Source organism: Streptomyces sp. NPDC098789, from assembly GCF_044759975.1.
Taxonomy (GTDB): domain Bacteria; phylum Actinomycetota; class Actinomycetes; order Streptomycetales; family Streptomycetaceae; genus Streptomyces.
The window spans coordinates 1-55369 of sequence record NZ_JBIWAJ010000025.1; the positions used below are offsets into that span (position 1 = coordinate 1).

Annotated in this window: 56 protein-coding genes (1 of these 56 cut by a window edge); 35 read left to right on the top strand and 21 right to left on the bottom strand. The window is 72.8% G+C overall.

Features of this window, described 5'->3' with window-relative positions; genetic code table 11:
* The first annotated feature begins 404 nt into the window (after positions 1-404).
* Positions 405-1070 carry a molybdopterin-dependent oxidoreductase gene (locus ACIQWR_RS35500; protein WP_404018669.1) on the top strand — a complete coding sequence of 222 codons (666 nt, stop codon included), beginning with the start codon at positions 405-407 and terminating at the stop codon, positions 1068-1070.
* Positions 1054-1698, top strand: coding sequence for a cytochrome b/b6 domain-containing protein (locus ACIQWR_RS35505; RefSeq protein WP_404018406.1), 645 nt, complete (start codon positions 1054-1056; stop codon positions 1696-1698). The genes ACIQWR_RS35500 and ACIQWR_RS35505 overlap by 17 nt, the downstream gene beginning before the upstream one ends.
* Before the next feature lie 33 nt (positions 1699-1731).
* On the opposite strand, the gene ACIQWR_RS35510 is transcribed toward ACIQWR_RS35505, so the two are convergent.
* Positions 1732-3300 (bottom strand): hypothetical protein, encoded by a 1569-nt coding sequence (locus ACIQWR_RS35510; protein ID WP_404018408.1) that lies wholly within the window; start codon positions 3298-3300, stop codon positions 1732-1734.
* A gap of 138 nt (positions 3301-3438) precedes the next feature.
* Positions 3439-3633, bottom strand: coding sequence for a hypothetical protein (locus ACIQWR_RS35515; protein WP_385777032.1), 195 nt, complete (start codon positions 3631-3633; stop codon positions 3439-3441).
* 288 nt (positions 3634-3921) lie between these two features.
* On the opposite strand from ACIQWR_RS35515, the gene ACIQWR_RS35520 reads away from it, so the two are divergent.
* Both ACIQWR_RS35520 and ACIQWR_RS35525 read left to right on the top strand, forming a co-directional pair.
* A complete protein-coding gene (locus tag ACIQWR_RS35520; RefSeq protein ID WP_404018410.1) occupies positions 3922-4902 on the top strand; it encodes a fibronectin type III domain-containing protein in 981 nt (326 codons plus the stop codon).
* A gap of 172 nt (positions 4903-5074) precedes the next feature.
* A complete protein-coding gene (locus ACIQWR_RS35525; RefSeq protein WP_404018413.1) occupies positions 5075-7099 on the top strand; it encodes an ATP-binding protein in 2025 nt (674 codons plus the stop codon).
* A 170-nt stretch (positions 7100-7269) separates the two neighbouring features.
* Here ACIQWR_RS35525 and ACIQWR_RS35530 read toward each other — a convergent pair whose 3' ends face one another.
* On the bottom strand, positions 7270-7455 hold the full coding sequence (locus tag ACIQWR_RS35530) for a DUF5999 family protein (RefSeq protein ID WP_330329229.1): 186 nt from the start codon (positions 7453-7455) through the stop codon (positions 7270-7272).
* 155 nt (positions 7456-7610) lie between these two features.
* On the opposite strand from ACIQWR_RS35530, the gene ACIQWR_RS35535 reads away from it, so the two are divergent.
* Positions 7611-8090, top strand: coding sequence for an SRPBCC family protein (locus ACIQWR_RS35535; RefSeq protein ID WP_404018416.1), 480 nt, complete (start codon positions 7611-7613; stop codon positions 8088-8090).
* On the opposite strand, the gene ACIQWR_RS35540 is transcribed toward ACIQWR_RS35535, so the two are convergent.
* Positions 8087-9316 carry an acyl-CoA dehydrogenase family protein gene (locus tag ACIQWR_RS35540; RefSeq protein WP_404018419.1) on the bottom strand — a complete coding sequence of 410 codons (1230 nt, stop codon included), beginning with the start codon at positions 9314-9316 and terminating at the stop codon, positions 8087-8089. The two genes, ACIQWR_RS35535 and ACIQWR_RS35540, sit on opposite strands and share 4 nt — an antisense overlap.
* A 204-nt stretch (positions 9317-9520) precedes the next feature.
* On the opposite strand from ACIQWR_RS35540, the gene ACIQWR_RS35545 reads away from it, so the two are divergent.
* Positions 9521-10177, top strand: coding sequence for a TetR family transcriptional regulator (locus ACIQWR_RS35545; protein WP_404018421.1), 657 nt, complete (start codon positions 9521-9523; stop codon positions 10175-10177).
* 47 nt (positions 10178-10224) lie between these two features.
* Here ACIQWR_RS35545 and def read toward each other — a convergent pair whose 3' ends face one another.
* On the bottom strand, positions 10225-10773 hold the full coding sequence (gene def, locus ACIQWR_RS35550; protein WP_399258917.1) for a peptide deformylase: 549 nt from the start codon (positions 10771-10773) through the stop codon (positions 10225-10227).
* Positions 10774-10886: 113 nt separating this feature from the next.
* Between def and ACIQWR_RS35555 the strand changes: the two genes are divergently transcribed.
* The 6 genes from ACIQWR_RS35555 to ACIQWR_RS35580 all read left to right on the top strand — a co-directional run bounded on the left by ACIQWR_RS35555 (position 10887) and on the right by ACIQWR_RS35580 (position 16155).
* On the top strand, positions 10887-12125 hold the full coding sequence (locus tag ACIQWR_RS35555; protein WP_404018424.1) for a MurT ligase domain-containing protein: 1239 nt from the start codon (positions 10887-10889) through the stop codon (positions 12123-12125).
* A gap of 20 nt (positions 12126-12145) precedes the next feature.
* Complete coding sequence (locus ACIQWR_RS35560) at positions 12146-12874, top strand: glutamine amidotransferase (RefSeq protein WP_354381934.1); 729 nt, start codon at positions 12146-12148, stop codon at positions 12872-12874.
* Positions 12875-13075: 201 nt separating this feature from the next.
* Complete coding sequence (locus tag ACIQWR_RS35565) at positions 13076-14104, top strand: 6-phosphofructokinase (protein ID WP_399258923.1); 1029 nt, start codon at positions 13076-13078, stop codon at positions 14102-14104.
* Positions 14105-14196: 92 nt separating this feature from the next.
* The gene (locus tag ACIQWR_RS35570) at positions 14197-15153 is read left to right on the top strand and encodes a cytochrome c oxidase assembly protein (RefSeq protein ID WP_404018427.1); all 957 of its coding nucleotides are present in this window, start codon (positions 14197-14199) and stop codon (positions 15151-15153) included.
* Between the two features lie 32 nt (positions 15154-15185).
* A complete protein-coding gene (locus ACIQWR_RS35575; RefSeq protein ID WP_385777015.1) occupies positions 15186-15344 on the top strand; it encodes a hypothetical protein in 159 nt (52 codons plus the stop codon).
* 100 nt (positions 15345-15444) lie between these two features.
* A complete protein-coding gene (locus tag ACIQWR_RS35580; protein ID WP_404018430.1) occupies positions 15445-16155 on the top strand; it encodes a lysophospholipid acyltransferase family protein in 711 nt (236 codons plus the stop codon).
* Positions 16156-16219: 64 nt separating this feature from the next.
* On the opposite strand, the gene ACIQWR_RS35585 is transcribed toward ACIQWR_RS35580, so the two are convergent.
* The 7 genes from ACIQWR_RS35585 to ACIQWR_RS35615 all read right to left on the bottom strand — a co-directional run bounded on the left by ACIQWR_RS35585 (position 16220) and on the right by ACIQWR_RS35615 (position 22647).
* A complete protein-coding gene (locus ACIQWR_RS35585) occupies positions 16220-17812 on the bottom strand; it encodes an alpha/beta hydrolase (protein ID WP_404018672.1) in 1593 nt (530 codons plus the stop codon).
* A 260-nt stretch (positions 17813-18072) separates the two neighbouring features.
* Positions 18073-18822 (bottom strand): urease accessory protein UreD, encoded by a 750-nt coding sequence (locus ACIQWR_RS35590; protein ID WP_404018675.1) that lies wholly within the window; start codon positions 18820-18822, stop codon positions 18073-18075.
* A gap of 68 nt (positions 18823-18890) precedes the next feature.
* Complete coding sequence (gene ureG, locus ACIQWR_RS35595) at positions 18891-19577, bottom strand: urease accessory protein UreG (protein WP_404018433.1); 687 nt, start codon at positions 19575-19577, stop codon at positions 18891-18893.
* 25 nt (positions 19578-19602) lie between these two features.
* Positions 19603-20277 (bottom strand): urease accessory protein UreF, encoded by a 675-nt coding sequence (locus tag ACIQWR_RS35600; protein ID WP_404018435.1) that lies wholly within the window; start codon positions 20275-20277, stop codon positions 19603-19605.
* 28 nt (positions 20278-20305) lie between these two features.
* Positions 20306-22027: an urease subunit alpha gene (locus tag ACIQWR_RS35605; RefSeq protein WP_404018437.1), complete on the bottom strand. Its 1722-nt coding sequence runs from the start codon at positions 22025-22027 to the stop codon at positions 20306-20308.
* Positions 22020-22331, bottom strand: coding sequence for an urease subunit beta (locus tag ACIQWR_RS35610; RefSeq protein ID WP_330329244.1), 312 nt, complete (start codon positions 22329-22331; stop codon positions 22020-22022). Before ACIQWR_RS35610 ends, ACIQWR_RS35605 begins: the two co-directional genes overlap by 8 nt.
* A gap of 13 nt (positions 22332-22344) precedes the next feature.
* Positions 22345-22647, bottom strand: a complete 303-nt coding sequence (locus ACIQWR_RS35615; protein ID WP_385777001.1) for an urease subunit gamma — start codon at positions 22645-22647, stop codon at positions 22345-22347.
* Between the two features lie 358 nt (positions 22648-23005).
* On the opposite strand from ACIQWR_RS35615, the gene ACIQWR_RS35620 reads away from it, so the two are divergent.
* On the top strand, positions 23006-23395 hold the full coding sequence (locus tag ACIQWR_RS35620; RefSeq protein ID WP_404018440.1) for a VOC family protein: 390 nt from the start codon (positions 23006-23008) through the stop codon (positions 23393-23395).
* 24 nt (positions 23396-23419) lie between these two features.
* Here the strand turns inward: ACIQWR_RS35620 and ACIQWR_RS35625 are convergent, their stop codons facing one another.
* Positions 23420-23857, bottom strand: a complete 438-nt coding sequence (locus ACIQWR_RS35625; RefSeq protein ID WP_385776997.1) for an ATP-binding protein — start codon at positions 23855-23857, stop codon at positions 23420-23422.
* Between the two features lie 195 nt (positions 23858-24052).
* Here ACIQWR_RS35625 and ACIQWR_RS35630 point away from each other — a divergent pair, with 195 nt between their 5' ends.
* Positions 24053-24928 carry a helix-turn-helix transcriptional regulator gene (locus ACIQWR_RS35630; protein WP_354381947.1) on the top strand — a complete coding sequence of 292 codons (876 nt, stop codon included), beginning with the start codon at positions 24053-24055 and terminating at the stop codon, positions 24926-24928.
* Positions 24929-24940: 12 nt separating this feature from the next.
* Positions 24941-25162 (top strand): DUF397 domain-containing protein, encoded by a 222-nt coding sequence (locus tag ACIQWR_RS35635; protein ID WP_385776993.1) that lies wholly within the window; start codon positions 24941-24943, stop codon positions 25160-25162.
* Positions 25163-25181: 19 nt separating this feature from the next.
* Here the strand turns inward: ACIQWR_RS35635 and ACIQWR_RS35640 are convergent, their stop codons facing one another.
* Positions 25182-26351 (bottom strand): 8-amino-7-oxononanoate synthase, encoded by a 1170-nt coding sequence (locus ACIQWR_RS35640; RefSeq protein WP_404018444.1) that lies wholly within the window; start codon positions 26349-26351, stop codon positions 25182-25184.
* Positions 26352-26506: 155 nt separating this feature from the next.
* Between ACIQWR_RS35640 and bioB the strand changes: the two genes are divergently transcribed.
* The 11 genes from bioB to ACIQWR_RS35695 all read left to right on the top strand — a co-directional run bounded on the left by bioB (position 26507) and on the right by ACIQWR_RS35695 (position 37438).
* A complete protein-coding gene (bioB, locus tag ACIQWR_RS35645; RefSeq protein ID WP_404018447.1) occupies positions 26507-27805 on the top strand; it encodes a biotin synthase BioB in 1299 nt (432 codons plus the stop codon).
* On the top strand, positions 27798-29120 hold the full coding sequence (locus tag ACIQWR_RS35650) for an adenosylmethionine--8-amino-7-oxononanoate transaminase (RefSeq protein ID WP_404018450.1): 1323 nt from the start codon (positions 27798-27800) through the stop codon (positions 29118-29120). Before bioB ends, ACIQWR_RS35650 begins: the two co-directional genes overlap by 8 nt.
* Positions 29121-29203: 83 nt before the next feature.
* The gene (gene bioD / locus ACIQWR_RS35655) at positions 29204-29935 is read left to right on the top strand and encodes a dethiobiotin synthase (protein WP_404018452.1); all 732 of its coding nucleotides are present in this window, start codon (positions 29204-29206) and stop codon (positions 29933-29935) included.
* A 155-nt stretch (positions 29936-30090) separates the two neighbouring features.
* Complete coding sequence (locus ACIQWR_RS35660; RefSeq protein ID WP_404018455.1) at positions 30091-30765, top strand: methyltransferase domain-containing protein; 675 nt, start codon at positions 30091-30093, stop codon at positions 30763-30765.
* A gap of 124 nt (positions 30766-30889) precedes the next feature.
* Entirely contained in the window at positions 30890-31318 is a 429-nt protein-coding gene (locus tag ACIQWR_RS35665; protein WP_404018458.1) for a GNAT family N-acetyltransferase, read from the top strand.
* Positions 31319-31471: 153 nt separating this feature from the next.
* A complete protein-coding gene (locus ACIQWR_RS35670) occupies positions 31472-32860 on the top strand; it encodes a hemolysin family protein (protein WP_404018460.1) in 1389 nt (462 codons plus the stop codon).
* Entirely contained in the window at positions 32857-33876 is a 1020-nt protein-coding gene (locus ACIQWR_RS35675) for a hemolysin family protein (RefSeq protein WP_404018462.1), read from the top strand. The genes ACIQWR_RS35670 and ACIQWR_RS35675 overlap by 4 nt, the downstream gene beginning before the upstream one ends.
* Before the next feature lie 76 nt (positions 33877-33952).
* On the top strand, positions 33953-34744 hold the full coding sequence (locus ACIQWR_RS35680) for an SGNH/GDSL hydrolase family protein (RefSeq protein ID WP_404018465.1): 792 nt from the start codon (positions 33953-33955) through the stop codon (positions 34742-34744).
* A 71-nt stretch (positions 34745-34815) separates the two neighbouring features.
* The gene (gene purB / locus ACIQWR_RS35685) at positions 34816-36249 is read left to right on the top strand and encodes an adenylosuccinate lyase (RefSeq protein WP_399258941.1); all 1434 of its coding nucleotides are present in this window, start codon (positions 34816-34818) and stop codon (positions 36247-36249) included.
* Positions 36246-36788 carry a G/U mismatch-specific DNA glycosylase gene (gene mug / locus ACIQWR_RS35690; RefSeq protein WP_404018678.1) on the top strand — a complete coding sequence of 181 codons (543 nt, stop codon included), beginning with the start codon at positions 36246-36248 and terminating at the stop codon, positions 36786-36788. The genes purB and mug overlap by 4 nt, the downstream gene beginning before the upstream one ends.
* 41 nt (positions 36789-36829) lie before the next feature.
* Positions 36830-37438: a hypothetical protein gene (locus ACIQWR_RS35695; protein ID WP_404018468.1), complete on the top strand. Its 609-nt coding sequence runs from the start codon at positions 36830-36832 to the stop codon at positions 37436-37438.
* Positions 37439-37591: 153 nt separating this feature from the next.
* Here the strand turns inward: ACIQWR_RS35695 and ACIQWR_RS35700 are convergent, their stop codons facing one another.
* From ACIQWR_RS35700 to ACIQWR_RS35710, 3 genes are all read right to left on the bottom strand, one after another.
* Positions 37592-37969, bottom strand: coding sequence for a hypothetical protein (locus ACIQWR_RS35700; protein WP_404018471.1), 378 nt, complete (start codon positions 37967-37969; stop codon positions 37592-37594).
* Between the two features lie 115 nt (positions 37970-38084).
* On the bottom strand, positions 38085-38837 hold the full coding sequence (locus ACIQWR_RS35705; RefSeq protein WP_404018473.1) for an ABC transporter permease: 753 nt from the start codon (positions 38835-38837) through the stop codon (positions 38085-38087).
* 14 nt (positions 38838-38851) lie between these two features.
* Entirely contained in the window at positions 38852-39913 is a 1062-nt protein-coding gene (locus ACIQWR_RS35710) for an ATP-binding cassette domain-containing protein (RefSeq protein ID WP_404018476.1), read from the bottom strand.
* Positions 39914-40011: 98 nt separating this feature from the next.
* Here ACIQWR_RS35710 and ACIQWR_RS35715 point away from each other — a divergent pair, with 98 nt between their 5' ends.
* From ACIQWR_RS35715 to ACIQWR_RS35730, 4 genes are all read left to right on the top strand, one after another.
* Positions 40012-40236, top strand: a complete 225-nt coding sequence (locus ACIQWR_RS35715; RefSeq protein ID WP_399258946.1) for a hypothetical protein — start codon at positions 40012-40014, stop codon at positions 40234-40236.
* 138 nt (positions 40237-40374) lie between these two features.
* The gene (locus ACIQWR_RS35720; RefSeq protein ID WP_404018479.1) at positions 40375-41547 is read left to right on the top strand and encodes a sensor histidine kinase; all 1173 of its coding nucleotides are present in this window, start codon (positions 40375-40377) and stop codon (positions 41545-41547) included.
* Between the two features lie 4 nt (positions 41548-41551).
* Positions 41552-42202, top strand: a complete 651-nt coding sequence (locus tag ACIQWR_RS35725) for a response regulator (RefSeq protein ID WP_404018482.1) — start codon at positions 41552-41554, stop codon at positions 42200-42202.
* A 111-nt stretch (positions 42203-42313) separates the two neighbouring features.
* Positions 42314-43474, top strand: a complete 1161-nt coding sequence (locus ACIQWR_RS35730) for an ROK family transcriptional regulator (RefSeq protein ID WP_404018485.1) — start codon at positions 42314-42316, stop codon at positions 43472-43474.
* Positions 43475-43568: 94 nt separating this feature from the next.
* On the opposite strand, the gene ACIQWR_RS35735 is transcribed toward ACIQWR_RS35730, so the two are convergent.
* Positions 43569-44360 carry a GntR family transcriptional regulator gene (locus tag ACIQWR_RS35735; protein ID WP_404018487.1) on the bottom strand — a complete coding sequence of 264 codons (792 nt, stop codon included), beginning with the start codon at positions 44358-44360 and terminating at the stop codon, positions 43569-43571.
* Positions 44361-44654: 294 nt separating this feature from the next.
* Between ACIQWR_RS35735 and ACIQWR_RS35740 the strand changes: the two genes are divergently transcribed.
* The 4 genes from ACIQWR_RS35740 (at position 44655) to ACIQWR_RS35755 (ending at position 50788) form a co-directional block, all read left to right on the top strand.
* Positions 44655-45512, top strand: a complete 858-nt coding sequence (locus tag ACIQWR_RS35740) for an alpha/beta fold hydrolase (RefSeq protein WP_404018490.1) — start codon at positions 44655-44657, stop codon at positions 45510-45512.
* A 105-nt stretch (positions 45513-45617) separates the two neighbouring features.
* Positions 45618-47180 (top strand): alkaline phosphatase D family protein, encoded by a 1563-nt coding sequence (locus ACIQWR_RS35745; protein WP_404018492.1) that lies wholly within the window; start codon positions 45618-45620, stop codon positions 47178-47180.
* A gap of 111 nt (positions 47181-47291) precedes the next feature.
* The gene (locus ACIQWR_RS35750; protein ID WP_404018494.1) at positions 47292-48797 is read left to right on the top strand and encodes a GNAT family N-acetyltransferase; all 1506 of its coding nucleotides are present in this window, start codon (positions 47292-47294) and stop codon (positions 48795-48797) included.
* 293 nt (positions 48798-49090) lie between these two features.
* On the top strand, positions 49091-50788 hold the full coding sequence (locus tag ACIQWR_RS35755) for a DUF885 domain-containing protein (RefSeq protein ID WP_404018497.1): 1698 nt from the start codon (positions 49091-49093) through the stop codon (positions 50786-50788).
* 127 nt (positions 50789-50915) lie between these two features.
* Here the strand turns inward: ACIQWR_RS35755 and ACIQWR_RS35760 are convergent, their stop codons facing one another.
* Positions 50916-51443 carry a rhodanese-like domain-containing protein gene (locus ACIQWR_RS35760; RefSeq protein ID WP_404018500.1) on the bottom strand — a complete coding sequence of 176 codons (528 nt, stop codon included), beginning with the start codon at positions 51441-51443 and terminating at the stop codon, positions 50916-50918.
* A 94-nt stretch (positions 51444-51537) separates the two neighbouring features.
* Here ACIQWR_RS35760 and ACIQWR_RS35765 point away from each other — a divergent pair, with 94 nt between their 5' ends.
* Positions 51538-51984, top strand: coding sequence for an Lrp/AsnC family transcriptional regulator (locus ACIQWR_RS35765; RefSeq protein WP_399258958.1), 447 nt, complete (start codon positions 51538-51540; stop codon positions 51982-51984).
* Positions 51985-52046: 62 nt separating this feature from the next.
* Here the strand turns inward: ACIQWR_RS35765 and ACIQWR_RS35770 are convergent, their stop codons facing one another.
* Positions 52047-55058 (bottom strand): AAA family ATPase, encoded by a 3012-nt coding sequence (locus ACIQWR_RS35770; protein ID WP_404018503.1) that lies wholly within the window; start codon positions 55056-55058, stop codon positions 52047-52049.
* A protein-coding gene (locus tag ACIQWR_RS35775) for an exonuclease SbcCD subunit D (protein ID WP_404018505.1) crosses the window boundary here: on the bottom strand, positions 55055-55369 show its final stretch. Its footprint extends 870 nt past the window's final position; the window shows 315 of its 1185 coding nt (coding positions 871-1185); its start codon lies off the right edge, out of view; the stop codon is at positions 55055-55057. The genes ACIQWR_RS35770 and ACIQWR_RS35775 overlap by 4 nt, the downstream gene beginning before the upstream one ends.

Consider the following 55369-nt stretch of genomic DNA (forward strand, 5'->3'; position numbering starts at 1 on the left):
GCGGCGCGGGTCCGGGCGGAGCCCGGGGCGGCCCGCCAGGGCCGTTGTCCCCTGCGGGGCTCCCGGGGCTCCGCCCCGGACCCCGCGCCTCAAACTCCCCCAGCTACCGCTGGGAGGGGCCCCCGGGCGAGGCTGGGTTCGGCTCCGCCCGGGCCAGCGCCTCAAACTCCCCCGGCGAGGCTGGAATGGCTCCGCCGGCTGGAGCGGGCCCGGGCAAGGTGTGACGGAATCCTGACGGCGGGCCGCCGACTCTGGTGCCCGGCGGGCGACGGTGGTCGAATCGCCGGGTGAGCACTGAACAGCACGCACGGGACCCCGAGCGCCCGGACCCCGAGGGCCCCGATCCGCAGGGCCCCGATCCGGACGGCCAGGGCTCCCCCGTCGGCCGCCGCGTGGTCCTGGGGATGGTCGGCCTCGGGGCCGTGGGCCTGGCCGCCGCCCCCTACCTCCAGCGCGGCTTCGAATCGGTCCTGGGGGCCACCGCCGACAAGGACCCCACCGGGATCACCTCCCTGCTGCCCAACGGCGGCGGCTTCCGCTACTACTCGGTGGCCTCCTCCGTCCCCCGGCGCGGCCCGCAGGACTACCGGCTCACCGTGGACGGCATGGTCGAGCGCCCGGCCACGTACACCCTGGACGATCTCGGTCGACTCCCGCAGACCCGGGTCGTGCGCGACGTGCAGTGCGTGACGGGCTGGCGGGTCCCGCACACCCCCTTCGAAGGGGTGCCGCTGTACCGGCTGCTGGACGCGGCCGGCGTCAGCCCGCAGGCCCGGGCCATCCGCTTCACCTGCTTCGACGGCGCGTACACCGAGAGCCTGACCCTGCCGCAGGCCCGGCGCGACGACGTACTGGTGGCCCTGCGCATGCAGGACCAGCCCCTCGGCCACACCCACGGCGGTCCGGTCAGGCTCTACGCCGCCCCCATGTACTTCTACAAGTCGGCGAAGTGGCTCTCCGGCATCACGGTGACCCGGGACGTGGAACCGGGTTACTGGGAACGCCTCGGCTACGACGTCGACGCCTGGGTCGGAAAGTCGAACGGACGCGACGATGCCCCTACCGTCTGAGACCGCCGCGGCGACCGCCGCCCCACGGGTGCGCCGGTTCGGCCGCTCCCAGCGCCTGGTGCACCGGGCCACCGGCGTCCTGATGGGCCTGTGCGTGGCCTCGGCCGCCTGCCTGTACCTCTCCCCGCTCGCCGAACTGGTCGGCCGCCGTCACCTCGTCGTCACCGTGCACGAGTGGTCCGGGCTGCTGCTCCCGGCGCCCTTCCTGCTGGGGCTGGCCTCGCGGGCCTTCCGCGGCGATCTGCGCCGGCTGGGCCGCTTCGGCCCGCACGACGGGACGTGGCTGCGGGCGGCGCTGCGCCGGGACCGGCGCAGCCCCCGGCCCGCCGGGAAGTTCAACGCCGGCCAGAAGGTGTACGCGAGCTGGCTGGCCGGAGCGGTCCTGGTGATGCTGGGGACCGGACTGCTCATGTGGGTGACGGGCTTCGCCCCGCTGCGCTGGCGGACGGCGGCCACCTTCGTCCACGACTGGCTGGCGCTCGCCCTGGGCGTGGTGCTCGCCGCTCACGTGGGCAAGGCGCTGGCCGATCCGGAGGCCCGGCGCGGCATGCGGACCGGATCGGTGGACCGGGACTGGGCCCGGCAGGAACACCCGCTGTGGCGGATCCCGAACGGCCGGGAGGACTGAGCGGGGGCGCGCCGCCGCCCCCCGCTCATCCCCTCAGCCGCCGTCGCGGACGGCCACGATGCCGTTGAAGACGCCGACGTACGCCGTGCCGTCGGGGCCGATGGTGATGGGCGCCCAGTTGTTGTCGTACAGCGGTCCGGTGCCGGTCAGTCGCCTCCAGCGGCGCTGGCCGGTGCGGAAGTCGACGGCGCTGAGGTACCAGGCGTCGATCCCCCAGGCGTTGGGTTCCTTCTCGTAGAAGTAGAGCAGGCCGTTGGCCGTGGAGAGCTTGGGCACGGTCGAGGGCGAGCGGATCCCGCTCTCCCACACGGTGTCGCAGCCGCTGCCGTCGGGCCGGACGTCTACCCGGCTCGCGCCGCCGACGACGCTCTTGCCGAGCAGCAGGGTGGTGAGGTTCTCGTAGCCGTAGTTGTTCTCGACGACGAGGCTGTTGCCCCAGCTGATCAGGGAGTTGTCGGTGGTGGAGGCGCCGGAGCGGAAGACCGGGACCGTGCAGACGAGCCGCCGGTCGGCCGGGACGTCGACGCCCCGCCGGTAGACGAGGACGTTCATCCGGTCGTCGGCGTTGTCGGTGATGGCGACGTAGCCGTCGCCGAAGAGGTCCGGGGTGGTGCCCGAACCCTGGTTCACGGAACCGGGTTTGGTGCCCGAGCCGCGGTCGTAGGTCTGGCGCCACTGCACCTGCGGGGTGCCGTCGGCCGTGGCGCGGAAGCTGTAGAGCGCGTGGTCGGAGACGATCGACACGCCGTCCTCGGCGACGGAGAAGGAGTTCTGGATCTCCTCGCCCGCCAGCCGGACGGAGCGCAGGGCCCCGGTCGCCGGGTCGAGGGTGCCGACGCGGCCCTGCCGGGTGACCCACCAGATGCGGCCCTGCCAGTCGGGCATCACCGAGGTGAGCGGATCGCAGGTGCCGCTGGGCCGCAGGTTGGTCCAGCTCGCGCAGTCGTGCGGGACCTGACCGGTGAGGTCCCAGTCGTCGTCGACGGTGAACTTCCAGCTGCCGTCCGGGCTCTGGCGGTGCGCGAGGCGCAGGACGTGCTGGCGGGAGTCGGCCAGCACCGCCCGGTCCTGGTCGTCCAGGTAGAAGTACGCGCCGCCCGAGGTGTCCTTGAATATCTTCGAGAAGTCGAGCGAGGTGATCGCCTCGACCGTCGAGGAGCGCTGCGGGAGCGGGTACTCGGCGAGCGTGGCGAGGGAGCGGGGGTCGAGCAGTTTGACCTTGAAGCCGGAGAAGGTGCCGCAGACCGTGACCAGGCGACCGCCCGCGTCGAAGGTGGCGGTGGCGCACTCGCCGCCGAGCGCGGCGATCTTCTCACTGGTGACCCTGGGGTTCCTGCCGAGCGGACCGGACCAGGGATAGGTGGCGCTGCCCGCCGCGTCGGCGTGCATCCCGCTGCGCCCGTTGGGCGCGAGGAAGGGGTGCTGGGGCGGGGCCTGGCCGGGCACCGGTTCGGCCGTCGCGGGGCTGCCGTCGTAGTGGCTGACCAGTCGGTGGCCGGGTGCCTGGGGTATCGCGTCGGCTCGCGCCGGGGAGATCCCGTACATCGCCACGACGACGGCGACGGCCGGAATCACCGCGCAGTTCAGCGCTCTTCGCACCATCCGGGCCTCCTCCTCTCTCCTGCGTCTGTCTTCCGTCCTGTTGACGGTGTGCCTGATATCGCGCCGCGGCCAGACAGTAGATCGGGCGACCGGAGGAGTCCATGCACGGGCGGGACGATTCGCACCGCGCGACGCCCGTCAGGGCCTGAGGTCGCCGACCACCTGCGCCGTGGCCGCGAGGCCGTTGTGGATGGTCGCGGCCATGCTGCTGCTCGCCAGGTAGAAGCCGAGCAGGACGCAGACCAGCGCGTGCGAGAACTTGAGGCCGCCACTGCGTACGAAGATCGACGCGAGGACGACGAGCAGGACGACCACGGAAAGCGAAATCACCATCGGGCACCTCCTTGTGCGCGGCGCCATGGTGGCGCAGCGAGCGGTGCCTTCGGGTGAAACGCGTGTCCGCCATACGGGTGTTGACCGTGTGTGACAGCGGTGGATCAGTGGTCGGCGTGCGTGCGGCCCGCGTCCGCGGATCGCCAAGCGGCTCCGGCGCCCGGGGTCTTGCCGCGGGGGCGCGGGGCGTGCCATATATGTCTAGACCTTTGCGGCGCCGATCGCGGCCCCCACCCGCCCCGGCCCCACCCGGACGGCGCCGCACCGACACCCCGTGAGGACGCCCCCTTGCGCCGCCCCGCCTCCCCCACCAGAACGACCTCCCCCGCCGGAACGGCCGCCCGCTGCCTGGCCGTCGCCGCCCTCGCCGCGCTCACCGCCTGCGGCTCCCCCGACACGCGGCCACCCGCGTCGCCCGCCGGGCTCACCGCCCAGGCGGGCAGCGCCACTTCCGTGCACGTGATGTGGCAATCCGCCGACGCGCGGGACGGTGTGACGCGGTATCAGATACTCCAGGCAGGGGCCGTGGTCCGGGAGGTCCCGGCGGAGAAGACGATGGTGGACCTCACCGGCCTGACTCCGACGACGGCGTACTCCTTCACCGTGCGGGCCGGGGACGCCGCCGGGAACCTCTCCGCCCCCAGCGCCGCGGCCACCGTCACCACAGGCGCCGCCAAGGCCGAGGACCACCGGCCGCCGACGACCCCGACGCGCGCGTCCGGCCACCCGGACGGCGCCCGCGCCGCCGTCCTGACCTGGGCCCCCGCCACCGACGACACGGGCGTGACGGCCTACGACGTCTACCAGGGCGGGGTGCGCATCCACACCGCCGGCGCCACGGAGACCAGCACCCGGCTGACGGGCCTGCAGCCGGACACCGTCTACACCTTCACCGTGCGCGCCCGCGACGGCGCCGACAACTCCTCGCCCGACAGCCCGCCGGTGGACGTCACCACCGCCACCGCCACGGGCAAGGGCCCGAGCACGGCGCCCGCCGACTTCACCGCGACCGCTTCGCCCGGTTCCGTCGCCCTGTCCTGGAACCCGCCCGACACCGGGCGGCCCACCGCCGAGTACCAGCTGTACGTCAACGAACAGCCCACGACCATCATCCAGTTCGGTACGGGCGCGGTGCCCGCGGGACGGGCCGAGTACCGGCTCAGCGTCGCCGAACCGGCCGGTACGGTCTGGTCCCTGAAGCTGCGCGCACGGCTGCCCGACGGCAACTGGGGGTCCTTCTCGGCGGAGCGCCGGGTGCCGCTCGGCTGAGCCCCCGCGGCCGCGCGGGCCCCCACGGCCGCACGTGATCTTCCGCGATCTTCACCGAACGGCACTGCCACGAACGCGGATCGCGCACAATACTTCCGTGTTCGGTGAGTACTCGATCAACAGCGGTCAGTCCGGTCCGTCGGGCGGCGACCCTCGGCCAGACTCTGCCTCCGTGCCGGGGAACCTGCCGCCGGAGACGGCGGCGCTCGTGGGCCGGGGGCCCGAACTCGACCTCATAAAGGCGCTGTTGCGCGAGCGCAGATTGACCACCCTGACCGGCGTCGGAGGCGTCGGCAAGTCCCGGCTGGCCCTGCGCGCCCTGCACGCGCTGCCCCCGGGACACCGCGACGGCGTCTGGTGGGTGGAGCTGTCGCCCCTGCGCGATCCGGAGCTGCTCACCTCCACCGTCGCCCACGCCCTGGGGCTCTCCGACCACTCCGCGCGCTCCCCCGACGAGGAGCTCTGCGCCTGGATGGCGGACAAGGAGCTGCTCCTGGTCCTCGACACCGCCGAACACCTGGTGGCCGCCTGCCGCCACCTGGTGGGCGAACTCCTCCAGTCCGCCCCGGGCCTGACCGTGCTGGTCACCTCCCGCGAACCACTGGGGTCCCCCGGCGAGATGCTGGTCGAGGTCCGCCCGCTGCCCGCCGAGGGACCCGACAGCGACGCCCTCGCGCTCTTTCGCCAACGCGCCCTGGCCGCCGCGCCGGAGACCGCGGCCGTCTTCGCCGATCCCCGGCGGGCCGCCATCGCCGCCGAGGTCTGCCGCCGCCTGGACGGGATTCCGCTCGCCCTGGAACTCGCCGGCGCCCGGCTGCGGTTGTGGAGCCTGGAGGAGATGGCCCAGCGCCTGGACGCGCGGTTCGACGTGCTGTCCGACCCCCTGACCGCACTCCAACCGCGGCACCGGACCATGCGGACGGCGATCGGCTGGAGCCACGAGCTGTGCGCGCCGGTGGAGCGGCTGCTGTGGGCACGGCTGTCGGTCTTCGCCGGGGACTTCGACCTGACGGCCGCCCGGGCGGTGTGCTCGGGCGGGCCGCTGCCGCCGGCCCGGGTCGAGCGGGTGCTGGCCGCGCTGGTCGCGAAGTCGGTGGTGCGGCGCACCGAGGAGCGGGGCAGCGGGGCCCGCTACCGGATGCTGGACACGATCCGCGAGTACGGGCACGACTGGCTGATCGAGCTCGACGAGGTGCGTACGCTCGCCGACCGGCACGCCCACTGGTACGCGGCCCTCGCCCGGGCCGCCGACGCCGGCTGGCTCGGCCCGGGCCAGGTCGACTGGTACCGCAGGATGACCGCCGAACACGCACAGCTGCGCACCGCCCTGGAGCACCTGCTGGGCACCGACCGGGCGACGGCCCTGGAGATGGCCGGGGCGCTGTGGTTCTTCTGGTTCTCCTGCGGGCACACGCACGAGGGCCGCGGCTTCCTGGAGCGGGCGCTCCAGGGGACCCCGAGGGCCGGGACGGCGCACTTCCAGGCGCTCTGGGCGCTCGGGCTCACCGCCATGCTGCAGGGCGAGATGCCGGCCGCCCAGGCGCTGGGCGCGCAGTGCGTCGAGGCGGCCGTCCACCTGGCGGACCCCGAACCGGAGCTGCGGGCCGCGTACCTGCTGTCGGTGTCCCTGCTGATGCCCGGGGATCCGCAGCGGGCGCTGGAGCTGGCCGGTCCGCGGGCCCGGGCCGGGCACGGCGGGCGCACCAGCGGCCCGGGCTGGCTGCTGTGCCGGCTGTCGGCCTCGTACGCGCTGTGCGACCTGGGCAGGTTCGAGGAGGCGGCCGAGGAGGCCCGGGGGCTGGGCGAGGCCTGTGCGGAGCTGGGCGACCGCTGGCTGCGCGCCTACGCCGATTACGTCCTGGCGGTGGCGGCGCTCGGGCTCGGCCACCACGGGGAGGCGGCCCGGCACGTGCGGGCGATGCTCTCGGGCAAACGGCTGCTGGGCGACCGGCTGGGGATCGCGCTGGGCCTGGACGTGCTGGCCGCCGCGGTCGCGGGGCTGGGCGACGGGGAACTGGCGGCGCGGCTGCTGGGCACCGGCCAGGCGTGGTGGCGGACGGTCGGCCACCCCCAGATGGGCGGCTCGCCCTCGCTGCTGGCCCTGCGGGACGAGGGCGAGCGGCGCGCGCGGGCGGCGATCGGGGACGAGGCCTACGAGGACGCCTTCCGCGGCGGCGCGGCGGCGCCCACCGGCTGAGCGCCGACGCCCCCCGAGCGGGCATCGGCGGCCCGGCGGCGGGCGCGGGCGGCTCGCACGGGCGTCAGTACGGCAGGGGCCGGCCGGACGGGGTGCGCAGGTCGAGGTCGCGGGGGGCGGGCTTCGGGACGGGCTTGCGGATCAGCTGCTGGCGCATGCTGCCTCCTCGCTCAGACCAGGGCCGGTCGGCGGGGAGCCACCGTACGGCCGTCGGGGAGCAGTTCACCGGTGTCGTCGAAGACCACGGCGCCATTGCACAGCAGGCTCCAGCCCTGTTCGGGATGGAAGGCGACCGTGCGTGCGGCGTCGTGATCGGCGCTGTCAGCGGTCGGGCAGGGGGGCTGGTGGGAGCACATGGCGCACCTCATCGCAGGGTGGGGCGGGAGGGCCGATGGTCAACCGGTCGATTCCGCGATCCACGGTGGCGAGGAGTATTACCGATCACCGCCCCCGGACGGAACCCATATTCGAGGTCCAGTTCAGGATGTGTATGCCCGATTACGATGCGCTCATGCCCGTTATCCGGATCCTGCGCCGCACGCCGCTGCCCGCCGCCGAGGCGTGGCGCAGGCTCACCGACTGGGAACGCCATGGTGCGCGGGTGCCGCTGACCCGGACCGTGATCACGACGGCGCCGCCGACGGGCGTCGGAACCCGTTTCACGGCCCGTACGGGTGTGGCCGGGGTCACATTCGACGACCCCATGGAAGTGACCCTCTGGCGGCCCCCCACGGAGGGCGGCGCGGGCACCGTCCGACTGGAGAAGCTCGGGGGCGTGGTGCGGGGCTGGGCGGAGATCGAGGTCCGCCCGCTGCCGACGGGCGGCGCGGAGGTCCGTTGGCACGAGGAACTGCGCCTGCGGGCCGCGCCCCGCCTGCTCGATGCGGCGGTCGCCGCGGCCGGCCGCCACCTCTTCGGGCGCGTGATCGATTCCCTGCTGCGGGACGGGTCCCGCAGCAGGGGCGACAGCGGCGCGGAACGGAACCGCTAGCGGATCGGCATGTCCGAGAGGGTCCGCGCGATCACCAGGCGCTGGATCTCGCTCGTGCCCTCGAAGATCGTGTAGATCGCGCTGTCCCGGTGCATCCGCTCCACCGGGTACTCGCGGGTGAAGCCGTTGCCGCCGAGGATCTGCACGGCCTGTGCGGTGACCTTCTTGGCGACCTCGCTCGCGAAGAGCTTCGACATCGAGCCCTCCGCCGAGGTGAAGGGCTTGCCGGCGACCGCCATCCACGACGCCCGCCACACCAGCAGCCGGGCCGCGTCGATGGAGGTGCGCATGTCGGCGAGCTGGAAGGCCACGCCCTGGTTGTCGATGATCGGGCGGCCGAACTGGGTGCGGGTCTTCGCGTAGTCCAGGGCCACCTCGTACGCCGCCCGCGCCGTGCCGACCGCCATCGCGCCGACGGCGGGCCGGGAGGCCTCGAAGGTGGCCATGGCCGCGTTCTTCACGCGCTCCCCGCCGCCGCTGCGGGCCCGCTCGTGGGCCCGGGCGAGCCGCTCGTCCAGCTTCTCCTTGCCGCCGAGCAGGCAGGAACCGGGGATCCGGACGTCCTCCAGCACCACCTCGGCGGTGTGCGAGGCGCGGATGCCGTGCTTCTTGAACTTCTGGCCCTGGGACAGGCCCGGGGTGTTCGGCGGCACGATGAAGGAGGCGTGCCCCTTGGTGCCGAGCTCCGGGTCGACCACGGCGACGACGATGTGGACGTTGGCGATGCCGCCGTTGGTCGCCCAGGTCTTGGTGCCGTTCAGCACCCACTCGTCCTTGGCCTGGTCGTAGACGGCCCGGGTGCGCATCGAGCCGACGTCGGAGCCGGCGTCCGGCTCGGAGGAGCAGAAGGCGGCGACCTTCACGTCGTCCGGGGTGCCGTACATCTGGGGTATCCAGGTGCCGATCTGCTCCTCGGTGCCGTTGGCCACGACGCCGATGGCGGCGAGCCCGGTGCCGACGATCGACAGGGCGATGCCCGCGTCGCCCCAGAACAGCTCCTCCATGGCCATCGGGATGCCGAGGCCGGTCGGGTCGAAGAACTGCTGCGCGTAGAAGTCGAGGGAGTAGATGCCGACCTTCGCGGCCTCCTGGATGACGGGCCAGGGAGTCTCTTCGCGCTCGTCCCATTCCGCGGCGGCGGGCCGGATCACGTCGGCGGCGAAGCCGTGGATCCAGTCGCGCACCTGCTTCTGGTCCTCGCTCAGATCCATGGTGAACTCCGCCATGTCGTCCCCTCCAGCTGCGCTTGTCGAGCCCATGACGTTACTCGCGGTAACATCGAACAGTGAGCACAGTGTGTTACTGACGGGTAGCCACTGTCAACCAGCAGCCTCCGTCCACCACCGCCGCCGATTCGACCGACCGGGTGTGCGGGGTGTTACGTTGCGTGGGCGTCGAGCACATCGCAAGGGCGGGGAGAGAAACACGTCATGGAGACCACGCGGCAGGCCGGCCCGGCGGGCGGCCAACAAGGATCGTCCGAACACCGGCGGCGGGAGCTGCTCGAAGCGGCCGACCGCGTCGTCCTGAGGGACGGCCCCCGGGCCTCCATGAACGCCATCGCGGCCGAGGCGGGCATCACCAAGCCCATCCTCTACCGGCACTTCGGCGACAAGGCGGGCCTCTACCAGGCCCTCGCCGTCCGCCACACCGACGCGCTCCTGGAATCCCTGCGCGCCGCGCTGGACGCACCGGCCGAGCGTCGGCGCCGGGTCGAGGCCACCCTCGACACCTACCTCGCCGCCATCGAGGCGCGCCCGCAGGTATACCGGTTCCTGATGCACCCGGCCGAGGACCCGCAGACCGCCGAGCGCGGTTTCGACGTCGGCCTGCACTCGGCGCCGCTGCTGCGCCGCCTCGGCGAGGAGCTGGCCGAGGTCATCGCGGAGCGGGTGGACCTGGGCCCCGGCGGGGACCGGCTGGCGCGGGTGTGGGGCCACGGGATCGTCGGCATGATGCACGCGGCCGGCGACTGGTGGCTCGGCGAGCGCCCCTGCGACCGCGCCGAGTTGGTCAGCGACCTGGTCGACCTGCTCTGGGGCCGGCTGGCGACCGCGGGCAACCGCCCGGACGGCCCCGGCTTCTGACCAACCCGCGGCGCGGGGGCCCGTACCCCCGGCGGGCGCGGGGGCGCTCAGGAGGCGGGAGCGGACCAGGGCGCCCGGCGGATCGCGCGGCGCAGGCGGCGCAGGCGCAGGCCGGTCACCCGGTCCGCGTACACGCCGCCCTCCAGGTGGTCGCACTCGTGCTGGAGACAGCGGGCGAAGAACCCGGTGCCGGAGATCCGCACCGGCGCGCCGTCCGAGGTGACCCCTTCGACCACCGCGTGGTCGAAGCGGACCGTCCCGGCCTCCAGGCCGGGCAGCGACAGGCAGCCCTCGGGGCCGACCAGCTCCAGGCCGTCGGCCTCGACGAGGCGCGGGTTCACCACGTGGCCGACGTGGCGCACGTCCTCGTCGTCGGGGCAGTCGTAGACGAAGACCCGCAGGTTCACGCCGATCTGGTTCGCGGCCAGGCCCACGCCCTCCGCCGCGTACATCGTGGCGAACATGTCCTCGATGAGCCGGTCGAGGGCCGGACCGAAGTCGGTGACCTCCGCGCAGGCGGAGTGGAGCACCGGATCGCCGAGCAGGCTCATGGTGCGGACGAGGCCTGAATTGCCGGGGATCGGACGCTGTCGCATGGCGATAAGGGTACGCGGAGCGACTATATGAGCGATTCAGTGGGCGCCGCGGTCAGGGCTCCCACCGGTTCTGGATAGGCTGGGGCCGACCGACGCAAGGAGGACGAGGGACGATGGCAGGCAACACAGAGCCGCTTTCGCCGCGGGCCAAGCTGGCCGTGACGGCGGGCAAGGCCGCGGCGGCGGTGTCGCGGGCCGCGGGACGCGGAAGCGGATCGGTGATCGGAGGCAAGGTCGCGCTCAGGCTCGATCCCGATCTTCTCGGCGCGCTGGCACAGCATCTCGATGTCGTCCTCGTGTCGGCAACGAACGGCAAGACGACGACGACCCGGCTGATCGCGGAGGCCCTGCGCGCCAGCGGGCCCGTGGTGTCCAACGCGCTGGGCGCCAACATGCCCGCGGGCATCACGTCGGCGCTGGCCGGCGGCAGCGACGCCAAGTACGGCGTGATCGAGGTCGACGAGAAGTACCTCGCGGGCGTGGCCCGGGACGTGACGCCGAAGGTGATCGCGCTCCTGAACCTCAGCCGCGACCAGCTGGACCGCGCCGCGGAGACCCGCATGCTCGCGGAGAAGTGGCGCGAGGGGCTCCAGGGCTCCAAGGCGGTCATCATCGCGAACTGCGACGACCCGCTGATCGTGTGGTCCGCGTCCTCGTCGCAGAACGTGGTGTGGGTCGCGGCCGGCCAGGAGTGGAAGGACGACGCCTGGTCGTGCCCCTCCTGCGGCGGCGTCATGCAGCGCCCGGGCGACGACTGGTTCTGCGGCGAGTGCGGCTTCCGCCGCCCCAGCCCGACCTGGGTGCTCAGCGGCGACCACGTGATCGACCCGCACGGCAGCGCCTGGCCGATCCACCTCCAGCTGCCGGGCCGCGCCAACAAGGCGAACGCCGCCACCTCTGCCGCCGTCGCCGCCGTCTTCGGGGTTCCCCCGCAGGTGGCCCTGGAGCGCATGTACCAGGTGCAGGCCGTGGCCGGCCGCTACGACGTGGTCTCCTTCCAGGGCCGCGAGCTGCGCCTGCTGCTCGCGAAGAACCCCGCGGGCTGGCTCGAAACGTTTTCTCTGATCGACCCGCCGCCCACGCCGGTGATCCTTTCGGTCAACGCGCGCGGCGCCGACGGCACCGACACCTCCTGGCTGTGGGACGTGGACTACCCGCGCCTCGCCGGTCACCCGATCTTCGTGATCGGTGACCGCAAGCTCGACCTCGCGGTCCGCCTGGAGGTCGCGGGTCTGGACTTCCGCGTCTGCGAGACCCTCGACGAGGCCGTCCAGTTGGCACCGCCCGGCCAGATCGAGCTGATCGCCAACTACACCGCCTTCCAGGACGTGCGCCGCCGCGTCGGCAACTAGTACCCATAAAGGACAAGAGCATGAGCGACAACAGCCTGCGTCTGGTGTGGGTCTACCCCGACCTGCTCAGCACGTACGGAGACCAGGGCAACGCCCTGGTCGTGGAGCGCCGGGCGCGCCTGCGCGGTCTGGACGTCCAGCGCGTCGACGTCCGCAGCGACCAGCCGATCCCGACCTCGGGCGACATCTACCTCATCGGCGGCGGCGAGGACCGGCCCCAGCGACTGGCCGCGGAGCGGCTGGTGCGCGACGGCGGCCTGGAGCGCGCCGTCTCGAACGGGGCGATCGTCTTCTCCGTCTGCGCCGGCTACCAGATCCTCGGCCAGGAGTTCGTCAACGACATGGGCGAGCGCCAGCAGGGCCTCGGCCTGCTGGACGTGGTCACCGTGCGCGGCGAGGGCGAGCGCTGCGTGGGCGACGTCCTCGGCGACATCGACCCGCGGCTCGGCCTGCCGCAGCTGACGGGCTTCGAGAACCATCAGGGCGTCACGCACCTCGGTCCGACCGCCCGCCCGTTCGCCCGCGTCAGCATGGGCCGCGGCAACGGCACGGGCGACGGCACGGAGGGCGCGTACAACGACACCGTGTTCGGCACCTACATGCACGGCCCGGTGATGGCCCGCAACCCGCTGATCGCGGACCTGCTGCTGAAGCTGGCCCTCGACGTGAACGCGCTGCCGCCGGTCGACGACCGGTGGTACGAGGCGCTGCGCGCGGAGCGCATCGCCTCGGCGACGCAGCCCGCCTAGGCCCTCCGACCCGGAGCGCCACCACCCCGTCCGGCCCGGATTCCCCTTGGGGGATCCGGGCCGACGTGCGTTCGTACGACTGATCTGACCAGCATGTGGAGGATGGTTCAGTCCGGCCGGGATCCGCTTGTAGGGTGGCGGTAGTTCCAACCGGACGACGTGGTCCGGTCATCGGCCCACGTTGCAAAGGTCCTGCCTGCCATGCGCATTGGTGTGCTCACTTCCGGAGGCGACTGCCCCGGCCTGAATGCCGTCATCCGCTCCGTCGTACACCGCGCCGTCGTCGACCACGGCGACGAGGTCATCGGTTTCCTCGACGGCTGGAAGGGCCTCCTGGAGGGCGACTACCGCAAGCTGGACCTGGACGCCGTGAGCGGCATCCTGGCCCGCGGCGGCACCATCCTCGGCTCCTCCCGGGTCCAGCCCGCGCACCTGCGCGGCGGGGTCGAGACGGCCCGCGGCCACGTCGCGGACCTCGGACTCGACGCGATCATCCCGATCGGCGGCGAGGGCACGCTGAAGGCGGCCCACCTGCTCTCGGAGGCCGGACTGCCGATCGTCGGCGTGCCGAAGACCATCGACAACGACATCTCCTCGACCGACGTCACCTTCGGCTTCGACACGGCCGTGGGGGTGGCCACCGAGGCCCTCGACCGGCTCAAGACCACCGCCGAATCGCACCAGCGCGTGATGGTCGTCGAGGTCATGGGCCGGCACACCGGCTGGATCGCGCTGCACTCGGGCATGGCCGCGGGCGCCCACGCGATCGTCGTGCCGGAGCGGCCCTTCGACATCGACGAGCTGACGGCCATCGTCGGCGAGCGGTTCTCGGCGGGCAAGCGGTTCGCGATCGTCGTGGTCGCCGAGGGCGCCAAGCCCGCGGAGGGCTCCTCCATGTCCTTCGAGCAGGGCGGCACCGACATCTACGGCCACGAGCGCTTCGCCGGGATCGGCAACCGGCTCGCGGTCGAGCTGGAGGACCGCCTCGGCAAGGAGGCCCGTCCGGTGATCCTGGGCCACGTCCAGCGCGGCGGCACGCCGACGGCGTACGACCGGGTGCTCGCCACCCGCTTCGGCTGGCACGCGGTGGAGGCCGCCCACCGGGGCGAGTTCGGCATGCTGACGGCCCTGCGCGGCACCGACATCGTGATGGTCCCGCTGGGCGAGGCCACCCAGACGCTCAAGACGGTCCCGGCCGAGCGGTACGCGGAGGCGGAGACCGTTCTGTGATCTTTCCCCCCTTCTGACCCCGCCCCCGGACGCAGCCGCGACCGGGGGCGGCACTACTGTGGTGGGGCACCACAGGTCAAGGGAGTACACGCATGAACTTTCTCGCGCACGACGGCATGGATATGGGTGGCCTGCCGCCGTTCACCCTCGGGCGCGGGCTGGAGTTCTCGTTCGACGCGTTCTTCCTGTTCGGCTCCCTGATCGGGCTCGGCCTCTACCTGTGGGGCGTGTTGCGCCTGCGCGGGCGCGGCGACGCCTGGCCCGTGGGCCGGACGGTGGCCTTCACCATCGGCGTGCTCACCGTGATGCTGATGATGTGCACCAAGCTGAACGACTACGGCATGGTCATGTTCAGCGTGCACATGGTCCAGCACATGGTCATCAGCATGCTGACCCCGATCCTGCTGCTGCTCGGTGCGCCGGTCACGCTGGCCCTGCGCGCGCTGGCGCCCGCGGCCCGCGGCCACAAGGGCCCGCGCGAGCTGCTGCTGATGCTCCTGCACAGCCGCTACATGAAGGTGATCACCCACCCGGTCTTCACCATCCCCATGTTCATCGCCAGCCTCTACGGCCTGTACTTCACCCCGCTCTTCGACTTCCTGATGGAGTCCAAGGCCGGGCACATCGCGATGATGGTGCACTTCCTCGCCGTCGGCCTGATCTTCTTCTGGCCGATCATGGGCGTGGACCCGGGCCCGCACCGCCCCGGCTACGTGATGCGGATGCTGGAACTCTTCGCCGGCATGCCCTTCCACGCCTTCTTCGGCATCGCGCTGATGATGGCGAGCGAGCCGATGATCAAGACGTACTCCAGCCCGTCCGCGAGCCTCGGCATCGACCCGCTGCTCGACCAGCAGTGGGGCGGCGGCATCGCCTGGGCGTTCAGCGAGATCCCCTCCGTGCTGGTCCTGATCGCGCTGGTCTTCCAGTGGTACCACTCCGAGCAGCGGGCCGCGAAGCGCTCCGACCGGGCGGCCGACCGGGACGGCGACAAGGAGCTGGCGGCGTACAACGCATATCTGGCCTCCCTCCAAGCGCGTGGACAGTAGCGCCGGGGCCCCCGGGCGCGCCACCATGGGGCATGACCGGATCTGTGAAGGCGATGGCCGTCATGACCTGTGCCGCGCTGGTGGCGGTGGCGGGGTACTCGGTGGCCCTCGGCAGTAATGGGTGGCTGTGGTTCGGGTGGGTCCTCCTGGGACTGCTCACGGCCGCGATGGCCGTCTCGCGCAACACCTGAGCCGTCCCGTCAGCGGGCTGCCCCGCACCCGCCTCTGCCGTCCGGCAGCTGACTGTCCGTAGGATGGCGGTCACCGCAGGACGTCGACGGGAGCGGCCGCATGTTCTACCACCTGCTCAAACACGTGCTCCTCGGACCCCTGCTGCGCCTGTTGTTCCGGCCGCGGATCGAGGGCATGGAACACATTCCGTCCGAGGGCGCCGCCATCGTGGCGGGCAACCACCTGTCCTTCTCGGACCATTTCCTGATGCCCGCCGTCCTGGGGCGCCGGATCACCTTCCTCGCGAAGGCCGAGTACTTCACCGGACCCGGCCTCAAGGGGCGGCTCACCGCCGCCTTCTTCCGCAGCGCGGGCCAGATCCCGGTCGACCGCACCGGCAAGGACGCGGGCCGGGCGGCCCTGCGCGAGGGGCTGGGGGTACTGGCCAAGGGCGAGCTGCTGGGCATCTACCCGGAGGGCACCCGTTCGCACGACGGGCGGCTCTACAAGGGGAAGGTGGGCGTGGCCGCGATGGCGCTCGGCGCGGGGGTGCCCGTCGTCCCCTGCGCGATGGTCGGCACCTTCGAGATCCAGCCGCCGGGACAGAAGATCCCCAAGATCCGACGGGTGACGATCCGCTTCGGCGCGCCGCTGGAGTTCAGCCGGTACGCCGGGATGGAGAACGAGCGCGTCGTGCTGCGCGCCGTCACCGACGAGATCATGTACGCCGTCCTCGGCCTGTCCGGTCAGGAGTACGTCGACCGGTACGCCGCCGAGGTCAAGGCCGAGGCGGAGGAGACGCGGAAGAAGGCCCGGCGCACGGGGCGCTGAGCCTTCTCCACGGATCACCGTCCGTCCGGTCAGCCCGGGGGCGGACCGGACGGACCGCTCGTCCCTATCGGACGGCCGGGAGCTCCTCCAGCGCAGGCAGGTCGGACGCCGCGCTCTTGGCGAGCGACTTCGCGGCGGCCGGGGCCGGGGCGACGGGAGTGGCGTGCGGACCGCACTTCACGTCCTTGGCGTCGACCTTGCCGGTGAGCAGGTAGGTGTCCACCCGGGTGTTGATGCAGGGGTTCACCAGGCTGGTCACACCGTGCGAGCCCGCGCTCTGCTCGGTGATCAGGCGCGAGCCGGCGAGCCGCTTGTGCAGCGAGACCGCGCCCTCGTACGGCGTGGCCGCGTCCCGCTCGGACTGGACGATCAGCACCGGCGGCAGACCGCGCTTGGCACCGACCTCGATCGGAGTGGACTGCTTGGCCTTCCAGGTCGCGCACGGGAGGTTCATCCACGCGTTGGACCAGGTCAGGAAGGGGTACTTCTCGTGCAGCTTGCTGTTGTCGCGGTCCCACTTGGCCCAGCTGGTGGGCCACTTGGCGTCCGCGCACTCGACGGCGGTGTAGACGGCGTTGCCGTTCTCCGCCGTCGCGTTGCCCTTGGTGTCGGACATGTCCGGGGCGATCGCGTCGACGAGCGCCTGCGTGTCACCGGCGACGTACGCGGCGAAGGTCGTCGCGACCGGCACCCACGAGGAGTCGTAGTACGGGGCGCTCTGGAAGAAGCCGATCAGCTCCGCGGGACCGACGACCCCACCGATCGGGTTGGCCTTGGCCTTGGCGCGCAGCGCCTCGTACTGGGCCTGGACCTTGGCGCGGGTGTCACCGAGGTGGAAGGACGCGTCGTTCTTGGCGACCCAGTCCTGCCAGTCGTTCCAGCGGCCCTGGAAGGCCACGTCCTGGCCGAGGTTGGCCTCGTACCAGATGTTGTCCTGGTCCGGGTTGACCACGGAGTCGACGATCATGCGGCGCACGTGGGTCGGGAAGAGGGTCGCGTAGACCCCGCCCAGGTAGGTGCCGTAGGAGACGCCGAGGTAGTTCAGCTTCTTCTCGCCGAGGGCGGCGCGGATGACGTCGAGGTCGCGCGCGGTGTTCGGCGTGGTCATCTGCGGCAGCATCTCGCCGCTGCGCGCCTTGCAGCCGTCCGCGTACTCGGCGGCCAGCTTGCGCTGCGCGTTCTTGTCGGCGACCGAGTCGGGGACCGGGTCGGCCTTGGGGGCCTTGACGAACTCCTGCGGGTCGATGCAGGAGATCGGCGCGGAGTGGCCGACGCCGCGGGGGTCGAAGCCCACGAAGTCGTACGCCTTGGAGGTGTTGACCCACAGCGGGCTCTTGGTCGTGACACGGCGCGGGAAGCGCATGCCGGAGCCGCCGGGACCACCGGGGTTGTAGATCAGGGCGCCCTGGCGCTCCTGCGGGGTGCCCGTGCTGCCGATCCGGTCGACCGCGAGGTCGATGGTCTTGCCGAACGGCTTGGCGTAGTCGAGCGGGACCTTGACGTAGCCGCACTGGATCGGGGCTTCGAAGCCCCAGTCGGCCGGACAGGCCTTCCAGTCGATCCCGGCGTGCGCCGCGCGGGCGGCGGCGATCTCGACGCCCACCGACTCCGGGACCCCGTAGGACCGGTTGTCGGAGGCGGCGGCGGGTGTGGCCATGACGAGGCCGGCCGTGAGCGTACCGGCGATCAGAGCGGCAGCGCTCCCCAGCGCTGCGTTGCGTATCACGTGGTTGTTCCCCCTGCGTCAGGTGCCGCCGTGGGCGGCCGACTTCGGACGACGTGCAGGGGGATCTTCGCGCCTGACCTATACGCGACAACAGAGCGCGGTCGGGTTCTTTGCCAACCCGATATCCGGATTGAGGTGTACCGCTGAGCGGGGTCCCGCTCCGTCCCGGCTTCGACGCACGGGATCCGCGCTCACGGGGCGTAGGCGCGCAGCGCCCCGTCCAACACCCCGCGCAGCGCCAGCGCGTCCGCCGCCAGGGCCGTGACCAGCACCGCAGGGCCGGCCAGCGGGGTGACGGCGGCCAGCTCGCCGAGCATCGCGGCGGCGGGCGGGTCCGCCGCGAAGGCCGGGTCGACGATCAGGAGTTGGCCGAGGGCCCGGTGGCCGGCGAGCCCGGCCGGGCCGTCCCAGCCGTCGGGGGCGCCGGGGCCGCAGCCGAGTTCCTGGTCCAGCAGGGGCCGCCCGCAGCGGTGGACGGTGAGCCGGCTGCGCAGCAGGCCCGGCGCCTCGCCGGCGCGCCCGAGCACCTGTTCCTCGCGCAGCACCAGCCGCGCGGTGGACGCCAGTTCGACCCGGGTGCGCACCCACAGGTCACTGCCCGCGACCGAGACCAGCTGTTCGGGCAGCCAGCGCACGGCCGCGCCCTCCTCCAGCGTCAGCGAGGTCTCGTACAGCGCTGGCGCCCCGCCGCGGCCGGGCAGGGCCAGGGTGGCCGCGGCCGATCCGAGGGCGAGCCGGGCGCCGGGGCCCGCGCTCGCCTCGACGGTGAGGTGGTCGCCGCCCAGCGGCGCGCTCATCGCGCCGACGAGGGTGACCCGCGCCTCCCCGGGGTCGCTCCCCCGGGTCCGGCGCAGCGCGAAGGGCCCCTCCCCGTGGAGCAGCGGCAGGGCGGTGCCACCGCGGCCGTCGGCCTCGGCGCGGATGCGGGCGGTGGCCCGCAGCCCCGAGGCCGGTACGGGCGGAGCCGCGGCGGCTGTGGTGGGGGCCGCGGCGGTGACCGTGGCTGTGGTCACCGGGCCGCCCAGGCCGCGACGTGCCCGCGCACCCACGCGGCGACCGGGCCCACGCCCTGCGGTTCGCGCAGCGACTGGAAGGCGACCGGGAGTTCACCGCGCTGGGCGGCGGCGTCGCGCGCCATCCGGTCCAGGTCGGATCCGACGTAGGGGGCCAGGTCGGTCTTGTTGACGATGAGCAGGTCGGCGGTGGTCACGCCGGGGCCGCCCTTGCGCGGGATGTCGTCGCCGCCCGCCACGTCGATCACGAAGATCTGCGCGTCGACCAGCCCGCGCGAGAAGGTGGCGGTGAGGTTGTCGCCGCCGGACTCGACGAGCACCAGGTCGAGCGGACCGATCGCGTCCTCCAGCTCCTCCACCGCCTCCAGGTTGGCGGAGATGTCGTCGCGGATGGCGGTGTGCGGGCAGGCGCCGGTCTCGACGGCGGCGATCCGCTCGGGCGGCAGCACCGCCTCGCGGAGCAGGAACTCGGCGTCCTCGCGGGTGTAGATGTCGTTGGTCACGACGGCCATCGAGAACTCCGTGCGCAGCGCCCGGCAGAGCGCCGCGACCGTGGCGGTCTTGCCGGAGCCGACGGGACCGCCGAGTCCGATGCGCAGCGCCCGGCGCGAGCCGTCGGCGCGCAGCGGAGCGGCGCTGTGGCTGTGCCGGTGCGGGAAGGTGCCGGCGTGGTCGAGGTGCATGGAGGACTCCTTGGGAGGGTGGTGTTCAGGAGGCGAAGAGGCGTACGGGCCAGGCCGCGTGCGCCTCGGCGGCGATGTCCAGCAGGGGCGAGGAGGCGGCGGGCAGCGCCCCCGCCCCGGCCGAGAGCGCGAGGCGCGCGGCGTCCGCCGCCCGGTCGGCGACCTCGTCCATCGCCGGGGCCAGCCGGGCCAGCACCCCGCTCGCCTCGAAGGGGTCCAGGCCCAGCAGCCGCACGGTCGCGGTGGCCGGACCCCCGACGGCCTCGTACGCCGCCACGTGCGCGGCATCGAGCGGCCCGAGCCCGGCGGCCCGCGCGGTGACGCCGAGCACCACGGGCTGGTGCGCCCCGCGCGGGAAGGCGGCGGCCACCGCTTCGAGTTCCGCCGAGGGCCAGGTGGCCCGGGCGGCCCGCAGCAGCTGCCGACCGAGCCGGCGCGCGGCGGCCCGCAGGGCGGGCGACGGCGTCCGGGCGTCGGCGGCGGCGTCCAGTACGGCCGGATCCATGCCGAGGGCGGCCGCGGCGGCCAGGCCCGCCGCGACCAGGCCGGCGGTGTGCAACCGGCCCCGGCAGAAGGCCTCCAGGGTGCGGTCGTCGTGGATCCGGCCCGCCTTGACGGCGGCCTCGGCCCCGCCGGAGTGCGCGTGGCCACCGGCGGGGAAGCGTCCGTCCGCGAGGACCAGCAGGGCGGCCCGGCTCATCGCACCGGTCCGCTCTCGAAGGCCCGCATCAGAAGAGGAAGTAGCGCTGCGCCATGGGGAGTTCCGCGGCGGGCGCGGGCTCCACGACGTCGCCGTCGATGGTCACGGTGAAGGTGTCCGCGTCCACCTCGACGTGGGGGCGCGCGTCGTTGTTGCGCATGTCCTCCTTGGTGACCTTGCGAGTGCTCTCGATCGCCACGAACGACTTCCCCAGGCCCAGGCGTTCGGGCAGGCCGTCGTCGAGCGCGGGCTGGGAGGTGAAGTTGAGCGAGTTGTGGCCGGCGGAGCGACCGGTGGCGCCGAACATCGGCCGGGGCAGCACGGGCTGCGGGGTGGGGATGGAGCCGTTGGCGTCGCCCATCTGCGCGTAGGCGATCTGCCCGCCCTTGACCACGACTTCGGGCTTGACACCGAAGAAGGCGGGCCGCCAGATGACCAGGTCGGCGAGCTTTCCGGTCTCCACGGAGCCGATCTCGCGGGCGAGGCCCTGGGCGACGGCCGGATTGATCGTGTACTTGGCGACGTAGCGCCGGGCCCGGTGGTTGTCGGCGGGCCCGTCGCCCGGCAGGAAGCCGCGCCGCTTCTTCATCACGTGCGCGGTCTGCCAGGTCCGCATGACGACCTCGCCGATCCGGCCCATCGCCTGGGCGTCGGAGGAGATGATCGAGATGGCTCCGAGGTCGTGCAGGACGTCCTCGGCGGCGATGGTGGAGGGGCGGATCCGGGACTCGGCGAAGGCGAGGTCCTCGGGGACCGCGGGGTTGAGGTGGTGGCAGACCATCAGCATGTCGAGGTGTTCCTCGATGGTGTTGACGGTGTGCGGCCGGGTCGGGTTGGTCGAGCTGGGCAGGATATTCGACTCGGAGACCACGGTGATGATGTCGGGCGCGTGCCCGCCGCCCGCCCCCTCGGTGTGGTAGCTGTGGATGGTCCGCCCGCCGATGGCCGCGAGGGTGTCGGCGACGAACCCGGCCTCGTTGAGGGTGTCGGTGTGGATGGCAACCTGCGCGCCCGTCTCGTCGCAGACGCCCAGACAGGCATCGATGACGGCGGGGGTGGCGCCCCAGTCCTCGTGGATCTTGAACCCGAGCGCGCCGCCGCGCAGTTGGGAGTACATGGCGTCGCGGGACATCGTGGTGCCCTTGCCCAACAGCCCGATGTTGACCGGGGAGTCCTCCAGCGCCGCGAACATCCGGGCGAGGTGCCAGGGTCCGGGGGTGACGGTGGTCGCCTTGGAGCCCTCGGCGGGGCCGGTGCCGCCGCCGACGAGGGTGGTGATCCCGGAGGCGAGGGCCTCGTCGATGATCGTCGGCGAGATGAAGTGGACGTGGGTGTCGATGCCGCCCGCCGTGACGATCTTCCCGTTGCCCGCGATGACCTCGGTCTCGGGGCCGATGACCAGGGCCGGGTGCACCCCGTCCATGGTGTCGGGGTTGCCCGCCTTGCCGATGCCGCAGATCCGGCCGTCGCGGATGCCGATGTCGGCCTTCACGACGCCCCAGTGGTCCAGCACGACCGCGCCGGTGATCACGGTGTCGGGTGCGCCCTCGGCGCGCGTGGTGCGGGCCTGGCCCATCGACTCCCGGATCACCTTGCCGCCACCGAAGACCGCCTCGTCGCCGGAGCGTCCGGGGCCGCCGCTGAGGTCCTGCTCGATCTCGACGAAGAGGTCGGTGTCGGCCAGCCGGATCCGGTCACCGGTGGTCGGCCCGAAGAGGTCGGCGTACTGCTGCCGGGTCAGCTCAGCCATCGAGCGGCCCCCCGGTCTCCCCGCGCAGGCCCGGCACGACGCGCAGCCCGGCGAGCGGTACGAGCTCCACCGCGACCGGGATGCCCGGCTCGAAGCGGACGGCCGTACCGGCGGCGATGTTCAGCCGGAGCCCGTGGGCGGCCGGCCGGTCGAAGTCGAGGCCGGGGTTGACCTCGGCGAAGTGGTAGTGGGAGCCGACCTGGACGGGCCGGTCGGCAGCGTTGAGCACGGTGAGACGGGTGACGGCGCGGCCTTCGTTGAGGCGCACTGGACCGTCCCCGAAGCGGATTTCGCCGGGGATCATGGGGGGGTGCCTCTCAGACGATGGGGTCGTGGACGGTGACGAGCTTGGTCCCGTCGGGGAAGGTCGCCTCGACCTGGACGTCGTGGATCATCTCGGGAACGCCCTCCATGACCTCCGCCCGGGTCAGCACGGTCCGCCCCGAGGCCATCAGTTCGGCCACCGTGCGGCCGTCGCGGGCCCCTTCGAGGATGTGGGTGGTGATCAGCGCGATCACCTCGGGGTGGTTGAGGAGCACCCCGCGCGCCCTTCGCTTCTCGGCCACGTCGGCTGCCACGTGGATCAGGAGTCTTTCCTGTTCATGCGGTGTGAGTTGCACCCTTATCACCCGGTTTCTCGACGTCTTCGACTGCGCGCCGTGCGAGACCTTATCCACCTTCAACACTTTGTTGACATGCCCATATGCAGCCCAAGCAGTTCTTGCCCAAGGAGGGGGAAGACTTTTCGGGTCGCACACCGCGGCTTTGCCATGTCTTGGCTGGATGCAGACGTTGGAGCCCAGACCTGACCCCCTGTCCGGCGCCAGGCCGACGTCACGTTAGGGTGCGGGCTTTTCCGTCGTGTTAACCCACGTTTCCGCCGGGGACCGCGTTCAACGACCGCGCCCCGTCCGGGCTCCGCGCCGTATACGGCGGTAGGTTGGGCCCGGGCGACCCCGCCCCCGACGAGGGAGACGCGTGTACTACAACCCGGTCCGGCACATCACCTTCGACGCCCTCGACCCCTACAAGGTGGCCGAGTTCTGGGCGTCGGTGACCGGCTACACCATGCAGGAGGACGACGTCGAGGGCGACCCGGAGATCCTGCTGACCACCGACCAGCCCGGCGTGCCGGGGCTGCTGTTCGTCCGGGTGCCGGACGCCAAGAGCGTCAAGAACCGCGTACACCTGGACATTTCGCCGCCGACCGGAACCCGCGACGAGACGGTCGCACACCTCGTGGGCCTCGGCGCGCGCGTCCTGGACGACCAGCGGCGCCCGGACGGCCGGGGCTGGGTGGTCCTGGCCGATCCCGAGGGCAACGAGCTCTGCATAGAGCGCAGCGCCCCCGAGCGCGGGCAGGGCTGACGGCGCTCGCGGGCCCGACGGCGCTCAGCCGCGGCGCGCGGCCGGGACGGTCCAGGGCAGGGCGATCCAGACCGTCTTGCCGCCGTCCTCGGTGGGGCTGACCGAGAGCCGACCGCCCGATTCCGCGGTCAGCCAGCGGATGATGACCATGCCCCGGCCGTTGTCCTGCTGGACCGCGGCCGGGAGTCGCTGGGGCCACCGCGGGTGACTGTCCGTCACGCCCACCCGGAGCACCTCCTCGCGCTCCAGGCGGACGTCCACGGTGAAGGTGGGCGACTGACCGAAGGTGTGTTGCACCGCGTTGGTGGCGAGTTCCGAGACGATCAGTCGGACGGTGTCCGCGGTATCCGCGTCATCGGGCAGTCCCCATCCGCTGAGCACGTCCGCCACGTAGCGCCGGGCGGTGGAGACCGAGGCGGGATCGCTCGGCAGGGTGACGGATGCTTCCTGGTGATCTGCCATGGCGCGGTCCCTTTCCCACCGGAGCGCAACGCCCCGGATCTGTGCTGAGCGCCAGAGTGCCACTCATTGTCCCGGCCCGGCTGCCGTTCACCCAAGATCTGCATATATCTGTCCCTCGTTGCGGTGAACTCTGCTACGGAAGACCGTATTTGGACGGCAGACTGGTGCGAGCTGTGCCGGTGGAAGGAGGCGGTTGTGCAGCACGGTCCCTCGGTACGTCGGCGCAAGCTCGGCGAGGAACTGCGTGCGCTCCGTGACCGGTCCGGACTCACCAGCGGTGAGGCGGCCCGGATCGTGGGGTGGCACCAATCGAAGATCAGCCGGATCGAGACCGGCCGCAGCGGGGTCAAGCCCGAGGACGTGCGGCTGCTCCTCGACGCCTACGGCGGCGTGGGCGCCCAGCAGCGCGCCCTGCTGGAGGCGCTCTCCGCCTCCGCCGCCGGCCCCGGGGCCGAGACCGGTCGGGGCCCCCAGTGGTGGCACGACTACCGCGGCCTGCTGCCGCAGGAGTACCGGGACTTCATCAGCCTGGAGGCGGGGGCCCGGTCCGCGCGCACGGTGGAGCTGTCGGTGGTCCCCGGCCTGTTGCAGACCCCCGCGTACGCGCGCGCCGTCACCCGCGCCGCGCTGGGCGGGCTGCCGGAGCCGAAGGTGGACGCGCTGGTCGACGTACGGCTCGCCCGGCAGTCGGTGCTGCGCACGGATCCGCCGCTGGAGCTGAGCGCGGTGCTCGACGAGGCGGTGCTGCGGCGCCAGATCGGTGGTCCGGGGGTGATGGCGGAGCAGCTGCGGTCCCTGGTGGACGTGGCCCGGTTGCCCCAAGTGCGGCTCCAGGTACTGCCGTTCAGCGTAGGGGGGCATCTCGGCCTGACCGGACCGTTCGTAATTTTCTCATTTCCGAACATCGCCGATCTGGATGTGGTCGTACTCGACCATTTGACGAGTAGCCTCTATCTGGAGCGGAAGGAAGACCTAGAGGCGTACAGCGCCGCGTTCCGCACCATTCAGGCGCACGCCCTCCCGCCCCAGGACTCGTCGGATCTGATCAGCGCACTCGCTGACGACGCGTAAGGAGGCACCCCCGTGTCCGCAACCCCCTTATCCACCCGCGGACTTCTGATCAGCGCGCGGTGGCGGCGCAGCAGCCGCAGCACCGGAATGAACAACTGTGTGGAGACCGCCGTCCTCAGCGGCGGCCTACTGGCCGTCCGCGACTCCAAGCGGGCGGACGGCCCGGCCGTGCTCTTCACCGGGCCGGCCTGGGACGGTTTCCTGACCCTGGTACGGGCGGACCTCGCCCGGTAGGCCGGGGCCGTACCCGTACCTAGTCCGTGGCTCCGGCCGGCGCGGTCGCGAGGATCGTGTCCACGGCCCGGGTGATCTCCTCCCCCGTGAGATCTCCCCGGGCGGTCAGCCGCAGTCGGGAGATCCCGTCCGGCACGGACGGCGGCCGGAAGCACCCCACGGACAGACCTGCCTCGCGGCAATCGGCGGCCCAGCGCAGTGCCGCCGCGGCCGACGGGGCCCGTACCGACACCACGGCCGCGTCCGGCCGGGCCGCGGTCAGGCCGGACGCGGTGAGCCGCCCGTACAGCCGGTCGGCCACCTCCCGGGCCCGCGCCGCGCGCTCCGGTTCGCGCTGGAGCAGGCGCAGGCTCGCGAGGGCGGCGCCCGCGGCGGCCGGAGCCAGCCCGGTGTCGAAGATGAAGGTCCGGGCCGTGTTGATCAGGTGCCGGATCACCCGGGCCGGTCCGAGCACCGCTCCGCCCTGGCTGCCCAGGGACTTCGAGAGGGTCAGCGTCGCCACCACGTCGGGAGCGCCCGCGAGCCCGGCGGCGTGCAGCGCGCCGCGGCCGCCCTCACCCAGCACGCCGAGCCCGTGCGCGTCGTCCACGACCAGGGCCGCGCCGGACTCCCGGCACACGGCCGCGTAGGCGGCGAGCGGCGCGGCGTCCCCGTCCACGGAGAAGACCGAGTCGCTGACCAGCAGCGCCCTGCCCGGGTGCCCGGCCAGCGCCTTGCGCGCCGCGTCCGGATCCGCGTGCGGGACGACCTCGGTGCGGGCCCGCGAGAGACGGCAGCCGTCGACGATCGAAGCGTGGTTCCCGGCGTCCGAGACGACCAGGGTCTCCCGGTCGCTGAGCGCGGTGACGGCGGCGAGGTTGGCGGCGTACCCGGAGGACAGCACGAGGGCGGCCTCGAAACCGCAGAAGGCGGCCAGCTCCCGTTCCAGCTCGGCGTGCAGCTCGGTGGTCCCGGTGACCAGTCGCGATCCGGTGGCCCCGGCGCCCCAACGCTCGGCCGCCGCCCGCGCGCCCTCGACGGTCTCGGGGTGCCGGGTCAGCCCGAGGTAGTCGTTGCTGGCCAGGTCGAGGAGCGGCGAGGAGGCCGGGCGGGGGCGCAGCGTGCGGACCAGTCCTGCCCGCTCCCGGGCCCGCTCCGCGTCGTCCGTCCAGGCGAAGACATCGGCGGGGTCGGGGGTGTGCTGGGGCATCGGCGGGTCCTCGTTTTTGTCGGCAGTCCACAGACCTGCCCGACCCTAGCCGCCGTGACTCCAGCGCCAGGTGTGGCGATACACACACTCTGATCCGGCCATGTTGTGCGATCTCTCCTTGGCCGGGAGTGGTCGTGTGGTCCAGGATCGGCCTCATGGACCTGCTGAACACCCTGGTGGACAAGGGGCTGCGGCGCGAGCTGCCGACCCGCGAAGAGGCGCTCGCCGTACTGGCGACCTCTGACGACGAACTGCTCGACGTGGTGGCCGCTGCCGGCAAGGTGCGCCGCCAGTGGTTCGGGCGTCGGGTCAAGCTGAACTACCTGGTCAACCTGAAATCGGGCCTGTGCCCCGAGGACTGCTCCTACTGTTCCCAGCGCCTGGGTTCGAAGGCCGAGATCCTCAAGTACACCTGGCTGAAGCCGGAGGAGGCCTCGCAGGCCGCCGCGGCCGGGGTCGCGGGCGGCGCGAAGCGGGTCTGCCTGGTGGCGAGCGGCCGCGGTCCGACGGACCGGGACGTGGAGCGGGTCGGCAAGACCATCGCCGCGATCAAGGAGCAGAACGAGGGCGTCGAGGTCTGCGCCTGCCTGGGTCTGCTGTCGGACGGTCAGGCGGAGCGGCTGCGCGACGCCGGCGCCGACGCCTACAACCACAACCTCAACACGTCCGAGGCGACGTACGGGGCGATCACCAAGACGCACACCTACGCGGACCGCGTGGACACCGTGCAGAAGGCGCACGCGGCGGGCCTCTCCGCCTGCTCCGGCCTGATCGCGGGCATGGGCGAGAGCGACGAGGACCTCGTCGACGTCGTCTACTCGCTGCGCGAGCTGGACCCGGACTCGGTACCGGTCAACTTCCTGATCCCGTTCGAGGGCACCCCGCTCGCCAAGGAGTGGAACCTCACCCCGCAGCGCGCGCTGCGGATCCTCGCGATGGTCCGCTTCGTCTGCCCCGACGTCGAGGTCCGCCTCGCCGGCGGCCGCGAGGTGCACCTGCGCTCGATGCAGCCGCTCGCGCTGCACCTGGTCAACTCGATCTTCCTCGGCGACTACCTGACCAGCGAGGGCCAGGCCGGCCAGACCGACCTCGACATGATCGCGGACGCCGGCTTCGAGGTCGAGGGCGCCGGTACGTCGACCCTCCCCGCGCACCGCTCCGACGCGCTGGCCGGCGGCTGCGGCTCGCACGGCGGGGGCGCGGGCGCGTCCGTGTGCGGTTCGGCTGCGTCTTCGGCGGCCTCCGCGTCCTCCGCCGACGCGGGTGCGGCGGGCTGCGGCTCGGCGTGCGGCGGCTGCTCCGGCCACGGCGAGGAAGCGGCGGCGACCGCGGCGGCCCCGGCTGCCGTACCGGCCCCGGCCCCCTCGGGCCAGGCCGGGGCCGGCGAGGTGCGCTCGGACCTGGTGGCCGTGCGCCGCCGCGGCGCGGGAACGGAACTCGCGCCCAATGCCTGACCGGTACCACCCGCACGACCCGCTGCCGGCCGATGCGCTCCTCGCACTGGACCGGCAGCACGTCTGGCACCCGTACGGACCCATGCCCGGGCGGCAGGAGCCGCTGGTCGTCTCCTCCGCCTCGGGCGTCCGACTCCGGCTCGGCCGGCCCGCCGAGGGCCGGGACGAGCTGGTCGACGGGATGTCGTCCTGGTGGTCGGCCATCCACGGCTACAACCACCCGGTGCTCAACGACGCCGTGCGGGACCAGCTCGGCCGGATGTCACACGTGATGTTCGGCGGGCTCACCCATGAGCCCGCCGTCCGGCTCGCCGCGAAGCTGGTCGAGATCTCCCCGGCCGGCCTGGAGCACGTCTTCCTCGCCGACTCCGGCTCGGTCTCGGTCGAGGTCGCGGTCAAGATGTGCCTCCAGTACTGGACCTCGGTGGGCCGCCCGGGCAAGCACCGCCTGCTCACCTGGCGCGGCGGCTACCACGGGGACACCTGGCAGCCGATGGCCGTGTGCGACCCCGAGGGCGGCATGCACGAGCTGTGGCAGGGCATGCTCCCGCGCCAGCTCTTCGCGCAGGAGCCGCCCGCCGGCTTCGACGCCCCCGTCGACCCGACCTACGTCGACCACCTGCGCTCCCTGGTCTCCGCGCACGCGGACGAACTGGCCGCGGTGATCGTGGAGCCGGTGGTGCAGGGCGCCGGCGGCATGCGCTTCCACTCCCCGGGCTACCTGCGGGTGCTGCGCGAGCTGTGCGACGAGTACGACGTGCTCCTGATCCTGGACGAGATCGCGACCGGATTCGGGCGCAGCGGCGCCCTGTTCGCCGCCGACCACGCGGGGATCACCCCGGACGTGATGTGCCTCGGCAAGGCGCTGACCGGCGGGTACGTGACGCTCTCGGCGACGCTCTGCACGGCGCGGGTGGCGGACGGGATCTCCCGGGGCGAGGTGCCGGTGCTGGCCCACGGGCCGACCTTCATGGGCAATCCGCTGGCCTGCGCGGTGGCGCTGGCCTCGCTCGACCTGCTGCTGTCCCAGGACTGGGCGCGGGAGGTCAAGCGGATCGAGGCCGGGCTGCTGGAGGGCCTGGCTCCGGCGGCCGACCTGCCCGGGGTGAAGGACGTACGGGTGCTCGGGGCGATCGGCGTGGTGCAGCTGGACCACCCCGTCGACATGGCCGCGGCGACCCGGGCGGCCGTCCGGGAGGGCGTGTGGCTGCGGCCGTTCCGGGACTTGATCTACACGATGCCGCCGTTCGTGACGGGTGACGGCGATGTCGCGCGGATCGCCCGTGCGGTGTGCGCGGCGGCGCGGGAAGGCTGAGCGGTTCGATGGGTGCGGGTATGGGTGGTGCTGGTGGCGTGGGTCGTACCAGTGGTGCGGAAGGTGCGGAGGGTGCGGTCGCGGTGAGTTCCCTTCCGACGGGCGTGGTGGTGGTGTCCGGTACGGGCACCGAGATCGGCAAGACCGTGGTCACGTCGGCGATCGCCGCCGCGGCCCTGGCCGCCGGGCGTTCGGTGGCGGTGCTCAAGCCCGCGCAGACCGGGGTCGCCCCGGGCGGGGACGGTGACGCGGCCGAGGTGCGGCGGCTCGCGGGTTCCGGCGTGACCACGCTGGAGCTGGCCCGCTACCCGGAGCCCCTGGCTCCGGACACCGCGGCCCGGCGCTCCGGGCTGGCCACGGTCGGGCCCGCCGCGGTCGCGGGGGCCGCGGCCGAGCTGGCCGCGGAGCACGACCTGGTCCTCGTCGAGGGCGCGGGCGGGCTGCTCGTGCGCTTCGACGAGGCCGGGCACACCCTCGCCGATGCGGCCCGACTGCTAAGGGCCCCGGTACTGATCGTGGCTCCCGCGGGGCTCGGCACCCTGAACTCGGCGGCGCTGACGGGCGAGGCGCTGCGGGCCCGCGGGCTGACGGGCCTGGGCATCGTGGTCGGCAGCTGGCCCGGCGTCCCCGACCTGGCGTCGCGCTGCAATCTGGCCGACCTCCCGGTGGTGTCCGGGATGCCGCTGCTCGGGGCGGTGCCGCAAGGATCGGGGGCCCTGGCGCCCGAGGCCTTCCGTGCGTCCGCGCCCGGCTGGCTGGCCCCCGACCTGGGCGGCGCGTGGTCCGCGACCGCGTTCCTGCGGGCCTGGTCCTGAAGCACCGGACGGGCCGGATCCGGCCCGTCCGGTCCGGTCCCGCCCGGTCCCTCGCCGCGTGCGTCCTGGTGAACCCCCGCACCGGGAGGGGTGACGCCCCGTGGCGCGGGGAGACTGAAGACATGCGTACGTCCGCCCGCACCGGGAGGTCCGTCATGTCACCGCGCCCCCGTCCGGCCCTGCCCCGGGACGCCGTCCACCACCCCGTCTTCGCCCGCTTCTACGCCCGGATGAGCGTCCAGGCCGACGCCCACGGCGGGCTCGCCGCGCTGCGCGGGGAGCTGCTGCACGGCCTCTCCGGCCGGATCATCGAGATCGGCGCGGGCAACGGGCTGAACTTCGCCCACTACCCGCGCGCCGTCTGCGAAGTCGTCGCGGTCGAACCGGAGCGCACCCTGCGCCGCCTCGCCACCGCCGCCGCGCGGCGGGCCGAGGTCCCGGTGGACGTCGTACCCGGCGCCGCCGAGGCGCTCCCGGTCAAGAGCGAGGCCTTCGACGCGGCCGTGGCCTCCCTGGTGCTGTGCACCGTGCGGGACCTGCCGCGCTCCCTCGCCGAGCTGCACCGCGTCATCCGGCCGGGCGGTGAGCTGCGCTTCTTCGAGCACGGGCTGGCGCCGGGACCGACCATGGCAGGGGTGCAGCGCGCGCTGGACCGCACGGTGTGGCCCCGGTTGTTCGGCGGCTGCCACACCGCGCGGGACACCCTGGCCGCGATCGAGGCCGCCGGGTTCCGGATCGTCGAGCAGCGCGGGGTGCGCGTACCGGAGCGCGGGCCCGCGCTGCCGACCTCGTACTGCGTGATCGGATCGGCCCGGCGCAGCGACGACTGACCGGCGCCGGTTTCGTACCGACGACCGTTGCGCGCGTGGACCATCGCGCGCGGACCATTCCGCTCGGAGCATTGCGCGCGTGGACCATTGCGCGCGGGCGAGGGCACGTGTTTGGCTCGCCGCCATGATCGATCTGCGCATACGGACCGCCGACCCGGCCGACGCCGAGGACGTGCTCGCCTTCTGGAAGGAAGCGGCGGAGGGCACCTCCATCACGGACGACGTGGACGGGGTGACCCGCCTCGTCCGGCGCGACCCGCAGGCCCTGATCCTGGCCGAGTCCGACGGGATCCTGGTGGGCTCCATCATCGCCGGATACGACGGTTGGCGCTGCTCGCTCTACCGGTTGGCGGTGCTCCCCTCCCACCGCCGACGCGGCATCGGGACGGCGCTGCTGGACGCGGCCGAGCGGCGGTTCCTGGCGGTGGGCGGACGCCGCGGGGACGCCATGGTGCTGGAGGAGAACGAGCGGGGCCGGCGGGCGTGGGCCGCGGCGGGCTACGCGCGCGAGGACCACTGGCGCCGCTGGGTCAAGCCGTTCGGCCCCGCGTAACGCGGATGCGGACGCTTTGCCGATCCTTTACCCTATGGAGAACCGTTCTCCTCGAATCGAAAGGTGTGAGCGTCCGCCCATGGGCGAGCCTCCCAGTACCCGACATCGTGCGATACCCCTCCTCCTGTCTGATCATGGGACGGAGGTGAACCGATGACCGAAGTGCTTCTGCTCGTCGTCGCGCTGCTGCTCTGCCTCGCGTGCGGGGTCTTCGTCGCGGCCGAGTTCTCGCTGACGACCATCGAGCGCAGCGAGCTCGAAGAGGCCGTCGAGCGGGGCGAGCGCGGGGCCGACAGCGCCCTGGCCGCCGTCCGCAGCCTGACGTTCCAGCTCTCCGGCGCCCAGCTCGGCATCACCGTGACCGGCCTGGTCATCGGCATGATCTCCAAGCCCTCGATCTCCGCGCTGCTCACGGGCCCGTTCGAGGCCATGGGGCTGCCCGCCGGAGCCGCTTCCTCCACCGCCCTGATCCTGGGCACCGCCGTGTCGACCGTCGTCCTGATGGTCGTCGGCGAGCTGGTCCCCAAGAACTGGGCGATCTCCTCCCCGCTGGCCGTGGCCAAGCGGGTGGCGACCATGCAGCGGATGTTCAGCCGGGCCTTCAAGCCGCTCATCGGCCACTTGAACACCACGGCCAACCACATGGTCCGGCGCTTCGGCCTGGAGCCGGCCGAGGAGCTGGCCTCGGCGCGCAGCCCGCAGGAGCTGGTGGCCCTGGCGCGGCACTCCGCGAAGGCGGGCGCGCTGGAGAAGGACACCGCCGAACTCTTCGTGCGCACCCTGAACCTGGCCGACCTGACCGCGGAGAACGTCATGACCCCGCGCGTCCAGGTCACCGCCCTGGACGTGCAGGCGACGGCGGAGGACGTGGCGAACGCGACCATGGCCACCGGCCTGTCGCGCTTCCCCGTCTACCGCGGCAGCCTCGACAGCGTCGTCGGCACCGTCCACATCAAGGACGTCCTGGCGCTGCCCGCCGCGGACCGCCGCCGCCACCCGGTCTCGCAGCTGCTGCGCGAGCCGCTGCTCGTCCCCGAGTCGCTGACCGTGGACCGGCTGCTGGACCGGCTGTCCGGCAGGCAGACGATGGCCGTGGTCATCGACGAGTACGGCGGCACGGCCGGCGTGGCCACGCTGGAGGACATCGTCGAGGAGGTCGTGGGCGAGGTGCGCGACGAGCACGACCCGCACGAGACCGCGGACCTGGCCCCGGCCGGTACGGACGCCTCCGGCCGCGGGCTCTTCTCCGCGGACGGCGCGGCCCGCACCGACCAGCTGGAGCGGATCGGACTGCGGGTGCCGGACGGCCCGTACGAGACCCTGGCCGGGCTGATGGCCACGGAGCTGGGCCGCATACCGGTGGTCGGCGACAGCCTGGAGCTGGGCGGCTGGCAGCTGGACGTGGTGGACGACAGCGGGCGCCGGGCCGCCCGCGTCCTGCTGCACGCCCCCGTCGCGGCGCCCGCCGAGGCACCGCGGGACGGCGCGCGCCGCAAGCAGGGCAAGAAGAGCGCCGACACGAAGCCGGAGGAGGGCCGATGACCGCGATCCAGTTGTTGATCGGCCTGGCGACCCTGGTCGTCAACGCCTTCTTCGTCGGCGCGGAATTCGCGCTGATCTCGGTCCGGCGCAGCCAGATCGAGCCGTACGCCGAGCAGGGCGACCGCCGGGCCCGGGCCGTGCTGTGGGGCCTGGAGCACGTATCGGCCCTGATGGCGGCGGCCCAGCTGGGCATCACCCTGTGCACCCTGGTGCTCGGCGTGGTCGCCGAGCCCGCCATCGCCCACCTGCTGACCCCGCTCCTCGACCTGGTCGGAGTACCGGCCGGGGTGACCCACGCCATCTCCTTCGTGGTGGCCCTGGCGCTGGCGACGTACCTGCACATGCTCTTCGGTGAAATGCTGCCGAAGAACGTGGCGCTGGCCGAGCCGGTCCGTACCGCGCTGCTGCTCGGACCGCCGCTGGTGGCGCTGACGCGGGGGCTGAAGCCGGTGATCTTCGCGATCAACGCCTTCGCCAACACGTTGCTGCGGATGCTGCGGGTCGAGGTGAAGGACGAGGTCGCCGCGACCTTCTCGGACGACGAGCTGGCGCGCATCGTCAAGGACTCCAGCGCGGCCGGCCTGATCGACGGCCGGGCGAGCGAGCGCCTGCACGACGCCCTGGAACTGGGCCGCAGGCCCGTCATCGACGTGGCGCTGCCCGTGGACCGGGTGGTCTCCGCCGACGAGGGCATCACGCCCGAGGGCTTGGAGCGCCTCTCCGCCGCGTCCCGGTACTCCCGGTTCCCGGTGCTCGACGGCCAGCAGAAGATCCTGGGCTACCTGCACGTCAAGGACGCCCTCGACGTGACCGCGCGCGACGAGGCCTTCCCGGTCTCCGCCCTGCGGCCGATCGCCCAGGTCCGGGCCGAGACCCCGCTGGACGACGTACTGACCGCCATGCGGCGCAGCCGTACGCACCTGGCGGCGGTCCTCGCGGCGGACGGGTCCATGACCGGTCTGGTCACGATGGAGGACGTACTGCGCGAACTGTTCGGCAACCAGACGGCCGCATAGGGGACGCGCGGTTCCCCGGCACCCCTCGCGCTCGCGCTCGCGGGACCGGGGAACCGCGCGGTAACATCGCTCCGCCATGGAGATGAATGCGTCTTACACGAGTCTGGTCGCGGTCGGCGACTCCTTCACCGAGGGCATGTCCGACGCACTGCCGGACGGGTCCTACCGGGGTTGGGCGGATCTGCTCGCCGCCCGGCTCGCGGCCCGCGAGCCCGGGTTCCGCTACGCGAACCTGGCGGTGCGCGGGAAGCTGATCGGCCAGATCGCCACCGAGCAGGCACCCCTCGCCGCCTCCATGGGCGCGGACCTGGTCACCCTGGTCGGCGGCCTGAACGACACCCTGCGCCCCAAGGTCGACATGGGACGGGTCCGCGGCCACCTGGAGGCCGCCGTGGAGACACTGGCACCCGCGTGCGGACAGCTCGTGCTGATGCGATCGCCCGGCCGCCAGGGGCCCGTGATGGAACGTTTCCGCCCGCGCATGGAAGAGCTCTTCGCCCTCATCGAGGAACTGGCGGCGCGGCACGGCGCGCTGGTCGTCGACCTGTACGGCGCCCCCGTACTGGCCGATCAGCGCCTCTGGCACGCCGACCGGCTGCACCTCACCGACGAGGGCCACCGGCGGGTCGCCGAGGCCGTGTGGCAGGCCCTGGGGCTGCCCGCGGAGGAGGACTGGCGCGCCCCGCTGTCCGCTTCCCGGCCGCCTGGCTGGGCCGTCCGGCGCGTCGACGACGCCCGCTTCGCCCGCGAACACCTGCTCCCGTGGATCGGCCGACGCCTGACGGGCCGCTCCTCCGGGGACGGCCGCCCGGCGAAGCGGCCGGAGCTGCTGCCGTACGCCACCGGAACGGGCGAGCGGCTCTCGTAGCAAGCCACAACCAGAGGCGGGGCACCCACCTGCGTAAACGCACAGCCGAAGCGCAAGTAGAATCCCTACACGTGACTGCCAAGCCCCGCATCCCCAATGTCCTGGCCGGCCGCTACGCCTCCGCGGAGCTCGCCGTCCTGTGGTCCCCCGAGTACAAGGTGACGCTGGAGCGGCGGCTGTGGCTCGCCGTGCTGCGCGCCCAGAAGGACCTCGGTATCGAGGTGCCCGACGCGGCCCTCGCCGACTACGAGCGCGTCCTGGACCAAGTCGACCTGGCCTCCATCGCCGAGCGCGAGAAGGTCACCCGGCACGACGTGAAGGCCCGGATCGAGGAGTTCAACGCCCTCGCCGGTCACGAGCACGTGCACAAGGGCATGACCTCGCGCGACCTCACCGAGAACGTCGAGCAGCTCCAGATCCGGCTCTCCCTGGAACTGGCCCGTGACCGCACGGTCGCGGTGCTGGCCCGCCTGGGCAAGCTGTCCGCCGAGCACGCCGAGCTGGTCATGGCCGGGCGCTCCCACAACGTCGCGGCGCAGGCCACGACCCTGGGCAAGCGCTTCGCGACCGCCGCCGACGAGCTGCTCGTCGCCTACGGCCGCCTGGAGGACCTGCTGGAGCGCTACCCGCTGCGCGGGATCAAGGGCCCGGTCGGCACCTCCCAGGACATGCTCGACCTGCTCGGCGGCGACACCGCCAAGCTCGCCGACCTGGAGCAGCGCATCGCGGGCCACCTCGGCTTCGCGCACGCCTTCACCTCGGTGGGCCAGGTCTACCCCCGCTCGCTCGACTACGACGTGGTCACCGCCCTGGTGCAGCTCGCCGCCGCCCCGTCCTCGATCGCCAAGACCATCCGTCTCATGGCCGGGCACGAGCTGGTCACCGAGGGCTTCAAGCCCGGCCAGGTCGGCTCCTCCGCGATGCCGCACAAGATGAACACCCGCTCCTGCGAGCGCGTGAACGGCCTGATGGTCATCCTGCGCGGCTACGCCTCGATGACCGGCGAGCTCGCCGGTGACACCTGGAACGAGGGCGACGTCTCCTGCTCCGTGGTCCGCCGGATCGCGCTGCCGGACGCCTTCTTCGCCTTCGACGGTCTGCTGGAGACCTTCCTGACCGTCCTGGACGAGTTCGGCGCCTTCCCCGCGGTCGTCGCCCGCGAGCTGGACCGCTACCTCCCCTTCCTGGCCACCACCAAGGTCCTGATGGGCGCGGTCCGCGCCGGCGTCGGCCGTGAGGCCGCCCACGAGGTCATCAAGGAGCACGCGGTGGCCTCCGCCCTCGCGATGCGCGAGCAGGGCGCCGAGCGCAACGAGCTGCTCGACAAGCTGGCCGCGGACGAGCGGATGCCGCTGGACCGCGCGCAGCTCGACGCCCTGATGGCCGACAAGCTGTCCTTCACCGGCGCGGCGGGCGACCAGGTCGCCGTGGTGGTCTCCCGCATCGAGGAGATCACCAAGCAGCACCCGGAGGCCGCGGGCTACACCCCGGGGTCGATCCTCTGACGCCCGACGAGCTGGCCGCCGCCCGCGACCGCATCCTCCCGGATGTGGTCGCGGGCGGTTTGCGCGTGCTGTTCTGCGGCATCAACCCGGGCCTGCTGTCGGCCGCGACGGGCCACCACTTCGCCCGCCCCGGAAACCGCTTCTGGCCCGTCCTGCACCTGTCGGGCTTCACCCCGCGCCGCCTGGCACCCGCGGAGCAGGAGGAGTTGCTGACCTACCGGTTGGGCATCACCAACGTCGTGGCCCGGGCCACCGCCCGCGCCGACGAGCTCGACGCCGAGGAGTTCCGCGAGGGCGGCCGCCTCCTGACGGCCAAGGTGGAACTCCTGCGCCCCCAGTGGCTGGCGGTGGTCGGCGTCACCGCATACCGCACGGCCTTCGGGGAGAAGAAGGCCCAGATCGGCCCCCAGGAGCGGACCATCGGCGCCACCCGGATCTGGGCCCTGCCCAACCCGAGCGGTCTCAACGCCCACTGGACCGCCGACACCATGGCCGAGGAGTACGCCCGCCTCCGCCTGGCCGCCGAGGCGGACCACTGACCGCGCCCGACGCCCCGAGCCGCACGGCCGCCGCCGGGGCCGTGGCCACCTCGGCCCCCACCTCGGCCACTCCGCTGCTCTTCCTCGACGTGGACGGCCCGCTCATCCCGTTCGGCGGACCGTCGCACGCGTACCCGACCCACCCGGCATGGCCCGGAGCCCCGGGAGAGGTCGCCAACCACCCTCTCCTTCACCGGCTCGACCAGCGCCACGGCCCCCGGTTGTCGGTGCTCCCGTGCACCCTGGTCTGGGCCACGACCTGGATGAGCGACGCCAACACCCACATCGCACCACGGCTCGGCCTACCGCCCCTGGAAGTGATGCACTGGCCGGAACCGTCCACCATGGACGGACCGGACGGACCGACCGAGCAGGACGAGCGGGACGAGCGGGACGAGCGCTTCGGCCTCCACTGGAAGACCCGCGGGCTGGTGTCCCGGGCAGCGGGTGGGCCGTTCATCTGGGTCGATGACGAGATCACGGACGCGGACCGAACCTGGGTGTTCGCACACCACCCGGGCCCCGCCCTGCTCCACCGGGTAGACCCCCGCCGCGGCCTGGCCGACACGGACTACGCCGCCCTGACCGACTGGCTCGCCGCCCCCTCGCGCCAGCCGTCCCCTTGGGATCCAGGATCGCTGGTGCTGTGACCGGAAGGGTTCACCGTGTCACGGCGCCCGGCACGGCACCTCCCGGCATTGTCGGACCACGACGGTACGTCCAGTACGAGCCGCGGCCCTCCGCCTTGCGATCCACCGCACCGGACACCGCGACCGACCCGGCAAGCCTTCCCGGCCCCAGCACTAGGGAGGATCGATCACCGTGACGGCGGCCATCAGCTGTGGTGAGTGATCGGCTCCCCACTCGGCGACGTACACGACCACCCAGTGCTCCTCGACCCGCCACACGTGTACGTGGTCGGTCGTACCGCACATCTCCCCCCAGGGCTCCTGGACCTCCCCCTCTCTTCCTCCCTCTCCCGAGATCACCCTCGCCAGCAGGCTTCCCAGGTGGAACACCTGCTCCTCCCCCCAGCGCTCCGTCAACCTCTGGGTGAGCGCTCCGTACTCGGCCGAGATCTGCTCGACCCCGGCTATCCGGTCGGCCGCGTCCTCATCGCCGTACCAGCGGCTCTCCCCCAGCTCCACGAGGTGGTAGCCCGGGCCGCTCCGCTCGGTCACCGATCTGCTCCGCGCCGCGGGGAACCCGCGCGTCCGGAGCCGGTCGATTGCCTCGAGGTGCGCTGCCGTCGTCATGTCGTCAGTATCCCCACGACCACTGACAAGTGGCCCGGCGTCACGCGTCCCGTCGGCGTACGGCGATCCCGCCGGCCACCAAGGCGGCCACCGCCCACAAGGCCGTGACGCCCAACCCGACCCACGGGCCGAGGTCTCCTTGCGGGTGGGTGCTCAGCACGAGCTGCCCCGCACGGTCCGGCAGGTACTGCCCCAGGCCACCCACGTGGTCACCGATGACGAACGAGACCAGCAGGACGAAGGGTATGAGCACGCTCAACACAGCCGTCCCGCTGCGCAGTATCGCGGTCAAGCCGGCTGCGAAGAGCATCATCAGGGCGAGGTAGAGCCCGCTCCCGACAACCGCCCGGACCACACCCGGCGATCCCGCACCCAAGGCCCGCTCTCCCATGAGGACCTGACCCGCTACGAAGGTGACGATTCCGCTGAGTTGTCCTGCCACCAGCGCGAGTGCGCCGACGACCACGATCTTGGAAAGATAGAACCGGGTCCGCTGCGGCACCGCGCCCAAGCTCGTCCGCAGCGCCCCGTTGTGGAACTCGCAGGCAACGGCCTTCGTACCGAAGGTGATGGCCGCTATCTGCCCGAAGCCGACACCGTAGAAGGCCAACCGGAGCGGATCGCTCCCGGGTCTCGCCACCTCGGACGGGCCGATCATCACAGCCATGAGCACCTGGATGCCGACGGTTGCGGCGAGTATCGCGACGAGCGCCCCGAGGGTGCCGGGCAGCGACCGTATCTTGATCCATTCCGAGTGCAGGACGGGGACGGTGGGCAAGGCGCGGGCGGTCATGGCTGGTTCTCCAGTCAGGTCGTCTCGGGTACATGCGCGTGTCCGGCGGTTCGGGAAGTCAGGCCAGTACTGGTCGCGACGGCAGCACCGGTGGTGGTGCTGGTGGTGCCGTTGCAGCAGTTGGAGCCGTTGGAGCCAGAGGTACTGCTCCAGGTCGGCGCCGCGCCGGAGCGGGAGGCGAAAGGGGTCGCGTTCGCCGTGAGATCGAGGTAGGCCTGCTCCAACGAGGCACGCCCGTCGGCCAGCTCCAGGAGGGGTATGCCCTCGCGGGCCGCGAGAGCGCCGATCCGCTCGGCCTGCGCGCCGTCGACCCGCCACCGTCCCCCCTCGGCCTCCTCCATGGAGAGCCCGTCGGCGGCGAGGACCTCTCGCATGCGTCTGGGCTCCGAGATGCGCAGCCGTACTCTCGGGGCGCTCCGCGCGTCGATGAACGCCTTCATCGACGTGTCGGCGAGCAGCCTGCCCTGGCCCAGGACGACCAAGTGGTCCACGAACGTCGCACTCTCCGACATCAGATGGCTGGAGACCAGGACCGTCCGCCCCTCAGCCGCGAGCTGCCGGAGCAGTTCCCGGATCCAGATGATGCCTTCGGGGTCGAGCCCGTTCGTCGGCTCGTCCAGGAGCACCACCCCGGGGTCGCCCAACAGCGCCGCGGCTATGCCCAGGCGCTGGCGCATCCCCAAGGAGAAGGTCTTGATCCGCCGCCCGGCCGCGGCGGCCACCCCGACCTCTTCGAGGACGTCGTCGACCCGACGGGCAGGGATGTGGTTGCTGACTGCGAGGGCGAGCAGATGATCACGGGCCGTCCGCCCGCCGTGGGCCGCCTGAGGATCCAGAAGCGCCCCGACGTGGTGCAACGGGTCGTGGAATTCGGTGAAGAGCCGGCCGCCGATGGTGGCGGTGCCGGAGGTGGGCCGGTCCAGGCCCAGCAGGAGCCGCATCGCGGTCGACTTGCCTGCACCGTTGGGTCCGAGGAAGCCCGTGACTCGTCCGGGCCACACCTCGAAGCTGAGGTGGTCCACGGCCCGAGTAGCGCCGTACTCCTTGGTCAGTTCGCGGATCTCGATGTTCTTCATGTCTCAAGATTCGGCGTCGTGCCGTGGCCGATCCTCCCCCATCAGGGGGGAACCCCTCCCCCGTGCGGGGGAGATGACCCGCTGCCTACACTCACCGCGTGAACACCATCAAGTGCACCCAGTGCGGTGTCGTAGGGCTTGAGCAGGGCTTCGTCGAGGACTCCGGAGAGGGCTCACGGGGGTACGCCCGCTGGATAGCCGGTGCGTTGGAACGCGGGGTCTTCGGCGGGGCGAAGCGGCTGGGCCGGCAGCGGTGGCAGATCGATGCGTTCCGGTGTCCGCAGTGCGGCCACCTCGAGCTGTTCGCACGCAACCGCGTCTGACCCCCCGCACGGGCTCGCCGTCTCCTCCGCCTCCCGCACGGGGCGGTTTCAGCTCGCCCCCGTCTCCCCCGTGCAGGGGTGCCCGTCTCCCCCGTGCGGGGGTGCCGGGCCTGATGGGGCGGCTGCCACGATGACGGCATGTACCGAATGCTCCGTGCACCGTTGAAGGCGGTGACCTATACCCGCTGGTTACATCTGTGCGTGCCCACTCTCGTCGTGGCCGTGTGGATGTTCATCTACCCTGCCGCGCCGCTGATGCCCCTGCTCCTGGTGGCGCCGTTCGGCTTGGTGCCCTGGGTCCGCCTGGCCGAGGGCCTCCAAGCACGGTTCTTGCTCGCTCCGCATGACGAAGGAGGCCTCGGCAGCACGATCAGCGCGTCTCCTTCGGCTCATTGGGGCGATCGCTGGCGGACGGTGCTGTGGCTCGAAATACGGCTGGTGGTCTCGTCGGCGGCGCTGTTCTCGACCGTGTTCCTGCTGTCGGCCTCGGTCGAGCTGGGATGCGCCGCCTTCGGCCACCCTTCGGCGGATCCGTGGGTGCCGCTGGAGGTGCCCCGCTGGGTGTCAGCCGTCCTCGCCCCGGTGCCGCTGGTCCTGCTCGCCTCGGCGGTCGTCCTGCTCGGCGAGATGATCACATCGATCGCCGGCCGCCTGCTCGGACCGTCGGCCGCCGAGCGGCTCTCCGCGCTGGAGGAGCGGACCGAGCGATTGCTGGAGCGCAACCGGATCGCCCGCGAGCTGCACGACTCGATCGGTCATGCGCTGACCGTCGCGGTGATGCAGGCCGGGGCGGCCCGCACGGCGGGCAGCCCGGAGTTCACGGAGCGGGCCTTGTGCGCGATCGAGGAGACCGGGCGGGCCGCGCTGGAGGATCTGGAGCGGGTGCTGTTGGTGCTGCGGGAGTCCGCGCAGCCGCCCTCGCAGCGGCCGACCCTCGCGGAGGCGGACCGGCTGCTGGAGTCGGCCCGGGCCTCGGGGGCGAGGGTGGAGAGCGAAGTCACCGGGCCTCTGGACCAGCTGCCCGGGCCGGTCACTCGTGAGGGGTACCGGATCCTGCAGGAAGCACTGACCAATGTGCTGCGGCACTGCGGGCCGGTACCGGTCCGGGTACGGGTGGAGGTGGCTGTCGGGCAGCTCGACCTGGAGGTGACCAACCCGCTTCCGAAGGGGCCGACCCTGATCTCGGGCAGCGGCAGCGGGCTGCGCGGGATGCGGGAGCGGGCCGCGCTGCTGGGCGGTGCGGCCGAAACCGGTCCGCACGAGGGCACTTGGAGGGTGCGCGCCCGGCTCCCGCTGGAGCGAATACGCTGACGGGATGCCCGTCACCGTGCTCCTCGTCGACGATGAACCCCTGGTGCGTGCGGGACTGCGCGCCGTCCTGGACTCCCAGCCCGACATCGAGGTCGTCGGCGAGGCCGCCGACGGGGCCGCCGTGATCCCGCTGGTCCGCCGGCTGCGCCCGGATGTGGTCGCGATGGACGTCAGGATGCCGCTGCTCGACGGGATCGAGGCCACCCGGGCCGTGCTCAAGAGCATCGACGATCCGCCGAAGATCCTTGTGGTCACGACCTTCGAGAACGACGAGTACGTCTACCGGGCCCTGCGCGCCGGGGCCGACGGGTTCCTCTTGAAGCGGGCCCGGCCCTCGGAGATCGTCCACGCGGTGCGGCTCGTGGCGGAGGGCGAGACCCTGCTCTTCCCGGCGGCGGTGCGCGCACTGGCCGCCGAGTACGGGAACCGGGCCGCTCGGAGCACGCTGGAGCGGGCGGCGCTGACCGAACGGGAGGAGTCGGTGTTGCGGCTGATGGCACGGGGGTTGACGAACGCGGAGATCGCCGGAGAGCTGTTCGTCGGCACGGAGACCGTGAAGTCCCATGTGAGTGCGGTGCTGGCGAAGCTGGGGGCGCGGGACCGGACCCAGGCAGTGATCATGGCGTACGAATCGGGGTTCGTCAGCCCGGCCTGAGAGCGAAGAGAGGAGGCATCGATTCCGGCCGATGGGGGGCCGCTTCTCGCCGTCACCCAGTGTGCGCAGTACGATCCGGCTGAACAAGCTCGCTAGCTGGGAGGACACACGTTGGGGCAGCTGACCGGCGGGGACCCCTCGCTGCTTCGGCGGATCAATTCCGCCGTGGTCCTGCGGGCGCTTCGCGCGGCCGAATCACCGACGCTCACCGATCTCACCCGACTGACCGGGCTCTCGCGACCTACGGTCGAGGGAGTCGTCGAGGGACTCATCGGCACCGGGCTCGTCGTGGAGGCCGAGGCGGAGGAGGGTGCCCGCAGACAAGGACGGCCGGCCAGGCGGTTCCGGTTCCGTGCGGAGGCAGGCCATCTGCTCGGGATCGAGATCGGCTCGCACCGGGTCGCGGCGCTGCTCTCCGGGCTGGACGGACGGGTGATCGGGGCCGGTACCAAGGAGGTCGACGAGTCGGCTTCGGCCGACGAGCGGCTCGACCGAGTCCGGGCCACGGTCGCCGACCTGCTCCGGCGCGCCGGAGTACCGAGGGACTCCTTGCGCGCGGTCGGTGTCGGCAGCCCGGGCATCGTGGAGGCGGACGGCACGGTCCGCCTGTGCACCGCCCTTCCGGGCTGGACCGGGCTCCCGCTCGGCGAGCGGTTGCAGCGGTCCTTCCGCTGCCCGGTCCAGGTGGAGAACGACGCCAATGCGGCGGCGGTCGCCGAACACTGGAAGGGCACGGGGCGGGACACGGACGACCTGGTGTTCGTCATGGCGGGCCTCAGCCCGGGTGCCGGTTCGCTGATCAACGGGCGGCTGCACCGCGGCTTCGGCGGCGCGGCGGGCGAGATCGGTGCGCTGCACCTGCTGGGCCGCGACGTGACGCCGGAAAGGTTGCTGTCGACCAACGGGGAACCTCTGCACCCGCTGGACGAGCAGGCCGTCGCCGCCGTGTTCGCGCTGGCCAAGCGGGGTGACGAGGGGGCGATGGCCGCGGTGGAGCGGTTCATCCAGCGCCTGGTGCACGACGTCGCCGCGCTGGTCCTGGCGATGGATCCGGAGCTGGTCGTGGTCGGCGGCTGGGCCGCCGGGCTCGACGGGGTCCTGGATCCGCTGCGGCGGGAGCTGGAGCGGTACTGCCTGCGCCCGCCGCGCGTGGCCCTGTCCCTGCTCGGGGAGGCGGCGGTGGCGACCGGAGCCCTGCGGCTGGCGCTGGACCAGGCGGAGGAAGAGCTCTTCGCGGTGGAGAAGCCGGCCGCGGCGCGCGGCCGCGCCTGATACCGCACCGGCTACGCCGCGAGGCGGCCCCTCGGAAGGGGCCGCCTCGGGTGGTGCGCAGAGCGGGGTGGACCTGCGGGCGGGCGCCCGCCGGTCAGGAGGCGACGAGCGTCTCCGCGTGGTGGCTTATCCGGACGTCGCCCGAGTCGTCGAAGGTCAGCCGGCAGGTGTCCGCGCGGTAGGTCGCGACGGAGACGGCCGCAGTGCCCTCGGCCGTGAAGTAGCGGGTGGTGACCAGCAGCACCGGGGCTCCCGGCAGCCGGTCGAGCTCCTTGGCGTCGTCGGCGCGGGCCGAGCCGAGTTCCACGGACCGGTCCTGCCCCTCCAGCGCCAGGCGCTGCAGCTCACGCAGCACGGCGCGGGCGCGGGCGGGTCCGGCGGGAGCGTCTATGCCGGAGAGACCCGGCACCGAGGAGCCGGGGACGTACAGCAGCTCGGCCGCGACGGCCTGGCCCTGGGTGACCCGGGTCCGGCGCACGGTGTGCACGGTGTGCACGGTCTGGTCGGTGCCGAAGGGGACGGCGGAGGCGGTGCCGAGGAGCTTGGCGACCGCGGCGCTGGGCAGGGTCTCGGCCGCGTCCACGAGCTGCCACCCGTCGACGGCCTCGCCGGGCCAGGCGTGCTGGGTGGTGCCGACGGCGACGCCCACCCGCGGCGGGGCCACGGTGGTGCCGACACCGCGTCGGCGCTGGAGCCTGCCTTCGAGTTCCAGCTGTTCGAGGGCCTGGCGCAGGGTCGCGCGGGCGACGCCGAAGCGGGCGGCCAGGTCACGCTCGTTGGGCAGCACCTCGCCCACGGCGAAGTCCTGGTCGAGCGCCTCGCTGAGCACGGTCTTGAGGTGCCAGTACTTCGGCTCCGGCACCGATTCGAGCTGCGTGGTCCCCACCCTGACTCCTCCTGCCATCGCTGCAATCGCCGTGTTCCAGCGGCAGTTCCGCGCCTTTGTTTATTAAAGGTCCTTGCACTATCCCTGCGACGATAGGACGGCTCCCGGACTTGGTCAAGACCAATCCTCATCCCTATGCCGGGCATAACGGGTATTCGTATCAAGCCGTTCACAGGATGTTCTCGGCGCTCCCGGAGGCTTGTAGTCGGGTGCTACCGGGCGGTAATCATTACTGACAGCGAGTCTCACAGCCCTCACCGCCGCACCGGTCCACCACCGCACCCGAGGAGCAGCATGACCAGCACCGCCTCCTTCACCATCGACTCCCCGATCGGCCCCCGCACGATGACCGTCGCCTACGAGCGCAAGGGAGCGGGCGAACCGATCCTGCTGCTCCACGGCATCGGCCACCACTTCCAGGCGTGGCGCCCGGTCACCGACGTCCTGGCCGCCGACCACGACGTCATCGCGGTCGACCTGCCCGGCTTCGGCGCCTCCGCCCCGCTGCCGGAGGGGGTCCCCTACGACCTCGACACCGTCGCCCCCGCCCTCGGCGCCCTCTGCACGGCCCTCGGCGTCGAGCGCCCCCACGTGGCGGGCAACTCCCTCGGGGGTCTGCTCGCCCTGGCCATGGGGCGCGCCGGACTGGCCCGCTCCGTGACCGCCCTCTCCCCCGCCGGATTCTGGAGCGAGACCGAGCGCCGCTACGCCTTCGGGGCGCTCCGTGCGATGCGGGCCGGGGCCCACGCCCTCCCGCTGCCCGCCGTGGAGCGGCTCTCCCGCAGCGCCGTGGGCCGCGCCGCCCTCACCGGCACCATCTACGCCCGTCCCGGCCGGCGCTCCCCCGAAGCCGTGGTCGCGGAGACCCTCGCCCTGCGCGGAGCCACCGGCTTCGACTCCACGCTGGCCGCCGGGGGGTCCGTACGGTTCACCGACGACGTGCCCGGGGTGCCGGTCACCATCGCCTGGGGCGAACGGGACCGGCTGCTGCTGCGCCGTCAGGGCGTACGCGCCAAGCACACGATCCCCGGCGCGCGGTTGGTCCGGCTGCCGGGTTGCGGTCACGTCCCGATGAACGACGACCCCGCGCTCGTCGCCCGGGTCATCCTCGACACGGTCCGCGCCGAGCTCCCGACCCCGACCGTCGGCTGACGGCTGTTCATCCACGGTTCGCGTGCGCGACGCGGGCGGGCCGGTGTGCCGGCGGCACACTGGTCCGGCCCGTGCGAGCCCGACCGGAACCCTGGAGACGCACCGATGCCGCACACCCGCCGGACCCTGCTCACCGGTTCGCTCGCGGCCTCCGCCGCGCTCGCCCTCCCGCTCGGCCCGGCGGCTCCGGCCTTCGCCCGGTCCGGTCGCCCGAGCGCGTCGTGGGGCGCCCAGTCCGGTGAGGTCACGGAGGGGTCCGCGCTCGTCTGGACCCGGTCCGACCGCCCCGCGCGCATGTACGTCGAGACCTCGCCCACCGAATCGTTCCGCCGCGGGGTGCGCCGGCACCCCGGGCCCCTGCTCGGACCGGCCACGGACTTCACCGGCACCACCCCCCTGCGCGGCCTCCCGCCGGGCGCGGAGGTCCACTACCGCGTGGTGGTGGCCGATCCGGACGACCCGCGGCGCAGCGGCGAGCCCGTCTACGGCAGCCTGCGCACGACGCCCGTCTCGCGCCGCTCCGACGTCCGCTTCCTGTGGTCCGGTGACCTCGCGGGCCAGGGCTGGGGCATCAATCCGGACCTCGGCGGCTACCGCGTCTTCGACGAGATGCGCCTGCGCGACCCCGACTTCTTCCTCTTCAGCGGGGACACCATCTACGCGGACGGTCCGCTCCAGCCGAGCGTGACGCTGCCGGACGGTCGGATCTGGCGCAACGTGACCACCGAGGAGAAGTCGAAGGTCGCCGAGACCCTGGCGGAGTTCCGCGGGAACTTCCGCTACAACCTGCTCGATCGCCACCTCACCGCCTTCAACGCCCGGGTCCCGGTGATCGCCCAGTGGGACGATCACGAGGTGTGCAACAACTGGTACCCCGGTCAACTGCTGGAGGACCCGCGCTACACGGTCAAGCAGGTCGACGTGCTGGCCGAGCGGGCCCGCCGGGCCTTCGGCGAGTACTTCCCGGGCCTCGCGATCGACCCCTCCACCCGCGCCGAGGGCCGGGTGCACCGGGTCGTGCGCCGGGGCCCGCTGCTCGACGTGTTCGTCCTCGACATGCGCACCTACCGCAACGCCAACTCCCCGGACCGCCAGGACGCCGACCCCGTCGGCATCCTGGGCGCGGAGCAGTTGGCCTGGCTGAAGCGGGAACTTTCCCGGTCCCGCGCCACCTGGAAGGTGATCGCGGCCGACATGCCGCTCGGCATCGTCGTCGCCGACGGCGCGACCGACTTCGAGGCGGTCGCCCAGGGTGACCCCGGTGCCCCGCTGGGCCGGGAACTCCAGATCGCCGAGCTGCTGCGCCACATCAAGCACCAGCGCATCACCGGCACCCTGTGGCTCACCGCGGACGTCCACTACACGGCGGCCAACCACTACGCCCCCGAGCGGGCGGCCTTCCGCGACTTCGCTCCCTTCTGGGAGTTCGTGTCCGGACCCGTCGGCGCGGGCGGCTTCCCGCACGGACGGCTCGACGCGACCTTCGGCCCCGAGACGGCCTTCGTGCAGTCGGCGCCGGTGGCCAACATGTCCCCGGCCGAGAACCCGCCGTACTACGGAGAAGTGGAGATCGACGGGGCGAGCGGGGAGCTGACCGTTCGACTGCGCCGCCAGGGCGGCGACGTACTCTTCACCAAGACGCTCCGGCCGGGTCGGGTGGGCCAGTAGTCATGGGAGCGACGAACCGGAAAACCGGACGAAATCGAGCGGATCGACACTTAACCAGTCGGTCACAAACCGTTCGTGATCACGCAACACCCCCGCGTCACAGTGGTGTGCATGACTGACCGCAGCCCCGCCACCGCCCACCCTGCCCACCGCCCCCAGCGCGCCCACCACTGGCGCCACGACCTCGTGGAGCTGGCCGCACTGTTCTGCGCCGTGGCGGTCGCCGACGCCTTGGCCAATCTCGTGGTGCACGGTCCGAGCGGGCCCGTGATGCTGGTGGCCTCGGCGGTCGCGCTCCTGGTCACCGCCGGGTTCCACACCTGGTGGGCCCGCCGCCACAGCCACGCGCCTCCCCCGGGCCAGGCGGCCCCCTCCGATACCGGCGCCCCGACCGAGGGCCGGGCCGGGGGCCTGGCCACGTCGTCGGAGCCCGCGCGTTCAGGCGCCGGTGCGCCGGACGCGGCGTCCGACCCGACGACCGCCGGCTCCACCGCGCTGTGGCGGATGCGCACGACCGTACGGGACGAACCCGGCAGCCTCGCCGCGCTGTGCACCGCGCTGGCCCACCACGCCGTCGACATCCTGACGCTCCAGACGCACCCGCTCCCCGAGGGCGGCACGGTCGACGAATTCCTGCTGCGCGCCCCCCAGGAGCTGGCCTCCGCCGAGCTGACCCGCGCCGTCGCCCGGGCGGGCGGTCACAGCACCTGGATCGAGCGCGCGGACGCCCACGACCTCGTCGACACGCCGACCCGGGTGCTGGGGCTGGCCACCCGGACCGCCCTCGACGCCGCCGAACTGCCGCTCGCGCTGCGCCAGCTCCTCGGCCGTTGCACGATCCACTCGATCCCGGCCACCACCCTCACCGGCCGCCCCAACGCGGCCGCCCACGCCCCGGTCGAAGGCGTGTTGGAGTCCACCACGATGCGGCTGCGCGACCCCTCGGGCGGAGCGATCACCGTCGACCGCCCCCACCTGCCCTTCACCCCGACCGAGTTCGCCCGCGCTCGCGCCCTGGTCGAGCTGGACGCCCGGCTCGGCCCGCGCGTCCCGCGCAGCCAGGACGTGCTGACCCTGCCCGAGGGCAACGAGATCACCGTGCGCCGCGCCGACGGCTCCGACCTGCCGGCCGCGCGCGCGATGCACGACCGCTGCTCCGAGCGGACGCTGGGCCTGCGCTACCACGGTCCGGTCGCCGACGCGGACCGCTACCTCGGCCACCTGCTGAGCCCGCGCTTCGGCCGCACCCTGGCCGCCACCACGGCCTCCGGCAAGCTGGTCGCCCTCGGTCACCTGCTGTGGGACGGGGACGAGACCGAGGTGGCACTGCTCATCGAGGACGACTGGCAGCGCCGCGGCATCGGCTCCGAGCTGCTCGGCAGGCTCGTCTCGATGGCGGTCGAGGCCCGCTGCGACAGCGTGTACGCCGTCACGCAGGCCTCGAACACAGGCATGGTGGCGGCCATGCGCGGTCTCGGGCTCCCGCTCGACTACCAGATCGAGGAGGGCACCCTGGTGATCACGGCCCGCCTGGACACCACCACGGTCGGCTCCGGGGCGACGTTCCGGCAGCAGGCCGAGCAGCGCCCGTACGAGAGCCCGCGCCACCAGAACTGACGCGCGCGCCGGACGTCCGGCCCCCGCGCCGACCCCGGGTGGTGCATCCGCTCCCCCGGGGCCGGCGGCGTACCCGGCAGACACGGCGCGACACGGCGCGACACGGCGCCGGTGCCGGTACCGGTACCGGCACCGGCACCGGCACGACACCGCACCCCGTGGCGCGAAATCGCCCGTGCCGGCCGCGGATGCCCTTTCATGGAGGCGGACGCAGCACTCCGTTCCGGCCCGCGTCAGGCTGCTGACAGCGAACGGTAGTGACGCGGACGGGTCTCCCGTATGAAGATGTCCGCATGTCAGACACCCTCCACAGCGGCAACCAGCTGCCCCGCCAGGTCGCGGACGCGTACGTCGACGACCTCATCGCACTCGACCCGATCACCGGCACCTACCTCGGTGTCGCCGCGAGTTCCACCAAACTCCCGGACTTCTCCCCCGCCGGGCGCGAGGCCTCCGCCGAACTCGCCCGCACCACCCTCGCCAAGCTCGACGCCGCCGAACAGCTCCCCGGCGGCGACAGCGACGCCGAGCGCCGCTGCGCCCGTCTGCTGCGCGAGCGGCTGACCGCCGAACTCGCCGTGCACGAAGCGGACGAGGACCTGCGCGCGGTCAGCAACATCCACTCCCCGGTGCACAGCGTCCGCGAGGTCTTCACCCTGACCCCCGCCGACACGGACGAGGACTGGGCCGCGATCGCCGAGCGGCTGCGCGGAGTTCCCGCCGCCCTCGCCGGCTACCGCGAGTGTCTCCAGCTCGGCCTCGACCGCGGTCTGCACGGCAGCCCGCGCCCCACCGCCACCTTCATCGGCCAGCTCGGCACCTGGGTCGGCGAGGGCGGCGAGGGCCCCGGCTTCTTCGCCGACTTCGCCGCGGCCGGCCCCGAGTCGCTGCGGAGCGAGCTCGACGCGGCCGTCGAGGGTGCGAACGCCGCCGTCGTCTCGCTGCGCGACTGGATGCGCGACGTGTACGCCCCCGCCGTCAAGGGCGCCCCGGACCCGGTGGGCCGCGAGCGCTACGCCCGCTGGTCGCGCTACTTCAACGGCACGGACCTCGACCTGGACGAGGCGTACGCCTACGGCTGGTCGGAGTACCACCGGCTGCTCGCCGAGATGAAGACCGAGGCGGCCAAGATCCTTCCCGGCGCCGGTCCCTGGGACGCGCTGCGCCACCTCGACGAGCACGGCACCCACATCGAGGGCGTCGACGAGGTCCAGGCGTGGCTGCAGGGCATCATGGACGAGGCCATCGAGAACCTCGACGGCACCCACTTCGAACTCGCCGAGCGGGTCCGCAAGGTGGAGTCCCGGATCGCCCCGGCGGGCGGCGCCGCGGCGCCGTACTACACCTCGCCCTCGGAGGACTTCTCGCGGCCGGGCCGCACCTGGCTGCCGACCATGGGCCAGACCCGCTTCCCCGTCTACGACCTGGTCTCGACCTGGTACCACGAGGGCGTTCCGGGCCACCACCTCCAGCTCGCGCAGTGGACGCACGTGGCGGACCAGCTCTCCCGCTACCAGGCCACCGTGGGCATCGTCAGCGCCAACGCCGAGGGCTGGGCGCTGTACGCGGAGCGCCTGATGGACGAGCTGGGCTACCTCAAGGACGCCGAGCAGCGCTTGGGCTACCTGGACTGCCAGATGATGCGCGCCGCACGGGTCATCGTGGACATCGGCATGCACCTGGGCCTGGAGATCCCGGCGGACTCGCCGTTCCACCCGGGCGAGACGTGGACCGTGGACCTGGCGCAGGAGTTCTTCGGGCTGCACAGCGGCCGCCCGGCCGACTTCATCGAGAGCGAGCTGACCCGCTACGTCTCGATGCCGGGCCAGGCGATCGGCTACAAGCTGGGCGAGCGCGCCTGGCTGCTGGGCCGGGACAACGCCCGCGCCGCGCACGGCGAGTCCTTCGACCTGAAGGCCTGGCACATGGCGGCCCTCTCGCAGGGTTCGCTGGGCCTGGACGACCTGGTGGACGAGCTGTCGAAGCTCTGATCGCATGTCGACCGCGAGTCGACCGCGCGCTGACCGCACTCCGGTCGGCCCATGACGACGGGCCGTTCGCCCCCGGCGGGGGGGGGGGCGAACGGCCCGTCGTCGTGCGCGGCCCGCGGGGCGGGTGTCAGCAGCCGCAGTCGTCGGAGTCGGTGGGGGCGGTCAGCGGGTCGGCCTCGGCGCGCTGCTCGCTGCCCTGCCAGGTCTCGACCTCGAAGCCCTCGCGGATCCAGTACTCGATGCCGCCGAGCATCTCCTTGACCTGGAAGCCGAGCTGGGCGAGGGCGAGGGCGGAGCGGGTGGCGCCGTTGCAGCCCGGACCCCAGCAGTAGGTGACCACGGGCACGTTCTTGTCGAGGAGCCGCTCGGCCTGTTCGGGGACGAGGGCCGTGGGCAGGTGGATCGCCCCGGGGACGTGCGCCTGGTCCCAGGAGGGGGTGGAGCGCGAGTCGATGATCTGGAAGCCGAGCTCGACGCCCTGCTCGCGGTGGGCCTTGAGGGCGCCGGCGACGTCGGAGACGTCGGCGTGGAAGGCGAGGCTGGCGGCGAAGTAGGCGGCGGCCACGGCCGGGGCGGCCGGGGGCACCCGCAGGACGGAGTTGGTGGCGGGCACGGTGGTGGCGGGCACGGTGGTGGGCTGCTGCGTCGTCGTCATGGCTCAAAATCTACGATCGACTGATCATTTTCGGAAGTGGAATTCCACTGCCATCACCTTGTCCAACCGTGATTTCCCCTGCTAGACCTGGCACATGACCGACTATTCCCCCGACGCCACCGACTGGCGCATCCTGGAAGCCCTCCAGCAGGACGGCCGCGCCAGCTTCGCCGAGCTGGCGCGCGCGGTCTCGATGTCCCCGAGCGCCGTCACCGAGCGGGTGCGCCGGCTGGAGGAGGCGGGCGTGATCACCGGGTACACCGCGGTGGTCGCCCCGGAGAAGCTCGGCAAGTCCATCATGGCGCTGGTCCGGCTGCGCTACCCGCACGGGAACTACAAGCCGTTCCACGCCCTGCTGGAGAGCACCCCGGAGATCCTGGAGGCCCACCACGTGACGGGGGACGACTGCTTCGTCCTCAAGGTCGTGACCCGCTCGATGGCACATCTGGAAGAGATCACGGGCAAGATCGCCGGACTCGGATCGGTGACGACGAGCGTCATCTACTCCTCGCCGCTGTCCCGCCGCCCCCTCAGTCCGTGACGGAGCGCGAGGGCCGACTACAGGTAGTGACGGTATGGTGACGCCCGCCCTGGCATCCTCGATTACGAGGCGTCGCCCGTGTGGTGGCGCACCACGGAACCACCCCGCTGCTTGACAATCTCCAACTGGGTCTGGACCCGCGTACGCAGGTCCGCGACGTGACTGACGATCCCGACACTGCGGTCTCGCTCCCGCAGCGAGTCGAGTACGTCGAGCACCTCGTCCAGGGCCTGTTCGTCGAGGCTCCCGAAGCCCTCGTCGATGAAGAGGGTGTCCAGGCGCATCCCGCCCGCCTCGTCGGTCACCACGTCGGCGAGTCCGAGCGCCAAGGCGAGCGAGGCGAAGAAGGTCTCGCCGCCCGAGAGCGTGGCGGTGTCCCGCTCGCTGCCGGTCCAGGCGTCCACGACGTGCAGGCCCAGGCCCGACCGGCCCCGCCCGGTCGCCCTGGCGTCCGAGTGGACCAGCGTGTACCGGCCGCCGGACATGCGCAGCAGCCGTACCGTCGCGGCCGCGGCGACCTGTTCCAGCCGTGCGGCCAGCACGTAGGCCTCCAGGCGCATCTTGCGCTCGTTGTCGGCGGAGGTACCGGCGGTGAGAGCGGCCAGTGCGGCCACCCGGTCGTAGCTCTCGCGGAGCGGGCCGAGCGCGCGCAGCTCGCTCTCGATCTGCCGGGACAGCCGGTCCAGTTCGGTGCAGCGCAGCCGCGCCGCGTCGGCGGCCGAACCGGCGGTGCGCAGCCGGGCCGCGGCCCGCTCGGCGCGCTCCTCGGCGGCGCGCGGGTCCGCGGGCGGTTCTTCGGCCGCGCGGGCCGCGTCGGCCTCGGCGAACCGGTCGGCCAGCAGCGCTTCTTCGGCCTGCCAGGCGTCCGCACGCCGCTGCAGGGCGCTGCGTTCGTATTCGGCGAGGACCGCGTCGGCGGCGGCCTCCGTGGTGTCGAAGCCCGCTCGGAAGGCGGCGTCGGCGAGGCGTCCGTCGGCTTCCTTGAGGCGTTCGGCAGCGGCCTCGGCGCGGTGCAGCGCGCCTGCGGCGTCCGCCACCAGACGGACCCGGGTCTCCAGCAGCCTGGCCCGGTCGCCGACGCTGGCCGAGCCGGCTCGCACCCGGGCCAGTTCCTCCTCCAGCGCTCGTTGTTCCTCGTCCAGGACGTCGCGGCGCGAGGAGCGGGCGGCGATGCGGCGTTCGGCTTCGAGCCGGTCGGCGCTGCGGGAGGCGTGTTCGCGTTCGGCGTGGGCCAGGCGTTCGCGGGCTCCGTGCAGTCCTGCCGCCGCGGAGTGGGCCGCGGCGTGCCGATCGGTCAGTTCCCGGGTGCGGTCGAGGAGTTCGGCCGTGGTGGCGTCCCCGGCGGCGGCCGCCGCCTCGGTACGGGCTTCCCGTACGGCGGCCAGCCTGCGCTCGGTCGTCGCGCGGCCCTCCTCGGCCTGCTCGAAGCGGGCGTGGGCGGCGTCCTCGGCGGCGCGGTCCACGTGGCCGGGGGCGGGGCGGGCGGGTGCGGGGTGGTCGGCCGAGCCGCACACGGCGCACGGTTCCCCCGTGACGAGCGCCTCGGCGAGTTCGGCGGCGATCCCGCGCAGCCGGGTCTCCTTGAGCTCAAGCCAGCGCTCCCGGGCGCCTGCGGACTCCTCTCGTACGGAGAGCAGCTCGCCGGCGGTGGCCTCCGCTTCGGCGGCGAGCGCGTCCCGGCGGCGGGCCGCGGCCAGGTGCAGTCGGGCGGGCTCCAGCCGGCCGGCGAGGTGTTCGGCCTGGGTCGCGGCCTGTTGGGCGGTGTCCACGCGTTCGCGCAGCGCGGCCCGCAGGGGCTCCCAGCGGGCCAGCCAGTCGGCGGATTCCTGCTGCTGTTCCTCGGCGGCGCGGGATTCGCGCTCCAGGGCTGCGCGTTCGCGGGAGATGTCGGCGCTGCGCTGTTCGGCGCGCTGGGCGGCGCCGAGGGCGCCGAGCTCTCCGCGCAGCCGCTGTTCGAGGGCGGCGAGTTGTTCGGCGCTCGCCTCGACGAGGTCGGCGTGCAGGCGCCGCCGCGCGTCGTCGACGGCGTGCACGGCGGCCCGGTGGGCGCCGGCCGCGGCCTCGCGCAGGTCGAGGGCGGGGGCCACCAGGGCGCCCCGGCGGGCCCGGTCGAGGCGTTCGCGGAGCCGTTCCCGCTCGGGTGCGGCGTCGGCGAGGACCTCGGCGCGGTGGACGGCTTCGGCGTGCCGCCGTTGGAGCCGGTCGAGTTCCCGGGCCCCTTCGGCGGCCCGGCGGGCTGCCGCGTGCCGGGCTTCGACGGCGGTGAGGGCGTGTTCGCGCACGGTCAGCCGTTCCCGGGCCGAGCTGCGCGCCACGGCCGCCCAGGCCCGTACGGCCTCGGCGAGCCCGGGGTCGCCGGGCTGGTGGCCGGGCAGCGGCCAGGCGCGCAGGTCCGCGCTGTCCCCAGCGGCCTGGGCCAGCCGCTGGGCCGTGCCGAGCACCTTCTCGTCGCCCGCGCGCACCTTGGCCTCGGCGGCCCGGCGCTGTTCGGCGAGCAGGGCTTCGACGGCGGCGAAGCGGCGGGTGTCGAAGAGCCGTCCCAGCAAACGACCGCGGGCTTCGGCGTCGGCCCGCAGGAAGCGTGCGAAATCGCCCTGGGGCAGCAGCACGACCTGGCAGAACTGTTCGCGGCTCATGCCGAGGAGCTGCTCGATCTCTTCGCCGATCTCCTGGTGGGAGCGGCTGAGTCCCTGCCAGCCGGTGTCGCCGAGGTGTTCGCGGAGCCAGCTCTGGGCCTTGTCCTTGGTGGTGCCGGTGCCGCGCTTCTTGGGGCGGGGCTGTTCGGGGCGCCGGGTGATCTCCAGGCGGCGGCCGCCCGCGGTGAGTTCGAGGGTGACCTCGGTGGCCTCCTCGGGGGCGGCGTGGTCGCTGCGCAAGCTGGTGCCGGGCGCCTGGCGGGGGCCGGGCACGGAGCCGTACAGGGCGTAGCAGACCGCGTCGAGCACCGAGGTCTTGCCCGCGCCGGTGGGGCCGTGCAGGAGGAAGATCCCGGCGCCGGAGAGCGTGTCGAAGTCGATCTCCTGAGCTTCGGCGAAGGGCCCGAAGGCGGTGACCTTGAGTCGGTGCAGCCTCATCGGTCCCGCCCTTGACGTCCGGTTTCGAGCAGTGCGGTTTCGACGCGGACGTCGTCGAAGGCGGCCCTCAGCACGGCCCGTTCGCCCTCGTCGGCGGCGCCCCCGCCGCGGACGTGGGTGACGAAGTCCTCGGCGATCTCCTGGTCGCTGCGGCCCTTGAGGCGCTGCGCGTAGGAGGCGCCGTCGTCCTCCTCGCGGCCCTGGGGGTCGAAGGCGAGGCTGAGGGTGTGGGGGAAACGGGCGACGAGGCGGGCCATCGGGTCCTCGGGCCGGACCGGGTCGGTGAGGGTCGCCTCCACCCACGCCTGCTC

Coding starts and splice junctions, on each gene's coding strand:
- ACIQWR_RS35670 (WP_404018460.1), top strand. CDS start 31,472: ATGACCGAAGTGCTTCTGCTCGTCGTCGCGCTGCTGCTCTGCCTCGCG.
- ACIQWR_RS35750 (WP_404018494.1), top strand. CDS start 47,292: ATGACTGACCGCAGCCCCGCCACCGCCCACCCTGCCCACCGCCCCCAG.
- ACIQWR_RS35510 (WP_404018408.1), bottom strand. CDS start 3,300: ATGGTGCGAAGAGCGCTGAACTGCGCGGTGATTCCGGCCGTCGCCGTC.
- ACIQWR_RS35555 (WP_404018424.1), top strand. CDS start 10,887: ATGGCAGGCAACACAGAGCCGCTTTCGCCGCGGGCCAAGCTGGCCGTG.
- ACIQWR_RS35535 (WP_404018416.1), top strand. CDS start 7,611: ATGCCCGTTATCCGGATCCTGCGCCGCACGCCGCTGCCCGCCGCCGAG.
- bioB (WP_404018447.1), top strand. CDS start 26,507: ATGGACCTGCTGAACACCCTGGTGGACAAGGGGCTGCGGCGCGAGCTG.
- ACIQWR_RS35665 (WP_404018458.1), top strand. CDS start 30,890: ATGATCGATCTGCGCATACGGACCGCCGACCCGGCCGACGCCGAGGAC.
- ACIQWR_RS35725 (WP_404018482.1), top strand. CDS start 41,552: ATGCCCGTCACCGTGCTCCTCGTCGACGATGAACCCCTGGTGCGTGCG.
- ACIQWR_RS35500 (WP_404018669.1), top strand. CDS start 405: ATGGTCGGCCTCGGGGCCGTGGGCCTGGCCGCCGCCCCCTACCTCCAG.
- ACIQWR_RS35745 (WP_404018492.1), top strand. CDS start 45,618: ATGCCGCACACCCGCCGGACCCTGCTCACCGGTTCGCTCGCGGCCTCC.
- ureG (WP_404018433.1), bottom strand. CDS start 19,577: ATGCACCTCGACCACGCCGGCACCTTCCCGCACCGGCACAGCCACAGC.
- ACIQWR_RS35740 (WP_404018490.1), top strand. CDS start 44,655: ATGACCAGCACCGCCTCCTTCACCATCGACTCCCCGATCGGCCCCCGC.
- ACIQWR_RS35640 (WP_404018444.1), bottom strand. CDS start 26,351: ATGCCCCAGCACACCCCCGACCCCGCCGATGTCTTCGCCTGGACGGAC.
- ACIQWR_RS35680 (WP_404018465.1), top strand. CDS start 33,953: ATGGAGATGAATGCGTCTTACACGAGTCTGGTCGCGGTCGGCGACTCC.
- ACIQWR_RS35720 (WP_404018479.1), top strand. CDS start 40,375: ATGTACCGAATGCTCCGTGCACCGTTGAAGGCGGTGACCTATACCCGC.
- ACIQWR_RS35570 (WP_404018427.1), top strand. CDS start 14,197: ATGAACTTTCTCGCGCACGACGGCATGGATATGGGTGGCCTGCCGCCG.
- ACIQWR_RS35515 (WP_385777032.1), bottom strand. CDS start 3,633: ATGGTGATTTCGCTTTCCGTGGTCGTCCTGCTCGTCGTCCTCGCGTCG.
- ACIQWR_RS35575 (WP_385777015.1), top strand. CDS start 15,186: ATGACCGGATCTGTGAAGGCGATGGCCGTCATGACCTGTGCCGCGCTG.
- ACIQWR_RS35755 (WP_404018497.1), top strand. CDS start 49,091: ATGTCAGACACCCTCCACAGCGGCAACCAGCTGCCCCGCCAGGTCGCG.
- ACIQWR_RS35660 (WP_404018455.1), top strand. CDS start 30,091: ATGTCACCGCGCCCCCGTCCGGCCCTGCCCCGGGACGCCGTCCACCAC.
- ACIQWR_RS35760 (WP_404018500.1), bottom strand. CDS start 51,443: ATGACGACGACGCAGCAGCCCACCACCGTGCCCGCCACCACCGTGCCC.
- ACIQWR_RS35770 (WP_404018503.1), bottom strand. CDS start 55,058: ATGAGGCTGCACCGACTCAAGGTCACCGCCTTCGGGCCCTTCGCCGAA.
- ACIQWR_RS35610 (WP_330329244.1), bottom strand. CDS start 22,331: ATGATCCCCGGCGAAATCCGCTTCGGGGACGGTCCAGTGCGCCTCAAC.
- ACIQWR_RS35545 (WP_404018421.1), top strand. CDS start 9,521: ATGGAGACCACGCGGCAGGCCGGCCCGGCGGGCGGCCAACAAGGATCG.
- ACIQWR_RS35650 (WP_404018450.1), top strand. CDS start 27,798: ATGCCTGACCGGTACCACCCGCACGACCCGCTGCCGGCCGATGCGCTC.
- ACIQWR_RS35605 (WP_404018437.1), bottom strand. CDS start 22,027: ATGGCTGAGCTGACCCGGCAGCAGTACGCCGACCTCTTCGGGCCGACC.
- def (WP_399258917.1), bottom strand. CDS start 10,773: ATGCGACAGCGTCCGATCCCCGGCAATTCAGGCCTCGTCCGCACCATG.
- ACIQWR_RS35530 (WP_330329229.1), bottom strand. CDS start 7,455: ATGTGCTCCCACCAGCCCCCCTGCCCGACCGCTGACAGCGCCGATCAC.
- ACIQWR_RS35560 (WP_354381934.1), top strand. CDS start 12,146: ATGAGCGACAACAGCCTGCGTCTGGTGTGGGTCTACCCCGACCTGCTC.
- ACIQWR_RS35600 (WP_404018435.1), bottom strand. CDS start 20,277: ATGAGCCGGGCCGCCCTGCTGGTCCTCGCGGACGGACGCTTCCCCGCC.
- ACIQWR_RS35705 (WP_404018473.1), bottom strand. CDS start 38,837: ATGACCGCCCGCGCCTTGCCCACCGTCCCCGTCCTGCACTCGGAATGG.
- ACIQWR_RS35765 (WP_399258958.1), top strand. CDS start 51,538: ATGACCGACTATTCCCCCGACGCCACCGACTGGCGCATCCTGGAAGCC.
- ACIQWR_RS35580 (WP_404018430.1), top strand. CDS start 15,445: ATGTTCTACCACCTGCTCAAACACGTGCTCCTCGGACCCCTGCTGCGC.
- ACIQWR_RS35505 (WP_404018406.1), top strand. CDS start 1,054: ATGCCCCTACCGTCTGAGACCGCCGCGGCGACCGCCGCCCCACGGGTG.
- ACIQWR_RS35565 (WP_399258923.1), top strand. CDS start 13,076: ATGCGCATTGGTGTGCTCACTTCCGGAGGCGACTGCCCCGGCCTGAAT.
- ACIQWR_RS35675 (WP_404018462.1), top strand. CDS start 32,857: ATGACCGCGATCCAGTTGTTGATCGGCCTGGCGACCCTGGTCGTCAAC.
- ACIQWR_RS35710 (WP_404018476.1), bottom strand. CDS start 39,913: ATGAAGAACATCGAGATCCGCGAACTGACCAAGGAGTACGGCGCTACT.
- ACIQWR_RS35540 (WP_404018419.1), bottom strand. CDS start 9,316: ATGGCGGAGTTCACCATGGATCTGAGCGAGGACCAGAAGCAGGTGCGC.
- ACIQWR_RS35625 (WP_385776997.1), bottom strand. CDS start 23,857: ATGGCAGATCACCAGGAAGCATCCGTCACCCTGCCGAGCGATCCCGCC.
- ACIQWR_RS35585 (WP_404018672.1), bottom strand. CDS start 17,812: ATGGCCACACCCGCCGCCGCCTCCGACAACCGGTCCTACGGGGTCCCG.